A 57,671-nucleotide genomic window follows, 5' to 3' on the forward strand; every position below is an offset into this window, starting at 1 on the left:
TCTGTTTTTTTCAGGAGGCCTCCGAAGAGGCCTCGCAGGGTGATGTTTAGTTATCAGGCATGATTTTCTTCATCAACACTTACCGAATGCCATGTCGCCTCGCTAAGTGAAATCATTTCATCTACGCCGGAACTCTTGTTAACCGGGGTTTCCGTCGGCGATGTACCTGTAAATGTTCCACTGGCGGTATAGTCCGTATCGTTGACCGTGACCTTCACCTGAATATCCTGATGCGCCTCCACGACTCCCTTAAGGGTGACGGTGTTATCCAGACTGTTAACAGTCGATCCCAACGTTGGTTCGGCGGACGGTTGTGTATCAATAGTCAGCTTAATTGTTGCGTGAGCTTCTAAGCGACCCGATAAAGGTCGGTGTATTGATGTTAGTGATATTATCGCCTCCGGCGCCGATATCACTATTATCCTCCATGGAACGTACTGGCGGTGTAGAGTCTATCGTCAGCCAGCCGATAGACAGCGAAGAATTATCCATAGCGTTTGCGGAACGATCTCTGAAGATGATATCCAGAGTTGCCTTGCCTACCACTCTACCAACATTTTAGGAAAAATTACGTAATATCGACTGATATGTAAAACTCATTCAGCATCAAATGGATTAATTCAACATCAGTAGTAATATCCATTTTTTTATAGGCTGATCTCTTTTGTGTTGAAATCGTTTTTATATTTCGATCTAATAAATTTGAGCAACTTTTAACAGATAATCCTGCTGCCACGTAATAAATAACTTTTTTTCGCTCAATGTTAGGTCGAATTTTTTAGCGAGCAACAGAATCCCATCTCTTATATTAATATGTTTTGCTTTGTTCTTATACTGCATTGTCAGATATCTCAATTAACATATTGATGACGAGAGGAAGATAAAAACGCTAAAAATTCCGATGGTGTAGTTTTGAAATGTTTTTTAAAAACGCATGTAAAATAAGAAGCACTATCATAACCACACATATAAGCCACTCGAGTAATATTATATTCACTATTGCGTAGAAGTTTTGTCGCTTTATTCATTCGCGCATTAAGGTAAACTTCGCTGAATGAGGTGTGCTCTTGTTTCAATTTCCTTTTTAATGTGGAACAACTCATATAGAGTGAGTCAGAAATATCCTTGAGCGCCCATTTTCGACTTATGTCGCTTATAATAATATTATAGATGTTTTCGGCTAATGTATTTTGCGATAGTTCTCTGAAGAGAGCAAATGCTTCAGGTTCATAGATGAACTCTGAAAGTAGAAATCTTATTAAATATTCCTTTTTATCTTGGGATAATTTCTGGCTTTTATTTGAAGAGTGTAAAAGGTTGAATACTCTTGCTACGCCTGTTTCTATTGGCGCTAACAGATGTTTTGTCGTCGGTTTTGTTAATGGGGCCGAAAAGTCTGCATGTTCATACAGAAAAAAATTATAAGCATTTTTTATTGACGCTGAATCTAATTCAATTAAATTATAATTTAACTGTTCATGAGTCTCTTCCATAGTGATATGAATAGTTTGATCTTTAGCTAAAAATATTAACATTGGCCCTGATGCCGTAATATACTCCCCGGACGATGTCGTAATTGAAATTTTACCCGTGGTGAGCTTGATGAGTACGGACTGCAGTAAATTTAATCCCTGAAGTGATAAGGATTTCCTCTGCCAGTTTTGCGCTGATTGTAAACATTCAATGCTCCCCACCTGGACAGGTGAGGGATTAAATACTTTTAGCATGATAATTTCCTTTTATTAAATGTGCGTGTAAATCAAAAATTATTCTGAAAAATATTTCAAAAGAAAACTAATATATAGCTATATAATTATTTGCGAACTTAAGGTATCAGGTGGCGATCTTTTCATTTTCTATGGAAAATGCTATTTTATATTGCATTTCTACATATTATAGTATCGTTAAAAAACTATGTCGCGTATAAAAAAAAGATGGAAATTTACAAGAATTGGCTCATGTTATTATCAATTTATCTCTTTAAAATTTGAATTAAGTAATAATTACCCTTATTCTTTTAGAGAATAGCTCTTTAATTTCATGGAGGTAGTTAGCATGAGGTATAAGATCTGATGTTAATTTGTGATAAGGTTTATCCTGGAGGTAAATATTAACGCTCTCGGTCAGGAAAGGCATACAACGCGATAAATATATACTGCGGCGGGTAGACGGTGTAGCGATATCCGGAAGTTTGAGGGGGAGGGGAAGCATTCAATCGTATGGTTGGCTTTATGAAAAACGGTGTAACACGTTATTGAGGTTCTTTGATCTTACCCAGCAATAGTGGTCACGTGACTAAGTGAGTAAACTCTCAAGCAAGAGGTGACTCATATGAAAAAACCAGCATCAACCACCAAAAAGCCACGCAAGCAGCACACGCCTGAATTTCGCAGGAAGCCCTGAAACTGGCTGAACGCATTGGGGGGCCGCTGCCGCCCGCGAGCTTAACCTGTATGAATCACAGCTCTACAACTGGCGAAGCAAACAGCAAAATCAGCTCTCTTCTTCTGACCGCGAACAGGCGATGCCCGCAGAGATCGCCCATCTGAAGCGTCCGCTGGCAGAAGGGGATGAGGAACTGGCCATTCTCCAGAAGGCCGCGGCATACTTCGCGAAGCGCCTGAAATGAAGTATGTCTTCATCGAAAAACATCAGGCTGAATTCAGTACCAAAGCCATGTGCCGTGTACTTCAGGTTGCCCGTAGTGGCTGGTACGTCTGGCATCAGCGTCGTCATCAGATAAACCAGCGTCAGCAGTTCCGCCTTGTCTGTGATAACGTCGCCCGGGAGGCATTCAGTGACGCAAACAGCGCTATGGTGCGCCACGCCTGACGGATGTATAACATAAAAACCGTGGCGGCCAGCCTGCGATGCGTTACAGATGGTGCAATGGCGGCGTAAACGACTGGGAAAGTCAGCGTGCATACAGACAGAGGTGGTCAGTACTATTCAACGGATTAGCAGAGCTTACTGAAACGACATAATCTGCGGGGGAGTATGAGCACCAGAGGCTGTTGTTATGACAATGCCTGTGCAGAAAGCTTCTTTCACACGCTGAAGGTGGAATGTATCCACGGAGAGGGCTTTGCCAGCTGGGAAATAATGCAGACAGCAGTGTTTAATGATATCGAGTGTGATTACAATCAACGGCGTCGTCACAGTGCCTGTGGCAGTCTCAGTCCGGAACAATTTGAAAACCAGAACCTTGCTTAGGGTTGTGTCCATATTACGCGGGTAGGATCAGTCCATTTCTGTAGTCTGCCTGTTGTTCTTCATCGTCAGTTGAAGTAACAGCTTTACCTCCGGCTACAGTAAGGATGATTGAAAAAATCATTTTAATGGCTTCAGCCAGCCCATTAAAAAATTGCTTTCCAACTATCTGATTTATTAGAGGTATTGTCTTTCATTAAGATAGCGAGTCCTGGTGGTTTAAAAATAAAGACACAGTATTATAATGAAAATAACACATCATTAAATATTGAATTTGCTAACTCGTTGTGTGATGCTGAAATGATTTTATTGCATATTATTAATTTCTGGGATGAATGTTATGAATGGAAAATTTTTGTGTGGTTTATTGGTTTCGCTATTAATTAGCGGATGCGGTGACGATAACACCCCTACAGAGAAAGTCTTGAAAGAACAATTTAGTAATCAATTTCATGGGCGTCTTATCCTTGATTCAATTGATATCAAGGAAACATCGGTTGATGGAAATAAGAGAACATATGCTGCTGATGGCTTACTTTCTACTGGCTACGATCTGTATACACCAGTTGCCTCGTTAACTGATTATATTGTTGTTCAAAAATCGTGGGATAAAGGCAAAGATATTAAATTCTCAGCAACTTTGAACAGTCTTGGTAATAAATATACTGGATGGAAAACAATATTTTCTTCATTACAAATGTCAGAAACACCAAAAGGAAATCCAATTCCTAATGTTGAAACTGACGGTAAATATATCATCATGGATGGAGCAGGTTTTGATGATAAAATAAATGCAATTAAAGATGAATATGCCAGGAAGAAATCAAAACTAAACGAATTAAATAATGATATCGCAAAAGTTAAAACTAATATATTAGTTATTAATAAAGAAATCGATGAGTATTGGGGGAAAGGGGAAGATGGAAAAACACAAAGCCGTTATTTTGTTCAGCGTGATTTGAATAAAGAGCTGGAACTCTTTAATAAAGAAAATGCTCCTTATTATTTTGAGAAGAAGTACAATGCTGAAGTTTTCGACCCAGCAATGAAGGCTCGCCGGGAAAAATTAAAGAATTACAGGTTGAGTGATTTTGATGACATAAGGGCGGAGAAACGTGCTGTATTAGAAAAACATAAAGAAGAATACTCCGTAAAATATAATGAAATTAATGAGAAGATAAAAGCGAAAATGAAGGTGCTCGATGATGGTTTACAAGAGTTGATAGCAAAGAAACGTGGTCTCATACAGCAGCAATCAACCATCTCAGACGAGATTCGCAATCTTGATTATCAATATAAAAATTGGGTAAATTTTATGGAAGAGCTAAATAAAAGAAAATAACTGACTATTATTATGAGTGATAAAAAAGAGACTGAAATCTGATCTCTTTTTTTGAGCCTGTCAGTAATTCTATGTAACTGCTAATATATTAAAGGTGATTGCTCAGGCGGTCACCGAATTCGATAATAAAGCGGCCCATCGCCAGTCGCCAGTTCTGGATCGGCATACCCCATTTTTTTGATGCATCCTTGATTGCCAGATAAATAACTTTTCGTACCGAGTCATCCGTCGGGAACACTTTGCGTTTCTTAATCGCGGCACGGATCACGCTGTTCAGGGATTCGACTGCGTTTGTAGTGTAGATGGTAGATGGTCTTGCGGATATCCGGCGGATAACTGAAGAGCGTATTGAGGTTTTCCCAGTGCGCACGCCAGCTTTTGCTGATTTGCGGATATTTCGGGAAGACGCTGTTTATCGCATCCGGGAAGCCCTTCAGACCGTCCACACAGGCAATCAGGATGTCCTGAAGGCCCCGCTTTTTCAGCTCCGTCAGCACGCTTAGCCAGAACTTTGTGCCTTCATTTCCGGACAGCCACATGCCGGCAACGCTTTCTGACCTTCGGTATTGATCCCCAGCGCAGGGAAAACTGCTTTGTTTATCACACTGCCATTCTGATGAACTTTGACAACATACAGTCCATATAAACAAAGGGATACAGCGTATCCATTTGTCGGTTTTGCCACTCAGTGACCTGCTCTTTTACGGCGTCGGTGACTTTAGATATCAGCGTGGGCGACACATCGGAGTCGTACATTTCTTTGAAGGTGGCAACGATTTCGCGGGTAGTCATGCCTTTAGCGCAGAGGGATAAAATCTGGCTGTCCATCTGCGTAATGCACGTCTGGTGCTTCTTAATCAGCTGCGGTTCGAAGGTATTTTCACGGTCACGCGGCGTGTTCAGTTCGATCTCGCTATTATTGCATAACACCGTTTTTGACGAGTAGCCATTGCGGGGGGATGAGCCTGTTTTGGGCGCATTTTTCTCATACCCGGGGTGTTCAGGCAGCTCCGCATTGAGCGCTGTTTCGACGGTAAGCTTCGTCAACATGCGGGAAAAAGCATGGAGATCGGCTTCGGTTTTAAGGCCTTCAGCCACTTCAGCCGCAAGGGCTTTGAGTTTCTTTTCGTCCATAATTGCCTGTCTCTGTTACTGGAGTGAACATATCAAAAACAGGCACTTACACAATTTTAATTACAGTCTCACGCCCGGTCGCCCCTAAGCAGTTGCACTTCCTTTTATTTACTGTGGCCAGTTTGCGGGAAGACTTTCACCTTCAGTAATTAAGTTTGGGGTGATCTTCTTTACTCAATAAATTATTTTTGTCGTTCAGCTCCTCACGGACTTTTGCCAGTGACTTCTGAAACGCCGGGATTGTTTGCAGCCTTGCAAACTCTACTGCTCCCACATAACGGCCAGCATCAACATCACTTTGCCAGTGAGCACCACATATCACTCTGCTTTGCCCGAACTCCCATCCTCGTCTGGCGAGCTCCTGCGCGCGTTCCGGTCTGGCCTCGGATAATACTAATGCCAGAAGTGTACCATAAGCAGTATGCCCGGAAGGGTAAGAGCCATCTTTTCGCAAAGTATTCTCATCTTCAGGACGGCAGGTGGAATGATTAAATAAGACAAAGGGGCGAGTACGCATATAATATTTTTTTTGCCGAAGCAGTAGCGTAGTAGCCGCCCATTTTCAGAAGATTCTGTAACATATTCCAGGTTTCAGGCGTATCTTTGGGATTAATTTTAGCACCCACTACTGGCGAGAATATTCTGGCTATATTTTCCACGCTTACATCTGCATCCTCAGCAGCTTGTTTCCATCGTGGGGAACCCTTTATCGCATAGCCCTTGAAATAAGCCTCCTTATCATAGCGGAAAGCCGGATCATCATTACCTGGCGGTGGTGGTAAGTAGAACTGACTGTTCACTGATTCTTCAGGAGAATGAAAGGGTTGCACTGTTTCTGCTGATGTATATTTAGCTACGATCAGTGGTAGAAAAAATACTAAATAACGACTTTTCATAAAGACTCACTCCGGATCAGGCAATAATAAACAGATGTAATCCTATAATGATTTATTGCAATGGTTATTCAACATACAGGTAAAAAAGCAGGACGCTGTACTGGCATTATCGTCTGTCCATACCGGACTGACTGCAGCGGACAACAGAACAATACTGGTACTTCCTGCTAACAGCATTTTGTTTAACTTTTCTCCCCGGTTGTTTTTTATCTGCGTGCCTGACTGACACGCATTAGGTTAAAATGTTTACGTAATAACAAACTATGAATAAGTATTTTAAACTATGTGCCCTGTTACCCCGACAACTACCACCAGTCATGACGTGCTGAGTATTAATTTATGATTATGAACAAGAGTCGGAAACAGTATTTAAGAATAAAGAAACCGAAAAAGAAAAAATGCTAAAATTGGCGAAGGGATTATTGTTATCAGTGATGAAAAAGTTCATGGCGGAGATATTGGATTCACTTGTCGGGTTTAGCGAACCGTCAGATAGAGTGATGCGCGTTATTACTGATAATAATGCCCCTGTAGCTAAGTAAGCTTTTGACCCTGGCCCAAAGGTGAGCGGCTGATCGCCGAAGCGCTGGGCGTTGCGCCAGAGAAAATCTGGCCTTCTCGTTATAGCTAGTCAGGCCAGAGATGGGAGCTACGGATTTCCATTCCCAGAAAAGCAAAAACCCAGCCATAGGCTGGGTTTTCTGAATAAGTGGTGCCCGGACTCGGAATCGAACCAAGGACACGGGGATTTTCAATCCCCTGCTCTACCGACTGAGCTATCCGGGCAACGGGGCGCATTAAACCGTAAAGGGGCGCGGTCGTCAACGGCTTTACACGAAAAAAGTGATAAAAGCGCGCTGACTGCCTGCTTTTCAGGCAAAATGCATAAAATCAGTACCCGTCAGGTGAGCGCTCCACCCTGACGGCACTGTGCAAAACGCAGAATATCTTCCGCCAACCGCTGAGCGGTATCTACATCAGCCTGACTGCGGTTGACCAGCATTCGGCTGAGACAACCTTCCAGCACCAGCTCCATCTGCCTTGCAACCATCGCCGGATCGTCAATTTCCAGCGTGGTCAGTAGCTCATGGGTAAAATCATGTGCCGCGCGTTTTTGTTGATTGGCCAGTTGGTGAATAGGATGGGTTGGGTCGGGATAAAACGTACAGGCGGCAATGAACAAGCAACCAGGATAACGGTTATTACTGACACATTCCGAAAGCGCGCTGTAGCGTGCCAGTAGCTTTTGTTCAGCAGAAAGCGTCTCATCAAGAAGAAGCTGGCGTCGCCAGATATCTACCTGCTGACTCAGATAACGTAGCGCGTCATATAAAATGGCTTCTTTATCTGGCCAGAAACGCTGTAATGTGTCGAGTGGGCGATTTACGCGCTCCGCCACCATTTCCAGCGTAGTATCGGCTATCCCTTGCGTCTCCAGTAATTTCAGGGCTTCTCCCAGAATATCTTCACGTTGCACGGTATTCTCCTCCGTCTTTGCTTTTGCAAGTGTCGCTCACGGTTGGCGATCGTGCAAATGCGCGCTAAAGGTGGCGGCGTCCATAAAGCCGGTGACTCGCGCTTGCGGCTGTTCCTGGCCTTGGGCATCAAAGAACAGAATGGTGGGCAGCCCGAGAACTTGCAGATGCTTTAACAGCGCGACGTCCTGCGCATTGTTAGCGGTGACGTTAGCCTGTAAGAGCACCGTGTCGCCGAGCGCCTGCTGGACCCGCGGATCGCTGAAGGTATACTTTTCAAACTCTTTACAGGCCACGCACCAGTCGGCGTAGAAATCCAGCATAACGGGTTTGCCTTTGGCCTGCGCCAGCGCCTGATTGAGTTCGTCCACGGTAGAAATAGCCGTGAAATTGAGGTGCGCTGGAGCTTGCGCGGATGGCGATCCGAACGCCCAATCCTGTAGAGGCCGCACGCTAATGAGCGCTGCCGCCAGCAGGATAATCTGTACGATACGCATCCACGCTCGTCTGGCCTGAAGGCTGGTGATAAAGGCCCAACCAAAGAAAGCGACGCCCAGCAGCGACCACAGACGTAAACCCCAAGCCTCGCCAATAATCCGCTCCAGTAAAAAGACCGGTAACGCGAGGATCACGAAACCAAAAGCGGTTTTAACATGCGCCATCCACGGGCCGCTTTTCGGTAGCAGGCGGTTGCCAAACACGGTGACCAGCATTAGCGGCAGACCCATACCTAATGCATACAAATACAGCGTACCGCCGCCCAGCCACATGTTGCCGCTCTGAGCGATATAAAGCAGGATCGCGCTTAACGGCGCTGTGGTACAGGGCGAGCAAATTAATCCGGCAATCGCCCCCATAACAAAAACACCGCCGGGCGAGCCGCCTTGCTGACGATTACTCATTAATGTCAGCCGGGTTTGCAGTGAGGAGGGGAGCTGTAGTGTGAACAGGCCAAACATCGACAACGCAAGCAGGGTGAACACGATGGCAAGGCCGATTAACACATAAGGGTGCTGCAGCGCCGCCTGAAACTGTAATCCCGCCGCGGCGACGACCAGACCCAGTGCGGTATAGGTCAGCGCCATCCCTTGTACATAGATAAAGGCCAGCAGCAGTGCGCGCCCCGTCGACAAACGTTGCCTTCCCCCCAGGACAATACCGGAAATCAGCGGATACATGGGTAAAACGCAGGGCGTAAAGGCGATGCCTATGCCGATCAGCAGCGCCCAGAGCGCGGAAAAAGGTAGCTGGGCGGCGGGTTTTGACGTCTCACTCGTCTGGGTGACAGCAGGCGTCGGCGTGGCGTCTATTGCCGCGGCGACTTCACTTAGCGGCACCGTTTTCGTTTCCGGCGGATAACAGAATCCCGCATCGGCGCACCCCTGGTACGTTATCGTTAATGTCGCGCCAGCCGCCGCCTGGTTAACCGTTACCGGAACGTTTAGCCGCTTACGGTAGATTTCGCTTTTCCCGTAGAACTCATCTTCATGCCAGACGCCTGCCGGGAGTTGGACTGCGGCGATATCCGCTTTCGTCGGCGTGATACTGATTTGTTTACGGTAAAGGTAGTAACCCTCTTTTACCTGCCAGGAGAGGGTAAGATCGTGTTGATTTTGCTGAAAATCAAAAACAAACGCCCGGTCTGCCGGGACGAACTGCGAGCGACCCGGCGCGTCGAATAATCCGGCGAAGGCGGATGTGCTGCACAGCAGCAGGATCAGCGTAAAGATGCGTTGAGCCATGAGAGGTAATCAGTATCTCCGTGAGTAACAGGTAAAACCAGAAGTTCAGGCGTTTGATACGGGTGATGAGACTTCAGGCAGTCGATAAGCGCTTGCTGATGTGAAACGGTGGTTTTTAAGATCATTTGAACTTCATACTCCTGCTCCAGTTTACCTTCCCAGTAGTACAGCGATGTCGCGCCGGGGAGGAGGGTGGCGCAGGCGGCCAGTTTTTCCGCCAGCACTTTGGCGGCCAGATCCTGGGCGGTAGCTTCATCCGGGGCGGTACAAAGCACCACAACGGCCTCGGGGATGGAAATATCCTGACTCTTAACATCAAGCATAAACACCTCGAAAGAACAAAAAGACCCGCAAGTGAACGGTCACTATACAACGGACGAGGGCAGGATGTTAGTCAAAGGGCGGGAGAATGCGGGGCGTGATACGCCCCGCGGGTGAAACACTTACAGCATAAAGCTGCCCAGCAGGAAGCCGAAGCAGACAGCCAGAACGACGCCCAGGGTGCCTGGGATGAAGAACGGGTGGTTAAAGACGAATTTACCGATACGGGTTGTACCGGTGTCATCCATCTGTACCGCCGCAACCAAAGTCGGGTAGGTTGGCAAAATGAACAGGCCGGAAACGGCGGCGAAGGAAGCGACTGCCGTCAGCGGAGAGACGTTCAGCGCCAGCGCCATCGGCATCAGCGCTTTCGCCGTTGCCGCCTGAGAGTAGAGCAGCGCGGAAGCAAAGAAGAAGATGACGGCCAGCAGCCACGGATGACCCTGGATGACGCTACCCGCAGTGTCTTTGATCCAGTCGATGTTAGCGGATACGAAAGTATCGCCCAGCCACGCCACGCCCAGAATACAGATACAGGCGCTCATCCCTGCTTTAAAGGTACTGGAGTTGAGGATGGCGTCAGTTTCCACTTTACACAGGATGGTGGTCAGCGTTGCGACGCTCAACATGATGATCAAAATAGCGTTGGTGGTGTTCATCAGCGGTTTCTCAACCAGGCCGAGGCTCGGACTGTTAACAATCGCATAAACAACCACGCAGATAACGCCCAGCAGGAACAGCCAGACGGAATTTTTTGCCATCGGTTTGATTTCAATCTGCTTTTCACCACGCAGTTCAATCAGCCCTTCTTCCAGACGTTTGCGGTAAATTGGGTCGTCCGACAGTTTGGAGTTGAACAGCATCGTGGCCAGGAAGGACATCACCAGCACCGCCAGCAGCGTAGAGGGGATAACCACGGACAGCAGGTGAATGTAGCTAATGCCATGACCTTCCATAACAGAAGACATATACACCACGGCCGCAGAAATCGGCGAGGCGGTAATCGCAATCTGCGCGGATACCACGGCGGTCGAGAGCGGACGGCAAGGTTTGATTCCCTGCTCCTTCGCGACTTCAGCAATAACCGGCAGCGTTGCCAGGGAAATGTTCCCGGTACCAGCAAAAATAGTCAGGAAATAGGTCACAATCGGTGCGAGGATAGTGATGTATTTCGGGTTCTTACGCAGCAGTTTTTCCGTCTGGTTTACCAAATAATCCAGACCGCCCGCGACCTGCATAGCAGAGATCGCGGCGATAACCGCCATGATGATGGAAATGACATCGAATGGAATTGTCCCTGGCTTCACGCCGATGGCGGCAAGTACCAGAACACCCAGCCCACCTGCGAATCCAATACCGATGCCCCCAAGTCTGGCGCCCAAAAAGATTGCCAGCAAAACAATGATAAGTTCGACAACTATCATATTAGCCTTCCTTGTTGTTTAACAAGTTGATATTAAATTGTTGTTATTTGGTAACTTCTTGTAAGAAAAAAGGCACGTCATCGTGACGTGCCTCTTTGGTACTACCCTGTACGATTACTGTTCGCTTTCATCAGTATAACGTTTAGCTTTATAAGCCGGGTGCATCAAGTTCTGTACGGAGAAAATATCGTCCAGCTCGGCTTCCGTTAACAGGCCGCGCTCCAGCACAACTTCACGTACGCTCTTACCGGTTTCAGCACAGATTTTACCGACGATGTCGCCGTTGTGGTGGCCGATGAACGGGTTGAGGTAAGTGACGATACCGATGGAGTTATAAACGTACCCTTCGCACACTTCTTTATTCGCGGTAATGCCGTTAACGCATTTTTCCAGCAGGTTGTAGCACGCGTTGCTCAGAATGTGGATGGATTCGAACATCGCCTGGCCGATAACCGGTTCCATAACGTTCAACTGCAACTGACCGGCTTCCGCCGCCATCGTAACGGTGGTGTCGTTACCGATGACTTTAAAGCATACCTGGTTTACGACTTCCGGTACAACCGGGTTCACTTTGGCTGGCATGATGGAAGAGCCCGCCTGCAGTTCCGGCAGGTTGATCTCGTTCAGGCCGGCACGAGGACCAGAAGAGAGCAAGCGCAGGTCGTTACAGATTTTGGACATCTTCACTGCCAGACGTTTCAGCGCGCTGTGAACCATAACATACGCGCCACAGTCAGACGTCGCCTCAATCAGATCTTCAGCCGGAACACAGGCGAAACCAGTGACTTCAGCCAGTTTTTTCACCGCCAGCGGAGAGTATTCTTTCGGCGTGTTCAGACCAGTACCGATTGCCGTTGCGCCAAGGTTGACTTCCAGCAGCAGCTCAGCAGTACGCTCGATGCTTTTCACTTCTTCTTTCAGCAGGATGCTGAACGCACGGAATTCTTGACCAAGCGTCATCGGTACGGCGTCCTGCAACTGGGTACGACCCATTTTCAGGATGTCCTGGAATTCAACCGCTTTACGTTCGAAACCTTCACGCAACTGGTTGATGGCATCGATCAGTTTGACGATAGAGGCGTAAACCGCTACACGGAAGCCTGTCGGATAGGCATCGTTAGTGGATTGACATTTATTCACGTGGTCGTTCGGGTTCAGGTACTGATATTCACCTTTCTGATGACCCATCAGTTCCAGCCCGATGTTGGCCAGCACTTCGTTGGTATTCATGTTGACGGAAGTGCCCGCGCCGCCCTGATAGACATCTACCGGGAACTGGTCCATGCACTTACCGTTGTTAAGGACTTCATCACATGCGGCAATGATGGCGTTCGCCACACTCTTAGGAATGGTTTGCAGCTCTTTGTTGGCCAGCGCCGCCGCTTTTTTTACCATAACCATGCCACGCACAAATTCAGGGATGTCGCTGATTTTGTTATTGCTAATGTAGAAGTTTTCAATCGCTCTCAGAGTGTGAACACCATAGTAGGCTTCAGCTGGAACTTCCCTGGTACCCAACAGATCTTCTTCGATACGAATGTTGTTTGACATGTGAACCTTCTTTTTCAAGCTGCCAATGATTTTTACTTTAAAACACACAGGATATATGTGATTTCGAATGTTTTCTGACCGACGATTATCCCCTCCATCGGCCTGATAAACGAGATCATATGCTGGTTCAGAATTCCTACCGTAATCTGGATCACTTAAAGTGTGGGAATTTACCCCTTATTTATTATTTTGTGAAATAGGTCACCGCTTTAGTATTACTACCTAAAATAGGTGTACAAACCACTTGAAATTTTGCTACGCACCACCATATCGAATCGATGCGAATCGCAACCCCATTCAAATGGTCGTCGCAGACGGCCATGACTTACAGGAGAGTCCTTTGCGCTGGATACCCTTTTTAGCTGTCTTTCTCTATGTTTACATTGAGATTTCTATCTTTATCCAGGTCGCCCATGTGCTTGGCGTCCTGATGACGTTAATCCTGGTGATTTTTACGTCTGTTATCGGTATGTCGCTGGTACGTAACCAGGGTTTTAAAAACTTTTTGCTGATGCAACAAAAAATGGCGGCCGGTGAGAGCCCGGCGGCAGAAATGATTAAGAGTGTATCGCTGATCATCGCTGGCTTACTGCTCCTGTTGCCGGGATTTTTCACCGATTTTCTCGGCCTTCTCCTTTTGTTACCGCCAGTGCAAAAACATTTGACGCTGAAGTTGCTGCCGCATTTACGTTTTTCCCGGATGCCGGGCGGCGGGTTTAGCGCGGGTACTGGTGGTGGCGAAACATTTGACGGCGAGTATCAGCGTAAAGATGACGATCGCGATCGTATTGAACATAAAGACGAGCGTCGGGATTAAAGGTAGAGATGCTGGCCGGATAAGTCGCGTGAGGCGTTATCCGGCCAACAGATACGTCTTACGCCATGCGTTTTCGCTTCGGTAAAAACAGCCATAATGCTGCCAGCATGATAATGGCATATAAGCTTTTCCACCCCAGCATTACCAGCAATAACAGGCACAGTAGACAACCCGTCACCGCCAGTGCATAGCAGCGCCCTTTCAATAGTCGACAGCCCGCCAGCATACAAAGCAGATAGAGCATAATAAAAATACCGTTAGCATAGACGATCAGCGCATTGAGGTTAATCTTCAGGGCGTAGACGACCAGGGAACTCACGCAACAACAAACCAGAATAACGTTTAACGCGTGCAGGGGAAGGCGCCCGGGAGAGAGTTGAGCCAGATAGTGATCGGGCTGATATTGCATTTGCGTCCATATCAGACGCGCAAAACTCTGAGCATACACATTCAGGCTGGCAAAGCAGGTGAGATAACCAATAATGCAGGCTATCCACAACGCCTGGATACCGAAGAGATGAACAATAATAAGCGGTAGCGATGCTGTTGCCGCTATCTTGTCGCTATAGACGCCAAAATGCAGCACCACGGCGGTACAGGTCCAATAAATGGAGCCGGCCAGCATCAGGCCAATGATCAATGCGCGCGGAAAATCACGTTCAGGATTTTTAAATTCAGACGACAAATGCGTAAACGCCTCAATTCCCACAAATCCCCAGAACATGATCGCCAGGGCGGTACACAGCCGGGAAAAGGTGATTTCGTTTGCGGCTGGGAAGGTGATATCCGCAGGTTTAATCGCGCCTTTCCACAGAATGGCGGCAATAAGCGCGATAATTAATCCAGCGATAATGGCTTGCAGGTTGGCGCTGGAGCTGGCGCCGCGCGATCCCATAAACCATAGCAAACCTAGAGTACCCAGCTCCCCAAATAAGAGCTGTTCGCTTTGCCAGCCAAACAGTGCCTGGCCGAAACCCACCGCAATATGCAAGGCTGCGGGAAAACTAACAGGAATGACTGATAAAAACAGCCAACTGATCACCCGTTGCAGACGCGGGCCAAATGCCATCCCGACAAAATGCGCTACGCCGCCAGCGTGTGGAAAATGGCGCCCCAGCACAGCAAAGACAATCGCAATAGGGAAAATCAAAATAATGAGCAGCGGCCATGCCCAAAGGCTGATGTCGCCTGCCGCCAGCGCAGCCAGCTCCGGAAGCGCAAAAACGCCAGTCCCTAATAATGATGTGGTTAACAAGATAACGCCCTGAACCAACCCAAGCTCTTTTTTTAGTTCATTCATCAGCTCATTATCCGGCGGCATTGTAACGTCAGGTGACGACAGACATTTTTAAGCGTATCACACACGCCTTTTCTTATAGCAGGATGTTCTAAACCTTGGGTAAACGTGAGATAAGTAGCGTTTTTACCGATTTTTTCGCTCAGAAGAATTTTTTTTCATCTCCCCCCTTGAAGGGGCAAAACCCCATCCCCATCTCTCTGGTCACCAGCCGGGAAACCGTTTACGGGCCGGCGTCACCCATAACTGATAATGACTTTCTCAAAGGAGAGCTATCAATGAGTATTCGTCCGTTACATGATCGTGTGATCGTCAAACGTAAAGAAGTTGAGTCCAAATCTGCTGGCGGCATCGTACTGACCGGTTCCGCAGCGGGTAAATCAACTCGTGGCGAAATCATCGCTGTCGGTAAGGGTCGCATCCTGGACAACGGTACTGTACAGCCGCTGGACGTGAAAGTTGGCGACATCGTTATTTTTAACGATGGCTACGGTGTGAAATCTGAAAAGATCGACAATGAAGAAGTGTTGATCATGTCTGAAAGCGACATTCTGGCAATTGTTGAAGCGTAATCCGCGAACGACACTGAACATACGAATTTAAGGGAAAGAGAAAATGGCAGCTAAAGACGTAAAATTCGGTAACGACGCTCGTGTGAAAATGCTGCGCGGCGTAAACGTACTGGCAGATGCAGTGAAAGTAACCCTCGGTCCGAAAGGCCGTAACGTGGTTCTGGATAAATCTTTCGGTGCGCCGACTATCACTAAAGATGGTGTTTCCGTAGCGCGTGAAATCGAACTGGAAGACAAGTTTGAAAACATGGGCGCGCAGATGGTGAAAGAAGTTGCCTCTAAAGCGAACGATGCTGCAGGCGACGGCACCACCACCGCGACCGTACTGGCGCAGTCCATCATTACCGAAGGCCTGAAAGCCGTTGCTGCGGGCATGAACCCGATGGACCTGAAACGTGGTATCGACAAAGCGGTTGCTGCGGCGGTTGAAGAGCTGAAAGCCCTGTCCGTACCGTGCTCCGACTCTAAAGCGATTGCTCAGGTAGGTACTATCTCCGCTAACTCCGACGAAACCGTAGGTAAACTGATCGCGGAAGCGATGGATAAAGTCGGTAAAGAAGGCGTCATCACCGTTGAAGACGGTACCGGTCTGCAGGACGAACTGGACGTGGTTGAAGGTATGCAGTTTGACCGCGGCTACCTGTCTCCTTACTTCATCAACAAGCCGGAAACTGGCGCAGTAGAGCTGGAAAGCCCGTTCATCCTGCTGGCTGATAAGAAAATCTCCAACATCCGCGAAATGCTGCCGGTTCTGGAAGCCGTTGCAAAAGCAGGCAAACCGCTGCTGATCATCGCTGAAGATGTTGAAGGCGAAGCGCTGGCTACCCTGGTTGTTAACACCATGCGTGGCATCGTGAAAGTGGCTGCTGTTAAGGCACCTGGCTTCGGCGATCGTCGTAAGGCGATGCTGCAGGATATCGCTACTCTGACCGGCGGTACCGTAATCTCTGAAGAGATCGGTATGGAGCTGGAAAAAGCAACCCTGGAAGACCTGGGGCAGGCGAAACGCGTTGTGATCAACAAAGACACCACCACCATCATCGATGGCGTGGGTGAAGAAGCTGCCATCCAGGGCCGTGTTGCTCAGATCCGTCAGCAGATTGAAGAAGCGACCTCCGACTACGATCGTGAAAAACTGCAGGAGCGCGTAGCGAAACTGGCAGGCGGCGTTGCGGTAATCAAAGTTGGCGCTGCGACCGAAGTTGAAATGAAAGAGAAGAAAGCCCGCGTTGAAGATGCCCTGCACGCGACCCGTGCTGCGGTAGAAGAAGGCGTGGTTGCTGGTGGTGGCGTTGCGCTGATCCGCGTTGCTTCTAAAATTGCTGACCTGAAAGGCCAGAACGAAGACCAGAACGTGGGTATCAAAGTTGCGCTGCGCGCAATGGAAGCTCCGCTGCGTCAGATCGTGCTGAACTGCGGCGAAGAGCCGTCTGTTGTCGCTAACACCGTTAAAGGCGGCGACGGTAACTACGGGTACAACGCAGCAACTGAAGAATACGGCAACATGATCGATATGGGTATCCTGGACCCAACCAAAGTTACCCGTTCTGCGCTGCAGTACGCGGCTTCTGTGGCTGGTCTGATGATCACTACCGAGTGCATGGTGACCGACCTGCCGAAAAGCGATGCTCCTGATTTAGGCGCTGCTGGTGGCATGGGTGGTATGGGTGGTATGGGCGGCATGATGTAATTGCCCACACCCTGCATCCTTCAGGCTGCAGATGCGTTGGCTAACCCCAGTCACTTACTTGAGTAAGTGACTGGGGATTAACAAACTGGCCGCCTTCCTGCAACCAGAATGATTTGGATGTTTATCTCCCAGAATTGAGAAACCCCCGGGCAGAAATGACCGGGGGTTTTTCTTTTAGTCATCTTTTTAGTATAAGATTCAGATACGGACAAAACGTCCAGCTCATTGATTATGGGGAATAACATGCACGTGAAATATTTAGCAGGGATCGTTGGCGCCGCGCTGCTGATGGCGGGTTGTAGCTCCAGCAACGAACTCACCGCTGCCGGCCAAAATGTACGCTTTGTCGAAGATAAGCCAGGCGCGGAATGCCAGCTTATTGGTACGGCAACTGGTAAACAGAGTAACTGGTTTTCAGGCCAGCACGGCGAAGAGGGTGGCTCAATGCGTGGCGCAGCGAACGATCTGCGTAATCAGGCAGCCGCGATGGGTGGAAACGTGCTGTATGGCGTAAGTAGTCCGTCACAGGGCATGTTGTCCAGTTTTGTCCCGACGGCCAGCGAGATGAACGGCCAGGTTTATAAATGTCCGAATTGATATGTCTGAATCGTAACGCCCTCTGAAAGATTCAGAGGGCGATATGGTTAGCGTTTTTCCTGCGATGATGCCATGCGTAGATTATGCAACGCGCGCATGCATTGATCTTGCGTCAGACGCGCTGCTTTACCGGTTCCAAGCGTTCTGACAAAAACCTTACACGGTTTTCCTTCCAGCTTTTTAAGACGCGGGCTGAAATTCAGCAAGCGGCGTGATATTGCTTCAGCTTCTTTAGAGCCTGACTGATTACGGGTCTTAATGATGGTGCCGCAATCATGCGATTGTCCTGCCTCATCCGTATAACGATAAACGAGCGCTAAATAATGGTTATACAGATTATGTTTCCAGTCAGGCTGGTTATAGGTATCGAATTCGATATTACCGTTTTCCAGGCAGTCAGCATCGTATAATGGTAAAAAGTCCAGCATTGAAGAAATACGCAATGCGAGCTCACGCATTTCGGCATTATTAATGGCGTGAATAATAGCCATCACCAGAACTTCAACCTGCCACTCACCGACCTGTAAATCAAGATGGCTACCATTGTGCAGCTTTAACGTAAAGGTTAATACTTTTTCTGTATTATCGCTCAACGCTAAAGATTCAACACGCTGATTAACATCGGCGTTTTCCAGCTCTTCACGGAGTATTGCCGGAATATTCTCATGCATTTTAAGCACATGACTGCTTTTAGCTTTCTGGCGTTTTTCCTGCTCTTGTTCCGGAAGCGAGTGTTGTAGATAAAGCCGGTGTTCAAGGCCGATCAACAAGTCTCGCAGCGCGAGCACAGGAAAGAAAAGCAGTGTTTCTTTATTTCTCAGTGACTTCACCTTAAGCGCCAGCGCGATAAACTTATCATTGTGACGAATAACGCCGGTATTTAGTCCCTTAATCGTTAAGGCCATGTCAATTCTCCACAAATATAAAATAATTAAATGTTTTACTGCAATGTATTTGATATATAAATTGTTTATGCCGTCCTATAAAAAGGAGAACCAGTATAATTCGAAAATGCAGTACACGCTAAGCGAGTCCTAAAACGGACTTTATTGAAAAGAGAGGACCGGAAAGGTGTATTTAACGAAGGTGAGTTTATCCTCGCCAAAGGGTGAGGAGAATCGCGGGGGAGTCTCCTCGTAATATTGCGCGCTAATATTTTTCGTCGTCCCTGACGCGCCCGCGAGGATTAGCACTGCCGAAGCTGTAAATCCAGCGGTGTTTTGCTCGGTTCGCCGCCGATTTCACGCGCCAGTCTTGGCACCATATAGCCGGATACCAGCGTGAGCAGTTCGCGCATGATTTGCCGGGCTTCGTCATCGGTGACCATAAAATGCGCGGCGCCCTGCACTTTATCCAGCACATGCAGGTAATAGGGCATCACGCCGGCGTCAAATAGCGCGTTGCTCAGATTCGCCAGCGTTCGCGCGTTATCATTCACGCCACGCAGCAGGACGCTCTGGTTGAGAAGCGTGACGCCCACGTGGCGCAGTTTCTTCATCGCCAGGCAGAACGCCTCGTCCACTTCATTAGCGTGGTTGATATGGTTCACCAACAAAATTTGCAGACGTGACTGGTCAAAGCGGGCGACCAGTTCGGCAGTAATGCGTGCCGGGATGACGATAGGCAACCGACTGTGGATGCGTAGCCGCTTGACGTGCTTAATGGCTTCCAGTTGCGTGAGCAGCCAGTCCAGCTCATGATCTTTCGCCATCAGCGGATCGCCGCCGGAAAAGATGATCTCATCCAGTTCCGGGTGTGCGGCGATATACTCCAGCGCGACTGTCCAGTTGCGCTTATTGCCTTGATTCTCCGCATACGGGAAGTGACGACGGAAACAGTAGCGGCAATTTACCGCACATCCGCCTTTTACCAGCAATAGCGCCCGGTTTTGGTATTTATGCAATAATCCTGGTACCACGCTGTGTTGCTCTTCCAGCGGGTCGGTGGAGAAACCGGGGGCGACAATAAATTCATCCCGGGACGTCAGCACTTGACGTAAAAGAGGATCGTCAGGGTTGCCCTTCTCCATGCGCGCAATAAAAGCGCGCGGCACGCGGAGGGCAAACAAGCGCCTGGCGTCCTGTCCTGCCCGGAGGTTTTCATCAGCTTCAATCTGTAAAAGATGCAGCAGTTCGTCGGGATTGGTCACAACATCGGCAAGTTGCGCTAACCAATCTTCTCGCAATGGGGTATTTAGGGTTACAATATGCGCCATTTTGTGGCTTAGCTACCAGTTAACAATTTCAGAGGGCCTTATGGCGACTTACTATAGCAACGATTTTCGTTCCGGTCTTAAAATCATGTTGGATGGCGAACCTTATGCGGTTGAATCCAGTGAATTCGTGAAACCGGGTAAAGGCCAGGCGTTTGCCCGCGTTAAGCTGCGCCGTCTGCTGACCGGCACGCGCGTTGAGAAAACCTTCAAATCGACCGATTCCGCTGAAGGCGCGGATGTAGTCGATATGAACCTGACTTACCTGTACAACGACGGTGAGTTCTGGCATTTCATGAACAACGAAACCTTCGAGCAGCTGTCTGCAGATGCCAAGGCTATCGGCGACAACGCAAAATGGCTGTTGGATCAGGCGGAATGCATCGTAACCCTGTGGAACGGTCAGCCTATCTCTGTCACTCCGCCGAACTTTGTTGAACTGGAAATTGTTGATACCGACCCAGGTCTGAAGGGCGATACCGCAGGTACTGGCGGCAAACCAGCCACGCTGTCTACTGGCGCAGTGGTTAAAGTTCCGCTGTTCGTGCAGATTGGCGAAGTGATCAAAGTCGATACCCGTTCCGGCGAATACGTATCCCGCGTAAAATAATTTACGTTATCGGGAAAAATGGTGCAGCGTATGCTGCGCCATCCTTTTTTTCGCGCCTCAATGATGAAACGCTTTATCAGCCTTGTCGCGCTGGTTCTTCTTACCAGCACATTATTAACGGCATGTAATACCGCCCGCGGCTTCGGCGAAGATATTCAGCATCTTGGCCACGCCATCTCCCGCGCAGCCAGCTAATCGCTTCTCGTCTTCCTAAAATTAGTCGATCGCCCGTCATTTTCTGGGATGTTGTCTATTATTAAGTTGCTATACACAAACAACATTGGCTAGAAAAGGAAGACATTATGGTTAAAAAGACAATTGCAGCGATCTTTTCTGTTTTGGTACTTTCCACTGTATTAACTGCTTGTAATACCACGCGCGGCGTGGGCGAGGACATCTCGGACGGTGGTAGTGCGATCTCTGGCGCTGCAACCAGAGCTCAGCAGTAATCATCAACGGTACGGCATGGCGTCGTACCGTTAATCGATTTTCTCCGGAAGCATAAGAAAGGGAGAATACCGGTTATCCATATGAAGTTTCATACGGATATTACGCTTATAGGTGTAAACCGTTTTCCCGTGAATGCCAAGCGCATACGCAATCTCTTTATTGCTGGTGCCTTCCGTCCACATCGCGAGCACTTTTTCCTCCTGCGGAGAGAGCAATGGCGTGGCGCTTTCCGGCGCTTCCTGCAGTGGATGAGTATGTAGCGCTCCTTTAATTCGTTGTGCAAGCTCATGTAAAGGCGTGTGTTTAGATAACACCGCATGACTGGCATATTGCGGTCTGTACGGCATATTCCCTGACTGTAATAATACCAACGGCGTCATCCTGCAGGCGGCAAAAAATGCATTGATAGGCTGTTCGGGTAAGGCATCGTTGAGAAAACCATATAAATCAGCGATAACCAGGTGGGGCTTCCATTGCAGAATATGTTCTTTCGCCAGTATAAGGTTATTCATCCCGGATACCAGCAGTGAAGAACTGAGCACATCAGTGTGATTAAGCCAGGCCTCCATGCCCGTACGGGTAAAGTGGCATCGGTCTATCACTAAAATTTTCAACATAGTTTTTTGCACCCGGAAGTAGATAAAGCACTTTCTTTCCCAGAAGGCGTTCCATCATAGAGAACTCCTGTGGGCGCTAAATGCGAAAACTACGCGGCTTAAAAGGGCCAATTCCCGCCTTTAGACGGAAAAAAATAAAAAGGTTGAAATTCATTTTCTCTCAGGCAAGAATGGCTTTTCATCCGTATACGTTACAGGACGACCTGTAAACGCTATTCTCACCGGGGACGGCCCCATTAATTATCTGGAGCCTGCTATGTCCTGGATCATTCTATTAATCGCTGGTTTACTTGAAGTGGTATGGGCTGTCGGCCTGAAGTATACCCACGGTTTTTCTCGTCTGACCCCCAGTATCATCACCATTACGGCCATGGTTATCAGTATGGCGTTACTTTCCTGGGCAATGAAAACGCTGCCCGTTGGAACGGCGTATGCCATCTGGACCGGCATCGGCGCCGTCGGGGCGGCAATCACCGGTATCCTTCTGCTGGGCGAGTCTGCCTCACCGGCGCGTTTGCTCAGTCTTGGCTTGATCGTCGCGGGTATCATTGGGCTAAAACTCAGTGCGCATTAATTCGTCGCTGATATTGCTACGAACCTGATTGTTTTACCCAAATTAATTTATTGACGTCAAACCCCTCCCGGGTCGCGACGGCCAGCATTTGCTGTTTTATTTCCTCAGAAAGCGTTGGCGTGCGAGAGAGTATCCACAGATAGTCGCGATCCGGGCCGCACACCAGCGCATGACGGTATTCCCGGTCAAGCGCAATCACGTTATAGCCGCCGTAGAACGGGCCGAAAAAAGAGACCTTGAGCGCGGCGCGGTTTGGACTACCGGTAAAATACGCTTTGCCTTCTGTTTTTTGCCACATTTCCCGATCCGGGTTATAGCCTTTATTGATGACATTAATCCCGCCATCGTCACGCAGACTATAGGTGGCCGTGACTTGTTCCAGTCCACGTTCAAATCGATGATCGAGGCGTGCGATCTCATACCAGGTGCCGAGGTAACGTTTGGCATCAAAGTTATTTACCACGGTAACGCCTTTAGGCGGGGTAGGCGAACTACAGGCGACAACCAAAAATGCCGCAGTAACCGCAGCAACGACGGGCAGCAAGCGCATAGCGTTTTTCCTTCCAGTGTTTTTTCTAAGTGTAGAACCTGGCGGGAAAATGAGAGGCAGGAAAAGAAAAAATGCCCTCTTATCGGGTAGATAAGAGGGCGTCGTGGCAACTTAGAGAGTGATAACGCCAATCGCCGTCACAACGGTCAGGATTGCCGCCAGACCGTAGAAGACCCATTTGCCCGCAGGCACGTGGATTTTCAGGTCATGCATCGCGTGGTGCATACGGTGTAGGCCACACCATAGCGGCAGCACGATCATCAGGAACAGAAAAACGCGACCAATGAAGCTTTGGGCGAACGTCAGTACGCGCTCAAAACTCAGGGCATCGCCCGGAAATAGCCCCAGCGGCAGCATGATGCCAACCAGTAGCACGATCACCGGCGCGATGATCGCGCCCCACATACCGCCTGCGCCAAACAGTCCCCAGAATACGGGTTCATCAGAACGTTTTGGGTTTGGATTAATCATCCGGGACTCCTTACCAGAACAGGGCAACATACAGAATGACTACGGTGACTACCGCAGTGACCACCCAAAGCCCTTTGATGATTGGCTCTGGCCCCATTTTTTCGTCTTTTACAATGATATTGGCCGCCTTCGGCGCCAGTTCAAACCAGGTTTTGGTGTGCAGCAGCGCGGCCGCCAGGGTGATCAGGTTTAAGATCACCACCACCGGGTTTTGTAAAAAGCCGACGAATCCCATCCAGGATTCCGCGCCGTGTTTGAGCGCAAACAGACCGAAAATCAGTTCAATACTGAACCAGACTGCCGGCACCGCTGTGCCTTCGCGCAGCATATAAAAGCGATAAAACGGCAGTTTTTTCCACCAGGTGGACGTCATCGGCCGCACATAGGGTTTGCGTTTAGTCGTCATGTTGCACTCCTTAGCGTGGTTTCAGGGTGGCGATAAGAAAGTCTTTCGAGCTTTCCACTTTACCCTGCTGAATGGCCGCAGCCGGATCGACATGTTTTGGACAGACTTCGGAGCAGTAGCCCACGAAAGTACAGGTCCATACGCCGTTCGGACTGTTCAACTGCGCCATACGCTCCTTCTTACCGTGATCGCGGCTATCTTCGTTATAGCGATGCGCCAGCGTAATCGCAGCCGGTCCGATAAATTCAGGATTCAGACCGAACTGCGGGCACGCGGCGTAGCACAGACCACAGTTGATGCAACCGGAGAACTGGTGATACTTCGCCATTTGCGCCGGGGTCTGGACATTCGGCCCCTGATCTGGCGTGCGAGAGTTGCCAATAATGTACGGTTTGATCGCTTCCAGGCTTTCGATAAAGTGCGTCATATCGACAACCAGATCGCGCTCAATCGGGAAGTTCGCCAGCGCTTCCACCTTCATACCGTTGGTGTAATCGCGCAGGAAGGTTTTACACGCCAGTTTAGGGACGTTGTTGACCATCATGCCGCAAGAGCCGCAGATCGCCATACGGCAGGACCAGCGGTAGCTCAGGTCTGGCGACAGGTTATCTTTGATGTAGCCCAACGCGTCCAGTAGCGATGTTGTTTCATCATAAGGAACTTCATAGAAAGCACTGTGCGGCGCGGTATCGGTTTCCGGGTTATAGCGCACCACCTCAACTTTCAGGTTTTTCATCTCAGCCATTCGCCTTCTCCTTCTTATCGGCTGCTTCCGCTTCACCGCCGTAAACACGTTTGGCTGGCGGCAGGGTGGTGATTTTCACGTCGCTGTATTCCAGACGGGTCGTGCCATCAGCATCGCGGAAGGCGAGGGTGTGCTTGAGGAAGTTCACATCGTCGCGCTCGGTACAGCCTTCATCCAGACGCTGATGCGCGCCGCGGGACTCTTTACGCGCCAGCGCAGAGTGCGCCATACATTCCGCCACGTTCAGACCATGACCCAGTTCGATGGTATACAGCAGGTCAGTGTTGAACACGCTGGAGGTATCGGAGATACGTACGCGCTTGAAACGTTCCTGAAGCTCGGCCAGTTTATCAACGGTTTTCTGCATCAGTTCCGGGGTACGGTAAATACCGCAACCTTCTTCCATAGACAGACCCATCTCATCGCGGATCTTCGACCAGTTTTCGTTGCCTTCCTGGTTCACCAGATTTTTCAGACGTTGTTCAATATCGGCAACCTGGGCGTCGAGCGCGGCGCTATTTGCGGCGCCTGCCGTAGCAGCGCGTTCCATTGCTTGTTCGCCAGCCAGACGACCAAACACCACCAGTTCCGCCAGTGAGTTGGAACCGAGGCGGTTCGCGCCATGCAGGCCAACAGAGGAGCATTCGCCAACGGCAAACAGCCCTTTGACACGGCTTTCACAGTTCTGGTCGGTTTCAATGCCGCCCATGGTGTAGTGCGCGGTCGGACGTACTGGAATCGGTTCTTTAACCGGATCGACGCCGACATAGGCTTTCGCCAGTTCGCAAATGAACGGCAGACGTTCATGCAGTTTCTTCTCGCCGAGATGACGCAGGTCGAGGTGAACCACATCGCCGCGCGGCGTGGAGATGGTGTTGCCTTTACGCCATTCGTGCCAGAAAGCCTGGGATACTTTGTCGCGCGGCCCCAGTTCCATATATTTGTTTTTCGGCTCGCCCAGCGGCGTTTCGGGGCCCATGCCGTAGTCTTGCAGGTAACGGTAGCCATTTTTATTGACCAGAATACCGCCTTCTCCGCGGCAACCTTCAGTCATCAGGATACCGGAACCTGGCAGGCCGGTCGGGTGATACTGAACGAATTCCATATCACGCAGCGGAACGCCGTGGCTCAGCGCCATGCCCATCCCGTCGCCGGTGACGATGCCGCCGTTGGTGTTATAGCGGTATACGCGGCCTGCGCCGCCTGTCGCCATGACCACGGCGTTGGCGCGGATTTGCACCAGCGTGCCTTCCATCATGTTCATTGCCACCAGGCCGCGCGCATGGTTGTCATCAACCAGAATATCCAGCACAAAATGTTCGTCAAAGCGCTGGATTTGCGGGAACTGCAGGGAAGTCTGGAACAGGGTATGCAGCATATGGAAGCCGGTTTTATCCGCGGCGAACCAGGTACGCTCGATTTTCATACCACCGAAGCGACGCACGTTAACGCTACCGTCCGGACGGCGGCTCCACGGGCAGCCCCATTGCTCCAGCTGCGTCATCTCAGTGGGACAATGGTGGACAAAGTAATCCACGACATCCTGCTCACACAGCCAGTCTCCGCCTGCTACCGTATCGTGAAAATGGTAGTCAAAGCTGTCATGATCCTGGGCGACAGCGGCTGAACCCCCTTCGGCAGCGACGGTGTGGCTGCGCATCGGGTACACTTTTGAGATCAGTGCGATTTTAGCATTGGGATTCGCCTGTGCGGCAGCAATTGCAGCACGTAATCCCGCGCCACCGGCGCCTATAATGGCAAGATCGGCTTGAAAGGTTTGCACGACATTCCTCCAGATTATTGTAATTTCACCCTCGCGCAGCCAGATAAAGCCTCTGGGTTCTGCGAAGTATGAATGCGTTTCCACTGCTCCTTTATGGGTACAACAGTATAGTCTCAGGGATGTGAGGGAAATTTGACGTGTTCGATTTTTTTAGCGTATCAGAGGGATGAATTATCATTGATTTTGATTAATTTAATTACTAAACCATCTGAAATCACTTTTTTTACCCTCCAGAAGGCGCCCGATACGCCTGCGCAAAATTTGTTTCGCCCGCGCGTTGCGAGTAGACTTCGTGACCTTGTCTTAAACTGGAGAAAGAATCATGAGCGAAACGGCAACCTGGCAGCCGAGCGCGTCCATCCCCAATTTATTAAAACGTGCGGCGATTATGGCGGAAATCCGTCGTTTCTTTGCCGATCGTGGAGTGCTTGAGGTTGAGACGCCCTGCATGAGTCAGGCGACGGTCACAGACATTCATCTGTTCCCGTTCGAAACGCGTTTCGTCGGACCTGGCCATTCCCAGGGGATCAACCTCTATTTAATGACCAGTCCGGAATACCATATGAAACGCCTGCTGGCGGCAGGGTGCGGCCCGGTTTTCCAGCTATGCCGCAGTTTCCGTAATGAAGAGATGGGACGACATCATAATCCGGAATTCACTATGCTGGAGTGGTATCGTCCGCATTACGATATGTACCGCCTGATGAATGAAGTGGATGATTTGCTTCAGCAAGTGCTGGATTGTCAACCTGCGGAAAGTCTCTCCTATCAACAGGCGTTTCAGCGCCATCTGGAGATTGACCCGTTATCAGCAGATAAAACGCAACTGCGTGAGGCGGCGGCAAAGCTTGATTTAAGCAATATCGCCGATACGGAAGAAGACCGTGATACGTTGCTGCAACTGCTGTTCACGATGGGGGTTGAGCCGCATATAGGTAAAGAAAAGCCGACCTTTATTTATCACTTTCCGGCAAGTCAGGCATCACTGGCACAAATCAGTACCGAGGATCATCGCGTCGCCGAGCGCTTTGAGGTGTACTACAAAGGTATTGAGCTGGCGAATGGTTTCCACGAACTGACGGACGCACGTGAGCAACAACAGCGCTTTGAACAGGACAATCGTAAGCGCGCCGCTCGCGGTCTGCCGCAGCAGCCGATTGACCAAAATCTACTGGATGCGCTGGCCGCCGGTCTACCGGATTGTTCCGGCGTGGCGCTGGGTGTTGATCGTCTGGTGATGCTGGCGCTGGGAGCAGAAAGCCTGGCGGACGTGATTGCTTTTACGGTCGATCGGGCGTAAATCTGAAATTCACTCTTTCGCGAGATAAAATGGCGCAATAAGCGCCATTTTGTAGCATATTTTTTCAATTATCCTCTGTTTGCCACAACATAAGGCTGGAACTTTGATGCCATTTAGGTATCAATCCTGTGTTGATTTTTTTATCGCTGACCTTTGTAAAAAAGAAGGCGGCGTCAATCGGTGAGCGGCGTCTGGCAAACGCGCTCGAGCGTAAGGGATGGTTGAATGACCCACACGATAAAAAAGATGAGCCTTATTGGGCTTATCCTGATGATTTTTACTTCTGTTTTTGGTTTTGCGAATAGCCCGTCGGCGTTTTATTTAATGGGGTATAGCGCAATCCCGTGGTATATATTTTCTGCCTTGCTGTTTTTTATTCCATTCGCTTTAATGATGGCTGAAATGGGTTCCGCTTATCGCAAAGAAGAGGGCGGGATCTATTCGTGGATGAATAATAGCGTGGGGCCACGTTACGCGTTTATCGGCACGTTTATGTGGTTTTCATCGTATGTCATATGGATGGTAAGTACGGCGGCAAAAATTTGGGTACCGTTTTCTACTTTTGTTTTTGGCGCCGATATGACGCAGCACTGGCGTATTGCGGGGCTTGAGCCTACGCAGGTTGTCGGGCTGCTCGCCGTTGGCTGGATGATTCTGGTGACGTGTGTCGCCGCCAGAGGGATCAATAAAATTGCGCGAATTACGGCGGTCGGAGGTATTGCCGTAATGTGTCTTAATTTAGTTTTATTGTTAGTGAGTGTCGCTATTTTGTTATTAAATGGTGGGCATTTTGCACAAGAAATTAATTTTACCTCGTCACCGAATCCGGGTTATCACTCCGGCCTGGCAATGTTGTCATTTGTGGTATTTGCTATTTTTGCGTACGGCGGTATTGAGGCTGTCGGCGGACTGGTGGATAAAACCGAGAAACCGGAAAAGAATTTTGCGAAAGGTATTGTTTTCGCGGCTATTGTGATTTCAATTGGTTATTCTTTGGCGATCTTTTTATGGGGCGTCAGCACTAACTGGCAACAGATATTAAGTAATAGCGCCGTTAACTTAGGGAATATTACCTACATTTTGATGTCGAGTTTAGGCACGACATTAGGTAACGCGTTAAACCTTTCTCCGGAAGCTGCGATGACGGTGGGCGTCTGGTTTGCGCGTATCACCGGCCTTTCTATGTTTCTGGCTTATACCGGCGCGTTTTTTACGTTGAGCTATTCACCGCTGAAAGCCATTATTCAGGGGACGCCAAAAGCGTTGTGGCCCGCGCCGATGACAACACTGAACGCTAACGGTATGCCGGCGACCGCTATGTGGCTACAGTGCGTGCTGGTGAGTCTGTTTATTTTGCTGGTTTCTTTTGGCGGTGACACCGCATCGGCGTTTTATAACAAACTCACTCTGATGGCGAACGTCTCAATGACCTTGCCATACCTGTTCCTTGCGCTGGCATTTCCCTTCTTTAAAGCGCGTCAGGATCTGGAGCGGCCATTTGTTCTCTTTAAAACCAAAGCCTCTACCCTGGTCGCGACGGGTGTTGTGGTGCTGGTGGTGACGTTTGCCAACGTCTTTACCATCATCCAGCCAGTGATTGAAGCTGGGGACTGGGACAGCGCCTTGTGGATGATCGGCGGCCCGATCTTCTTCTCGCTGCTGGCGATGGCGATTTATCAGAATTACAGCAGCCGCATGAGCGCCGATCCGGAGTGGGCGGCGGAGTAAAGGCCGTATGCCGGATAAGACCCCACGGGTCGCATCCGGCGTTTATTGCCCGATGGAGAACGTGATGAATGATAGTTCGAGAGACCCGATTATCACGGAAGATGAGGTTAGGGCACTCAATTTTACTCCGGAAGATATCCTTGAAATAGAAAAGGTTATTCTTTCTTCCGTTCATGTTGCACGTCGAAAGGTTGCGATGGTAGTAGGAATGACTATTGGCACGTTAAGGGATCGCGATGAGGATAAGTGGAAACATGTGTCGGATATTTATTGCGCGTATGTTATAAGATGCCTCGTATTTCGCGGAGAACTGGTGGGTTACGGCGATTTATTCCGAATGCGCTATAGCGAAATTAACCTGCCTGTTGCCGATCTGGACGCATAATAAGTCCGAAAATATCTGTGAGCTGCGATGAAATGCCCGATGGCGCAAGCTTATCGGGCCTACAGGTTAATTGCCGGCCCGTAGGCCGGATAAGACCCGACGGGTCGCATCCGGCATTTCTTGCCTGGATCATGCGCTACAAACTCCCCGCCGGGCGGCTGGTTTTACCCGCTGACGTTAACGTTCTCCCCGTTTGTTTACCGCCGAGGCTCTCCAGACGCATCTGGAACGGCGGGAACGGCATATCAATACCGTGTTCGCGGAAGCCAGCCAGAATCAATTGGTGGATCTCATGGCGTAATGGCATACGGTGTCCCATTTCCGCGGCATAGATACGCAGTTCGAAAATCTGAATACCCTGCTGGAGATCCACCAGAAAGATTTCAGGCGGCGGGTTATCAAGCACCAAAGAACAGCGCTGCGCCGCCGTCAGCAGAATTTGCGTCACCTCTTCGCTATTGGCATCCGCTGGCGCCGGGATGGTTAACACCACGCGCGTAACGGAGTCAGACAGCGACCAGTTGATAAACTGTTCGGTGATAAAGGCTTTATTCGGCACGATAATCTCTTTACGATCCCAGTCACTGATAGTGGTGGCGCGGGTATTGATTTTGGTCACGCTGCCGGTGAGATCGCGAATGGTCACCGTATCGCCGATACGAATCGGCTTTTCAAACAAAATAATCAGGCCGGAGATAAAGTTAGCGAAAATTTCTTGCAGGCCAAAACCAAGCCCAACGCCGAGCGCGGCCACCAGCCATTGTAGCTTCGACCACTCAATGCCGATCATCGAGAAACCGACCAGCCCGCCAATCAGCATTAACAGATATTTGGTGATGGTCGTGATGGCGTAACCGGTACCAGGCGTTAAATCGAGATGCTGTAATAACGCCAGTTCCAGCAGCGCAGGCAGATTACGCACCAACTGCGTGGTGATGATAAAGACCAGAATCGCAATGAGCACCGCCCCCAGAGTAATTGGCTCCAGGCTTTCCACGCCTTGCACCGTAGAGGTGACATCCCACAGCGAAATATTCTCCAGGAAGCCGAATGCCGAGTGGATTTCCGACCACAGTACAATTACCGATAGCAGGGCGATAAGCATCAGAATTGAGCGGACCAGACGCAGCGACTGGGCGCTAATAGCGTCAAGATCGATTTCACTTTCATCGATGTCGACCGCGCCTTCCAGGCTGGAGGAGTGCGCCGGTTCTTCTTCGCCGCGCGCGCGCTGCGCCAGCATTTCCGCCCGACGATGTTTGGCGCGGTCAAAAGCCAGTCGGCGTCGTTGGATCAGCATCCAGCGGCGAATGACATGATAAATAACCAGCAACAGGAACCAGATGGCGACCGAGGTTTCCAGTCTCGCCAGTAGCGCCTGCGCTGTGGCCAGATAACCCACCGCCGCCGCCAGAATCGCGATAAGCGGCGCGCCCATCAACATATTCCACAGCAGGCTGTTGACCATGTTGTCGCCGTTGCCTTCTTTATCAAGATAGAGCGGAATGCCCGCTTTTTTCAGACTCAGCGTGACCAGCGCCAGCGCGCCGCATATCAGGATGAAGCAAAGGCGGCCCAACGAGCCGGAAAACTCCCGATCGTTAAGATTATCAAACATGATCACTGCCATAATGAGCAGCACGATCAGCCCAATGCTCATCAGGTAGTAGCGCATCGCTTTCGCTACCCGGTTTCGCAGCCAGCCGAAATGCGCCACAAACAGACCATTAGGGCGGGCAAAAGCGGCGCAAATCATGACTACCCACAACAGCGGTACTGTCGCCGTCACGCCATCGCCGATGGCGACGGCCAGCGGATACGGCCAGGCTTCCTGTAGACCATAGCCGAGCGTCGCCCACAAGACGGGCAGCGGCGAGGCGACCAGAATCGACCAGAACACCGTTCGCAGCGTCAGCGAGAAGTGATCCTGGGTGACTTTCCCGACGCGCGAGGCCGAGCGTTCAAGGAACCGGTTGAAGTGTTGACGTGAATAGAGGCTAAACCCGACCAGCGCCAGCGCGCCGAATAACGGCAGTAGCGTCTCTTTGCTGGTCAGCATCATGATGCTGGCTTTACCTAACTGATTAAACGTATCTAATGAGATAAGCCGACGTAAATCCTGAACCAAATCAACAGGCCAGGAGAGCGATAGCGGGCTAACGTCAGCGGTCCAGAACAGATAACGGTGGGTCGCTTCATTAACCTCTTTAAGCGCATCCTCCAGTTGGCTGTTGGAGACTTTCAGTTTGGTCAGCTCCAGGATCAGCGTATCGCCGCCCTGTAACAACGAGTTGAGCAGCTCGCGCTGAGTGCGAAGCTGGGCGTCAAGAATCTGGTTTTGCTCGGCGGTCAGCGGCTGTCCATTGGCCTGACGTATTTGCCGTAGCTGCGGTTGCTTATTGAGTAATTCTTCATAGCGCATACGGTGAACGCGTAGCTGCGCCATTTCCGTATCAAGCTGCTGCGGCTTAGGCATCTCTGGCAGACGGGCGACCTGCGCGCGCAGCGCTTCGCCAAGCATGTTGGACACGCCAAGCCATTGCGACTGCTTCCGCAGCGTATTGAGCGCCTGACGCACCTGTAACGTTTGGCTGGTGGCCTGTCGTTGCTGCGAGGCGACCAGATCCATCCGCTGCGCTTGTTGATTGAGCGCCTGTGACAGCTCGCGGTTGACTTTAAATTGTTCGACGATGCCTTCCGGCAAACCGGCGCTGTTTTCCGCCAGCAGCTCAGTGCTTTCCAGCGCGCGTTCCGCTTCACGTTGGCGCAGGCTGTTGAGCTGATTGCGCAGCGCCTGAAGATACGCATCCAATTGCTGACTCTGTTTTTCCGCCAGCTCGGAACGCAGACGAGCCAGTTCCTGACGGTTGTTGGCGGACAGTTGCGCCAACTCCAGTTCGTCGACTAACGCTTTTAGTTTGGCGGACTCCGCCTGCATATTGAGACTTTGCGCCTGGCTAAGCGCGGCACTTCCGCCTGCGGCGCCGAGCCGTCGCTCAATCTCATTAAGCTGGCGGCGGGCGTCGTTTTGCTGTTGGGGAAGCTGGCTGAGCGAGTCGGCGATCTCCCTGACGCGCTCCTGCTCCTGTTGCGCCTCGCGGGTTTTATCCAGTAGCTGGCTGCTAACCTGCAAGATCTCCTGATTTAACGCTTCGGTGGACATCTCTGGCGGTACGCTGCGAGGTTCATCGCGCAGATTATTCAACTGGGCGCGCAAGGTGGCGGATAGCTTAGGGAAATTATCAATAACGTGTTGATATTGTTTCGCGCGCTCAAGCGAGCCTTTTCGCTCTTCAAGCGCGTTTAACGCAGTCTGGAGCGCCTCAACGGCTTCCGGCTGAGCGGGCTTCGCCGCTTTTGCCTGCTCCAGTTCCTGCGTGATTTGTTTGGCGTCGGGGGACGTTGCGGCGAACGCCCCCGTGCTGAGGCACCAGGCCATCAGAAAAGCGATAATCAGGCGCACGTCAGCATTCTCTCTTGATTAGGTGTCGTCTTTTTTATTGTCAACCAGCGGGCTGGCGTCGTGTTCGGCTTTAATTTCTTCTGCCGGCAGCGGAGCAGGTTCTACCTCCGGCGCGACGAATGTTTCGGTCGACGTCGCCAGCGGTTGGCCAATTTTGGTAACGGACAGGCTTGCCAGCGACGCGATCAGATTCACTTTCCCCGGCGCAAATAAGTTGATGACCGTGGAACCCAGTTTAAAGCGTCCCATCTCCTGGCCTTTCAACAAGGCGACAGACCCTTCATGTTCGCCTTCTGGCCAGGTCCAGCGCTTGATGATGCCTTCGCGCGGCGGGGTAATGGTCCCCGCCCAGACGGTTTCGATACTGCCGACAATTGTTGCGCCGACCAGAATCTGCGCCATAGGACCGAACTCGGTATCAAACAGACAGATAACGCGCTCGTTGCGGGCAAACAGGTTGGGGACGTTTTGCGCGGTCAGATGGTTAACGGAGAACAGATCGCCCGGTACGTAGATCATTTCGCGCAGGATGCCGTTGCATGGCATGTGCACGCGATGGTAGTCGCGAGGGGAGAGGTAAGTGGTCACAAACGTGCCGTTGCGGAACTTATCCGCCATCAGGTAGTTACCCGCCAGCAACGCTTCAAGGCTGTAATTATGGCCTTTGGCCTGCAAAATTTTATCTTCTTCGATACGACCCAACTGGCTTATCACGCCGTCGGCAGGCATCACCAGGATGTTAGGATCGGTATTGAGCGGACGCACGTCATCACGCAGCGGACGAACAAAGAAATCATTGAACGTACGATAGCTGGCGGTATCCGGTTTTTGCGCCTCGGTCATATCGACTTTGTAATACTTTACGAAGAGATCGATAACCAGTTTTGTCAGCCATCCTGCTCGTTTGCTTGCGCCCCAGCCCGCCAGGCGAGTGAGCCATAGTTTCGGCAGAATGTATTGTAGCGAAAGTTTAAATGAGTTTAACAAGGTAGCCTCCAGGCCATTGTTGTTCCTGAACCGGCAGTTATACCGGTATCCTGAAAAAAGGGGACGATTCTAACGACGCCTAGCGTATCTGTCAGTCGTCCGTATCAGAAAAGTTTTTACGCGTTTTTACCTGCGCCATACTTTCAAGAATTCGGTGATAATTTTCGAAACGGGTTTCCGCAATAGCGCCGTTCTCTACCGCCTCGCGAATGGCGCAGCCTGGATCGGCGTCATGCTTGCAGTCCCGGTATTTGCAATGTCCCAAATAGTCATGAAATTCGACAAAGCCCTGGGTGATTTGTTCCGGCTCCAGATGCCATAAGCCGAACTCGCGCACGCCGGGGGAATCAATGACATCGCCGCCATGCGGGAAATGATACAGACGAGCAGCGGTAGTGGTATGTTGACCCAGACCGGAGACATTCGACACATCGTTCGTCAGAATCTCGTTCTGTAAGCCGAGCAGAGCGTTTAGCAGACTGGATTTTCCGACGCCGGACTGCCCGGCAAAAATACTGATGCGACCGGTTAACGCCTCTTCCAGCGGTTTCAGACCATCCTGCGTATGGCTGGAGACCATCAGCACGCGATAGCCGATATTGCGGTAGATATACATCTGCTCATTAACGAAGTCCATACCTTCGTCGTCCAGCAGATCAATTTTGTTGAGTACGATAAGCGGCTCAACTTGTAGGGTTTCACAGCCGACCAGATAGCGATCGATGATATTCAGCGACAGCTCCGGCAAAATCGCGGAGACAATAACGATTTGGTCAATGTTGGCGGCAATAGGCTTCACGCCGTCGTAGAAGTCCGGGCGCGTCAATACCGAGGTGCGCTCATGCACCGCTTCAACGATGCCTTTTACGTTGACGCCCTCTGCGGCGGCTTTGCCCGGACGCCAGACGACGCGATCGCCCGTCACCAGCGAACGGATAGTGCGGCGGAGATTGCAGCGGTGAACCTCGCCGTCAGCAGACTCCACATCGGCATGCATACCAAAACGGCTAATGACGATACCTTCTGCAGGCTCGCCAAACAGGTTGTCATCGTAGTCGGCTTTCTCCGCGGACGTTTTTAAACGACGCTGGTGATTGGCGTTCACACGGCGCTGCTGGCCTTTGGAGAGTTTATTTTTGCTCAATCGTACTGGCTCCTGGTCGCCCATAGTGGGCAAAACATCTATGATACACGCAATTGTAGATGAATATAGTCACAGTGAATGTGACCTCTGAAGGGTGGAAAATAGCATGAGTGCCGATGAAAACAACCTGATTTGGATCGATCTGGAGATGACAGGTCTGGACCCCGAGCGCGATCGCATTATTGAGATAGCCACGCTGGTGACGGATGCCAGCCTGAACATTCTGGCGGAAGGGCCGACGATTGCGGTACATCAATCCGATGCGCAACTGGCGTTAATGGATGACTGGAACGTGCGCACCCATACCGGCAGCGGCCTGGTAGATCGCGTTAAGGCAAGTACGATGGGCGAACGAGACGCTGAACTGGCGACGATTGAATTTCTGAAAACGTGGGTGCCTGCGGGTAAGTCGCCGATTTGCGGTAACAGCATCGGTCAGGATCGTCGTTTTCTGTTTAAATATATGCCGGAACTGGAGGCCTACTTCCACTATCGCTATCTGGATGTCAGTACGCTCAAGGAACTGGCGCGCCGCTGGAAGCCGGAGATTCTGGCCGGCTTTACCAAGCAGGGCACGCACCAGGCGATGGATGATATTCGCGAGTCGGTGGCGGAGCTGGCTTACTACCGCGAGCATTTCATTAAGCTGTGAGGCGTAACATGCCGGATGGCAACGCCAGAGCGTCTCATCCGGCAGCTCTCCCGCCACTGAATTACTGCGTAAACCATTTCTCTTGCATTTGCGCATATTCCGGCGACGCTTTCACCTTGTCGAGCGCGGCATTAATTTCTTGCAATAGCGCGTCGTTGCCTTTGCGTACCGCAATGCCTAACCCTTTTCCGTAGTAGTCAGGATCGCTGGCGCGTTCATCCATGATGGCGTAATCCGGATTGTTTTTTAGCCATTTACCAATCGCGGCGACATCGCCAAATACGCCCTCAAGACGGTTACTTTTCAGATCGGTAAAGGCGTTTAGATAGCTGTCATAGGCGACAGGCGTGATAGCTTGTTGTTTATCCTGCAAATAGCGCTGATGCGTTGTACCGTTTTCCAGACCGACTTTTTTGCCTTTCAGATCGGCAAAAGTGTGATAAGCCCCTTTACGCGTGACGACTACCGCCGATAGACCTTCGTAATAGGGTTGGCTAAAGGAGACCTGCTGCTCACGTTTGGGCGTCATATCCATACCGGCGATCACCGCATCAAACTTTTTGAAGCGTAGGCCGGGGATCAGACTATCAAAGCTCTGGTTAGTGAATGTGCACTCCGCTTGCATCTCTTTGCAGACCGCGTTGGCGACATCAATATCGAAACCAACAATTTTATTATCGGCATCGACAAACTCATAGGGCGCATAGGTGGCGGAGGTGCCAAAATGTAATGTTCTGGCGGAAACGGAAGCGGCGTGAACGGAGAGGCTGGCTAACAGCATGACAATAAGTTTTTTTTCATCTTGATCCCTGATATCAATTGGATGTTGTGGTCACCGTGCTATTCTTTTTTTGGCGCAGGGTGCTATTCTGATTCTGTGCCTTTAGGCGTGGCGTGAAAAGTTTTTTGTTGCATAGCGCACGCTTTGCTCGTTTTTTGTCTTGTTTGGTGATTTAATCAGCATTCAAACAAAAATCGCGAAAAAATGCGTTCAGGGGCTTGCAGCTAAATGGATTTCTCGTATAATGCGCCTCCCGTAACGACGCAGAAATGCGAATTACGACAGCAACAAATTTGCGGGAATAGCTCAGTTGGTAGAGCACGACCTTGCCAAGGTCGGGGTCGCGAGTTCGAGTCTCGTTTCCCGCTCCAAAATTTGAAAGTACTTGTTAAGTACAGACCACCAATCGCAGGATTTCGAATTGCGACAAGGCGGCAACTGAATGAGTCCTCAGGAGCTTACTGAAGTAAGTGATTGAGGCGAGTGAAGGCAGCCAACGCAGTAGCGGTTCGAAAGACGAAGATTATGCGGGAATAGCTCAGTTGGTAGAGCACGACCTTGCCAAGGTCGGGGTCGCGAGTTCGAGTCTCGTTTCCCGCTCCAAAATTTGAAAGTGCTTGTTAAGCACAGACCACCAATCGCAGGATTTCGAATTGCGACAAGGCGGCAACTGAATGAGTTCTCAGGAGCTTACTGAAGTAAGTGACTCAGGCGAGTGAAGGCAGCCAACGCAGTAGCGGTTCGAAAGACGAAGATTATGCGGGAATAGCTCAGTTGGTAGAGCACGACCTTGCCAAGGTCGGGGTCGCGAGTTCGAGTCTCGTTTCCCGCTCCAATTCTTATCTACAGTAAAATTATCCACAACGAATATCGCGTTGGGGCACGTTTTGTTCCGCTTTCGTCAGATCCTTGTAAACAGACTTATCCACAGGGCGGCCCATTACTCCTGGAATGCAAAAAATTATACCTGACGCGTAGAATTTCTATAATTTACTGAAAAATATAGAAAAAATAAGATTTCAAAACGTTAGCTTTATTGACTATTCCTTTTTTCCCTCTTGAATCGCAATGTGTTTTTATTTTTATACACAGCCTGTGAATAATTCAGGCATCGCGCACCAGCCCTTTTTCAATCACCCTGACCAGACGCTGTTTTTTCGGTAGCTGCACTTCAATGATGCAGGCGTTGCGCTTTTCAATTTGTTGCGCAATCGCCCATTCGATATGCTCATCGAGAAGTGGATGCTCACCCTTGCGGCTTTCCAGCGCCGTAATGACGGCATTACTCCACGGCGCATTCCCCAGCGCGACGGCAACATTGCGCAGCCAGCGTAAATGACCAATGCGCCGAATCGCAGAACCTTCAGTGACTTTCAGAAACTGCGCTTCGCTCCAGCTAAACAACTCAACCAAATCTGGGTTATGCAGCGCCTTGCGTGGGCTAAAATCTGCTTCGTCGGTCAACTGAGAGTAACGATTCCACGGACAGATAAGCTGGCAGTCATCGCAGCCGTAAATACGGTTGCCTATCAGTGGGCGAAATGCTTCCGGAATAGCGCCTTCCAGCTCAATGGTGAGATAAGAAATACAGCGCCGCGCGTCCACCGTATACGGTTCGACAATCGCCCCGGTCGGGCAAATGGTCATACAGGCGACGCATTTGCCGCAACCTTCCTCGACCGGCTGGTCGACCGGCAGCGGTAAATCAATCAGCAGTTCCCCCAGGAAAAAGAATGAGCCTGCCTCCCGATTAAGGATAAGTGAGTGCTTACCCGTCCAGCCAAGTCCGGCTTTTTCCGCTAATGGGCGTTCAAGAATAGGCGCAGAGTCGACAAACGGTCTAAAATTCAGCGAACCGCAGTACTGCTGGATCTGCTCGCCCAGTTTTTTAAGACGGCTGCGTAATAGCTTGTGATAATCACGCCCCAGCGCATATCGGCTAACGTAGCCCAGCGTGGGATCCTTCAACGTACTGGCAAACGCGGCGTTGGCGGGCAGATAGTTCATGCGCACGCTGATGACACGTAGCGTACCGGGTAAGAGTTCATGAGGCCGGGCGCGCATCATACCGTGGCGCGCCATCCATGCCATCTCGCCGTGGTATTGTTTGTCCAGCCACGCCTGCAGCGCAGGTTCGGATGCGCGCAGATCGGTATCAGTAATACCGACCTGCTGAAAGCCCAGCTCCAGCCCCCACTGCTTAATATTTTGCGCTAACTGATTGAGATCGAGGGGCTTTGACATGATGGACCATAACATGAAGAAAAACCCTGTAAGTATACCACACTCCATTTGGCCCGCCGATGACATCAAACGGCTGGAACGCGATGCGGCGGATGCCTTCGGACTCACACTCTATGAATTGATGCTGCGCGCTGGCGACGCGGCATTTCGGGTAGCCCGTGACAGTTATCCTGACACCCGACACTGGCTGGTGTTGTGTGGTCATGGCAACAACGGCGGCGATGGTTACGTCGTGGCGCGACTAGCGCAAGCGGCGGGCATTAGCGTAACGTTGCTGGCGCAGGAGAGCGACAAACCGTTACCTGAAGAAGCGGCGCAGGCGCGCGATGCCTGGCTGAATGCCGGCGGCATTATCCATGCTGCCGATATTATCTGGCCGGAAGCGACGGATCTAATTATCGACGCGCTGCTTGGCACCGGTATAGCCCAGGCGCCGCGCGACCCGGTAGCCGGTCTGATTGAACAGGCGAACGCCCATCCTGCGCCGGTTGTCGCCGTCGATATCCCGTCAGGCCTGCTGGCGCAAACGGGCGCCACGCCTGGCGCGGTGATAAGCGCCGCGCATACGGTCACGTTTATCGCCCTGAAACCAGGCCTGCTGACCGGCAAAGCGCGTGACGTTACCGGCATACTGAATTATGACGCGTTGGGACTGGAAGGCTGGCTGGCAAGCCAGACGCCGCCGCTCCGGCGTTTTGACGCGACGCAGTTGGGGCAATGGTTAACGCCGCGTCGACCGACCTCGCATAAGGGCGATCATGGTCGTCTGGCGATCATCGGCGGCGACCAGGGAACAGCGGGCGCAATTCGGATGGCTGGCGAGGCGGCGCTGCGTACGGGGGCTGGGTTGGTCAGAGTACTGACCCGCGGTGAAAACATTGCGCCGTTGCTGACGGCCCGCCCGGAACTGATGGTACATGAACTCACGCCTCAGTCGCTGGAAGAGAGCCTGACCTGGGCTGACGTTGTGGTGATCGGCCCGGGGCTTGGGCAGCAGGAATGGGGCAAAAAAGCCTTACAGAAAGTAGAAAACGTCCGTAAACCTATGCTGTGGGATGCGGATGCGTTGAACCTACTGGCAATCAATCCTGATAAACGTCACAATCGCGTGATTACGCCGCATCCGGGAGAAGCTGCCCGCCTGTTAGGATGTTCTGTGGCAGAAATTGAAAGTGATCGCTTACTTTCAGCACAGCGTCTGGTAAAACGGTACGGAGGCGTGGTCGTGTTAAAAGGCGCAGGAACGATTATCGCCGCTGAACACCACCCTCTGGCTATCATTGACGCTGGTAATGCGGGGATGGCGAGCGGCGGGATGGGCGATGTCCTGTCCGGCATCATCGGCGCATTGCTCGGACAGAAGTTTACCCCGTATGATGCGGCATGTGTGGGATGTGTGGCTCACGGCGCGGCGGCGGACTTACTGGCAGCGCGTTATGGCGCTCGCGGCATGTTGGCGACCGATCTTTTTACTACGCTGCGGCGTATTGTTAACCCTGATGTGATTGACGTAAACCATGATGAATCGAGTAATTCCGCTACCTGACGAACAGGCGACGCTAGACCTGGGGCAACGGGTAGCCAACGCCTGTGATGGCGCGACCGTTATTTATCTGTATGGCGATTTAGGTGCCGGTAAAACGACGTTTAGCCGGGGATTTTTACAGGCGTTAGGCCATAACGGTAATGTAAAAAGCCCCACCTATACGCTGGTAGAGCCTTATGCGCTTGATAACATGATGGTATATCACTTCGACTTATACCGTCTTGCGGACCCGGAGGAGCTGGAGTTTATGGGCATTCGCGATTATTTCGCCAACGACGCCATTTGTCTGGTGGAGTGGCCGCAACAAGGTAAAGGCGTTCTCCCCGACCCGGACGTCGAAATCCATATTGATTACCAGGCGCAGGGGCGTGAGGCTCGCGTAAGCGCGGTATCCTCATCGGGTCATTCGTTACTGGCGCGTTTAGCCGATTAGCTATAAAGGTGGCGGGATGATTTATCGCATCAAAAATGCCGTAATAGCAGCCTTAATCCTGCTGTGCGCGCACGCGGGCGCCGCCAGTCTCTCTGATATTCAGGTGTCCAACGGCGAGCAGCAGGCGCGCATTACGCTGAGTTTTATCGGCGAGCCGGAATATGCTTACTCACAGGACGGTAAACGTACCGTGGCGCTGGATATCAGGCAGACCGGCGTGATTCAGGGGCTGCCGCTTCAGTTTAGCGGTAACAATCTGGTGAAAACGATCCGTGCCGGAACGCCGAAAGATGCGCAATCTTTACGGTTGCTTGTCGATCTGACGGAAAATGGTAAAACCGAGGCGGTGAAGCGGCAAAACGGCGGCAACTATACGGTCATTTTCACCATTAATGCCGATGTTCCGCCGCCGCCACCGCCTGTCGTCGCGAAACGGGTTGAAAGCGCGCCCCGCCCGACGGAGCCTGCCCGTAATCCGTTTAAATCTTCTGATGATCGCCTGACCGGCGTAGCCAGCAGCAATACCGTTACGCGGCCTGCGGCGCGCGCGTCGACAGGCGCTGGCGATAAAGTGGTGATTGCTATTGATGCCGGACATGGAGGCCAGGATCCCGGCGCGATAGGCCCGGGCGGTACGCGCGAGAAAAATGTCACCATCGCCATCGCGCGTAAGTTACGCACATTGCTGAATAACGATCCGATGTTTAAAGGCGTGCTGACGCGTGACGGCGACTATTTTATTTCGGTGATGGGGCGGTCTGACGTGGCGCGTAAGCAAAACGCTAACTTCCTTGTCTCTATTCATGCGGATGCCGCGCCAAATCGCGATGCCACCGGCGCCTCCGTCTGGGTATTGTCCAATCGTCGCGCGAACAGCGAAATGGCAAACTGGCTTGAGCAGCATGAGAAGCAATCCGAACTGTTAGGCGGCGCTGGCGATGTGCTGGCGAACAGTCAGTCAGACCCTTATCTGAGCCAGGCGGTACTGGATTTGCAATTCGGTCATTCGCAGCGGGTAGGGTATGATGTGGCGACGAACGTGCTAAGCCAACTCGACGGCGTGGGGTCGCTGCATAAACGTCGCCCGGAACACGCGAGCCTGGGCGTGCTGCGTTCGCCGGATATCCCGTCCATTTTGGTGGAGACGGGTTTTATCAGTAATCACGGCGAAGAGCGATTGCTGGCGAGCGAACGCTATCAGCAGCAGATTGCTGACGCTATATACCGGGGGTTGCGTAAGTACTTTGCAGCGCATCCGATCCAGTCTGCGCCGCAGGGCAGCCCAGGCCAGACGGCCAGTACCAACCAGCCTGGCGCCATAACCGCCGCGAATTAAGGAGATTTCATGCCGATTCAGGTTCTGCCGCCGCAGCTTGCGAACCAAATCGCCGCTGGCGAAGTGGTGGAACGCCCTGCGTCGGTTGTTAAAGAGCTGGTAGAGAATAGTCTGGATGCAGGCGCTACCCGCGTTGATATCGACATCGAGCGTGGCGGCGCGAAGCTTATTCGTATTCGCGACAATGGCTGCGGCATTAAAAAAGAGGAGCTGGCGCTGGCGCTGGCCCGTCATGCCACCAGTAAAATCGCCTCGCTTGACGATCTGGAAGCGATTATCAGTCTGGGATTTCGCGGCGAAGCGCTGGCCAGTATCAGTTCGGTCTCGCGTTTGACGCTAACGTCGCGCACGGCGGAGCAGGCGGAAGCCTGGCAGGCGTATGCGGAAGGGCGCGACATGGACGTGACGGTAAAACCCGCCGCGCACCCGGTCGGCACCACCCTGGAAGTTCTGGATCTCTTTTACAATACGCCCGCCCGGCGCAAATTCATGCGTACCGAAAAAACGGAATTTAATCATATCGATGAGATCATCCGTCGTATTGCATTGGCCCGTTTTGACGTCACGCTTAACCTGTCGCACAACGGCAAATTGGTACGGCAGTATCGCGCTGTCGCAAAGGACGGGCAAAAAGAGCGCCGGTTAGGCGCCATCTGCGGCACGCCGTTTCTCGAACATGCACTGGCGATCGAGTGGCAGCATGGCGATCTGACCCTGCGCGGCTGGGTCGCCGATCCGAATCACACCACCACGGCGTTAACGGAGATCCAGTACTGTTATGTGAATGGCCGCATGATGCGCGACCGCTTGATCAACCATGCCATTCGCCAGGCCTGTGAAGATAAACTGGGCGCGGACCAACAGCCTGCGTTTGTGTTGTATCTGGAGATTGACCCGCATCAGGTGGATGTCAATGTTCATCCCGCCAAGCACGAAGTGCGTTTTCATCAATCCCGGCTGGTGCACGACTTCATCTATCAAGGGGTGCTGAGCGTTCTACAACAGCAGACGGAAACGACGCTGCCGCTGGAGGAGATTGCGCCAGCGCCGCGGCATGTCCCGGAAAACCGTATCGCCGCCGGGCGCAACCATTTTGCTGTACCCGCCGAGCCAACTGCGGCGCGCGAGCCCGCGACACAGCGTTATTCCGGCGGCGCATCGGGCGGCAACGGCGGGCGTCAGTCCGCAGGTGGTTGGCCGCACGCGCAGCCAGGTTATCAGAAGCAGCAGGGCGAGGTTTATCGCGCGCTTTTACAGACGCCGGCGACGAGCCCCGCGCCGGAGCCGGTTGCGCCTGCGCTTGACGGACATAGCCAGAGTTTTGGTCGCGTACTGACGATAGTCGGCGGTGACTGCGCGTTGCTGGAACACGCGGGGACTATCCAGCTCTTGTCGCTGCCGGTTGCGGAGCGTTGGCTGCGTCAGGCGCAGCTTACACCGGGTCAAAGTCCGGTTTGCGCGCAGCCGTTGCTGATTCCGCTGCGTTTAAAAGTGAGCGCCGATGAAAAAGCCGCACTGCAACAAGCCCAATCTTTGTTGGGAGAATTGGGTATTGAATTTCAGTCAGATGCGCAGCATGTGACCATTCGGGCGGTGCCTTTACCCTTACGACAACAAAATTTACAAATCTTGATTCCTGAACTGATAGGCTACCTGGCGCAACAGACCACATTTGCAACGGTCAATATTGCACAATGGATAGCGCGTAATGTGCAGAGCGAACATCCGCAGTGGTCGATGGCGCAGGCCATATCGCTGCTGGCGGATGTTGAGCGGCTATGTCCGCAGCTGGTAAAAGCGCCGCCGGGTGGCCTGTTACAACCTGTTGATTTACATTCGGCGATGAACGCTCTGAAGCATGAATGATGTAAGCAAGGCGAGCCTGCCTAAGGCGATATTTTTGATGGGGCCGACGGCCTCCGGCAAAACGGCGCTGGCGATAGAACTGCGTAAAGTTTTGCCAGTAGAGTTGATAAGCGTTGATTCCGCCCTCATTTATCGGGGAATGGATATTGGCACGGCTAAGCCGAATGCCGATGAGTTGAAAGCGGCGCCGCATCGACTGCTGGATATACGCGACCCGTCGCAGGCGTATTCGGCGGCGGATTTTCGCCGCGACGCGTTAGCGCAAATGGCGGAGATCACCTCTGCGGGGCGTATCCCGCTGTTAGTGGGCGGTACCATGCTGTATTTTAAGGCATTGCTGGAAGGGTTATCGCCGCTGCCTTCAGCAGATCCGGAAGTGAGATCCCGGATAGAGCAGCAAGCAGCGGAGCTTGGATGGGAGGCGTTGCATCAGCAACTTCAGGAGATAGATCCGGTTGCCGCCGCGCGAATTCATCCAAATGATCCGCAAAGACTTTCCCGGGCACTGGAAGTTTTTTTCATTTCGGGTAAAACTTTAACGGAGCTAACGCAAACGTCAGGAGACGCGCTACCGTACCAGGTGCATCAGTTCGCTATCGCCCCGGCGAGCCGTGAACTGCTCCATCAGCGCATTGAACTGCGTTTTCATCAGATGTTGGCTTCAGGTTTTGAAGCAGAAGTCCGGGCGCTTTTTGCCCGAGGAGATTTGCATACGGACTTGCCTTCCATCCGTTGTGTGGGATACCGCCAGATGTGGTCATACATTGAGGGCGAAATCTCATATGATGAAATGGTTTATAGAGGTGTTTGCGCCACGAGACAGTTGGCGAAGCGCCAGATGACCTGGTTGCGCGGTTGGGAAGGGGTGCGCTGGCTTGACAGTGAGAATCCCGATCGGGCGCGAAAAGAAGTATTACAGGTTGTTGGTGCTATCGCAGACTGAATGTGTACAATTGAGACGTATCGTGCGCAATTTTTCAGAATCGAAAGGTTCAAAGTACAAATAAGCATATAAGGAAAAGAGAATGGCTAAGGGGCAATCTTTACAAGATCCGTTCCTGAACGCATTGCGTCGGGAACGTGTTCCAGTTTCTATTTATTTGGTGAATGGTATTAAGCTGCAAGGTCAAATCGAGTCCTTTGATCAGTTCGTGATCCTGTTGAAAAACACGGTCAGCCAGATGGTTTATAAGCACGCGATTTCTACTGTTGTCCCGTCTCGCCCGGTTTCCCATCACAGCAACAATGCCGGTGGCGGCGCCAGCAATAACTACCATCACGGTAGCAACGCGCAGGGTTCTACTGCGCAACAGGACAGCGAAGAGACTGAATAAGTTCACGCGCTGTTTATCCATGTCGGGGGCGTCGGATAATCGCCCCCGCTGGTTATTAAGAGGGTTTACGCTTGTTTGACCGTTATGATGCCGGTGAGCAGGCGGTACTGGTACACATCTATTTTTCGCAAGACAAAGATATGGAAGACCTCCAGGAGTTTGAATCTCTGGTCTCTTCCGCCGGTGTCGAAGCAATGCAGGTGATTACCGGTAGCCGTAAAGCACCGCACCCGAAGTACTTTGTAGGTGAAGGTAAGGCAGTTGAAATTGCGGAAGCCGTGAAAGCGACTGGCGCAGCGGTCGTATTGTTTGATCATGCATTGAGTCCAGCCCAGGAGCGAAACCTGGAGCGTTTGTGCGAGTGCCGGGTTATCGATCGCACCGGTCTTATCTTAGATATTTTTGCCCAACGTGCGCGTACCCATGAAGGTAAGTTGCAGGTTGAGCTGGCACAGCTACGCCATCTGGCTACGCGTCTGGTGCGTGGCTGGACCCACCTTGAACGTCAGAAAGGCGGGATTGGTTTGCGCGGTCCGGGTGAAACCCAGCTCGAAACCGACCGTCGTTTACTGCGTAATCGCATTGTGCAGATTCAGTCGCGCCTAGAGAAAGTTGAGAGGCAACGTGAGCAGGGGCGGCAGTCGCGCATCAAGGCCGACGTTCCGACGGTATCGCTGGTGGGCTATACCAACGCCGGAAAATCCACCCTTTTTAATCAGATCACTGAAGCGCGGGTCTATGCGGCAGATCAGCTATTTGCGACGCTGGACCCCACGTTACGTCGTATTGATGTAGCGGATGTCGGTGAAACCGTTCTGGCGGATACGGTAGGCTTTATCCGCCATTTACCGCACGATCTGGTGGCTGCCTTTAAAGCTACCCTGCAGGAGACGCGTCAGGCGACGCTGCTGCTGCATGTGGTCGATGCGGCGGATGTTCGTGTGCAGGAAAACATCGAGGCGGTAAACACCGTTCTCGAAGAGATTGACGCTCACGAAATCCCCACCTTAATGGTGATGAACAAAATCGATATGCTGGACGACTTTGAACCGCGTATCGACAGAGATGAAGAGAATAAACCCATCCACGTTTGGCTTTCAGCGCAAAGCGGCGTGGGAATACCACAGCTTTTTCAGGCTTTGACGGAGCGTCTTTCCGGCGAGGTGGCGCAGCATACGCTGCGTTTGCCGCCGCAGGAAGGGCGTCTGAGAAGCCGGTTTTATCAGCTTCAGGCAATAGAAAAAGAGTGGATGGAGGAAGACGGTAGCGTCAGTCTGCAGGTACGAATGCCGATTGTCGACTGGCGTCGCCTCTGTAAACAAGAACCGGCGTTGATCGAATACGTGATCTAGACGCGAAGTCATTCAGGTCGTATTGAAGCGGTAGCTGAGAGAATTTCAGGAGCTCACAACGAAGTGACCTGGGGTAAAAAAGCCGCCACTCAGGACGTAGCCTGAAAGATGATGTCTGTAACGGCGGTTCGTCTGAAGCATGGAGTAATTTCGCCTTATCCTCTGAGGTCGAAAGACAACGGGGATCACCGCATAACAAATATGGAGCACAAACATGGCGTGGAATCAGCCCGGTAATAACGGACAGGACCGCGACCCGTGGGGAAGCAGCAAACCTGGCAGCAACTCTGGGGGAAATGGAAACAAAGGTGGCCGCGATCAGGGACCTCCCGATCTGGATGATATCTTCCGTAAGCTGAGTAAAAAACTCGGTGGTTTTGGGGGCGGTAAAGGCACCGGTTCCGGCGGCGGTAGCTCATCGCAAGGCCCGCGTCCGCAACTGGGAGGCCGTATTGTCGCCATCGCCGCGGCGGCAGTAGTCATTATCTGGGCGGCCAGTGGTTTTTATACCATTAAAGAAGCCGAGCGCGGCGTTGTAACGCGTTTTGGTAAATTCAGCCATCTGGTAGAGCCAGGTCTGAACTGGAAGCCGACATTTATTGACGACGTTACGCCGGTGAACGTCGAAGCGGTGCGCGAACTGGCGGCGTCAGGCGTGATGCTGACGTCTGATGAAAACGTCGTGCGCGTTGAAATGAACGTGCAATACCGCGTCACCGATCCGCAGAAATATCTGTTTAGCGTGACCAGCCCGGACGATAGCCTGCGTCAGGCCACCGACAGCGCGCTGCGTGGCGTCATTGGCAAATACACGATGGATCGCATCCTGACCGAAGGCCGTACCGTTATTCGTAGCGATACCCAACGCGAGCTGGAAGAGACTATCAAACCGTACAACATGGGGATTACCCTGCTGGATGTGAACTTCCAGGCTGCGCGTCCGCCGGAAGAGGTGAAAGCCGCCTTTGACGACGCGATTGCCGCACGTGAAAACGAGCAGCAGTACATTCGTGAAGCGGAAGCGTATACCAACGAAGTTCAGCCGCGCGCCAACGGTCAGGCGCAGCGTATTCTGGAAGAGGCACGCGCCTATAAAACCCAGACTATCCTGGAAGCGCAGGGTGAAGTCGCCCGGTTTGCGAAGATTTTGCCGGAATATAAAGCCGCGCCGCAGATTACACGCGAGCGTCTGTATATTGAAACGATGGAAAAAGTGCTGAGCCATACCCGTAAAGTACTGGTTAACGACAAGAGCGGTAATTTAATGGTGCTGCCGTTAGATCAGATGCTGAAAGGCGGGAATGCGCCGGCGGCAAAGAGCAACAATAGTGCCAGCAACCTGCTGCGCCTGCCGCCGTCCACAAAGTCTAACGCCAGCGGAGCAAGCAACACGTCGTCCTCAAATCAGGGCGATATTATGGACCAACGCCGCGCGAATGCGCAGCGTAACGACTACCAGCGTCAGGGGGAATAACGATGCGTAAGTCAGTTATTGCGATTATCATCATCGTGCTGGTAGTGCTCTACATGTCCGTCTTTGTGGTCAAAGAGGGCGAGCGCGGCATTACGCTGCGTTTTGGTAAAGTTCTGCGTGACGATGAGAACAAACCGCTGGTTTACGCGCCGGGTCTGCACTTTAAGATCCCGTTTATTGAATCAGTGAAAATGCTTGATGCGCGTATCCAGACGATGGATAACCAGGCCGATCGCTTTGTGACTAAAGAGAAGAAAGACCTGATTGTCGACTCCTACATCAAATGGCGTATCAGCGACTTTAGCCGTTACTATCTGGCGACCGGCGGCGGCGATATTTCGCAAGCCGAAGTGCTGTTAAAACGTAAGTTCTCGGACCGTTTGCGTTCTGAGATTGGTCGCCTGGACGTAAAAGACATCGTGACCGATTCTCGTGGTCGTCTGACTCTGGAAGTGCGCGACGCGCTGAACTCCGGTTCAGCCGGTACCGATGATGAAGTAGCGACCCCGGCGGCGGATGACGCGATTGCCGAAGCGGCGGAACGCGTCACGGCGGAAACCAAAGGTAAAGTACCGGTCATCAACCCGAACAGTATGGCGGCGTTGGGTATCGAAGTGGTCGATGTGCGTATTAAGCAGATCAACCTGCCGACCGAGGTTTCTGAGGCGATTTACAACCGTATGCGCGCCGAGCGTGAAGCGGTCGCGCGTCGTCATCGCTCACAAGGTCAGGAAGAAGCGGAAAAACTGCGTGCGGCTGCTGACTATGAGGTGACGAAAACTCTGGCGGAAGCCGAGCGTCAGGGGCGTATCATGCGTGGTGAAGGTGATGCTGAAGCCGCGAAGCTGTTTGCCGACGCGTTCAGTCAGGACCCTGATTTCTACGCGTTCATTCGTAGTCTGCGCGCTTACGAGAAGAGCTTCGAAGGTAATCAGGACGTGATGGTACTGAGCCCGGACAGCGATTTCTTCCGCTACATGAAGACACCGAGTTCGACGACACGCTAAAATAGCGTCAGCGGTTTTAGACCAGCAAAACCACCGCATCCAAAGGATGCCGGTGGTTTTCTTTTATAAGGGCGATAAATGAATTCAACAATCTGGTTGGCGCTTGCTCTGGTATTAGTCCTCGAAGGGCTGGGACCGATGCTGTATCCCGGCGCATGGAAAAAAATGGTTTCGGCACTGGCGCAACTGCCGGAAAATGTTTTACGTCGTTTTGGCGGCAGACTTGTGGTCGCGGGAGTTGTGGTCTACTACATGTTGAGGAAAACGATTGGCTGAACAAAAAGTGGTCGGATTTGCCGCAGATTGAGTGCAAAAAGTGCTGTATATCTGAAAAAGCGATGGTAGAATCCATTTTTAAGCAAACGGTGATTTTGAAAAATGGGTAACAACGTCGTCGTACTGGGCACCCAATGGGGTGACGAAGGTAAAGGAAAGATCGTCGATCTTCTGACTGAACGGGCTAAATATGTTGTACGCTACCAGGGCGGTCACAACGCAGGCCATACTCTCGTAATCAACGGTGAAAAAACCGTTCTCCATCTTATTCCATCAGGTATTCTTCGCGAGAATGTAACCAGCATCATCGGTAACGGTGTTGTGCTGTCTCCGAGCGCGCTGATGAAAGAGATGAAAGAACTGGAAGACCGTGGCATCCCCGTTCGTGAGTGTCTGCTGCTGTCTGAAGCCTGTCCGCTGATCCTTGATTATCACGTTGCGCTGGATAACGCGCGTGAGAAAGCGCGTGGCGCGAAAGCGATCGGCACCACCGGTCGTGGAATCGGGCCTGCTTATGAAGATAAAGTGGCACGTCGCGGTCTGCGTGTTGGTGACCTTTTCGACAAAGAAACCTTCGCTGAAAAACTGAAAGAAGTGATGGAATATCACAACTTCCAGTTGGTTAACTACTACAAAGCTGAAGCGGTTGATTACCAGAAAGTTCTGGATGATACGATGGCTGTTGCCGACATCCTGACTTCTATGGTTGTTGACGTTTCGGACCTGCTCGACCAGGCGCGTCAGCGTGGCGATTTCGTCATGTTTGAAGGTGCGCAGGGCACCCTGCTGGATATCGACCACGGTACTTATCCGTACGTAACTTCTTCTAACACCACTGCAGGTGGCGTGGCGACCGGTTCCGGCCTGGGCCCGCGTTATGTTGATTACGTTCTGGGTATCCTCAAAGCTTACTCCACTCGCGTAGGTGCGGGTCCGTTCCCGACCGAACTGTTTGATGAAACCGGCGAGTTCCTCTGCAAGCAGGGTAACGAATATGGCGCTACTACCGGCCGTCGTCGTCGTACCGGCTGGCTGGACACCGTTGCCGTTCGTCGTGCGGTACAGCTGAACTCCCTGTCTGGCTTCTGCCTGACCAAACTGGACGTGCTGGATGGCCTGAAAGAGGTGAAACTCTGCGTGGCTTACCGTATGCCGGATGGTCGCGAAGTGACTACCACTCCGCTGGCAGCTGACGACTGGAAAGGTGTAGAGCCGATTTACGAAACCATGCCGGGCTGGTCTGAATCCACCTTCGGCGTGAAAGATCGTAGCGGCCTGCCGCAGGCGGCGCTGAACTACATCAAGCGTATTGAAGAACTGACCGGCGTGCCGATTGATATTATTTCTACCGGCCCCGATCGTACTGAGACGATGATTCTGCGCGACCCGTTCGACGCGTAAATCTGGTACGCCTGGCAGATATTTTGCTTGCCGGGCTAACAGTGTGATACATTGCTGTGTCGGGTAAGCCATTACGCTATCCGACACAGTGCTAAATCCTCGCTTTTTTCCTTCCCCGAACTGAAATAAATTAGCGACACAGCTTGTGGCTGGTTTATCATCAATACAGATAAGTTATATCCCGTTTTCCCTTTTCCTGAGGTTGATGTGCAGTTAACGAGTTTCACCGATTACGGCTTACGTGCGCTAATCTATATGGCGTCGTTACCAGATGGACGAATGACCAGCATTTCTGAGGTGACAGAAGTCTACGGCGTGTCCCGTAATCATATGGTCAAAATTATCAATCAGCTTAGCCGGGCGGGCTTTGTCACCGCCGTTCGGGGAAAAAATGGCGGTATCCGCCTGGGTAAACCGGCTAATACTATTTGTATTGGCGATGTGGTGCGTGAGCTGGAACCCTTATCACTGGTCAACTGTAGCAGCGAATTTTGCCACATCACCCCTGCCTGTCGTCTGAAACAGGCGCTTTCTAAGGCCGTGCAGAGTTTTCTCAAGGAGCTGGATAACTACACGCTTGCCGATTTGGTTGAAGAGAATCAACCGCTTTATAAATTATTACTGGTGGAGTGAAGTAAACTTCATTAGAGATGACAATGGAGGAACCTCAATGTCACAAGATCCTTTCCAGGAACGCGAAGCAGAAAAATACGCGAATCCTATCCCGAGCCGGGAATTTATCCTCGAACATTTAACGAAACGTGAAAAACCGGCCAGTCGCGAAGAACTGGCCGTAGAACTGAATATTGAAGGCGAAGAGCAGCTTGAAGCCTTGCGTCGCCGCCTGCGCGCGATGGAGCGCGATGGACAACTGGTCTTTACTCGCCGCCAGTGCTATGCGCTGCCGGAACGCCTCGACCTGCTGAAAGGCACCGTGATCGGTCATCGTGATGGTTACGGTTTCTTACGTGTCGAAGGCCGCAAAGACGATCTGTATCTTTCCAGCGAGCAGATGAAAACCTGTATTCATGGCGATCAGGTGCTGGCGCAGCCGCTGGGCGCCGATCGTAAAGGTCGCCGCGAAGCGCGTATCGTCCGTGTACTGGTACCGAAAACCAGTCAGATAGTCGGGCGTTATTTCACCGATGCGGGCGTCGGCTTTGTGGTGCCGGACGACAGCCGTCTCAGCTTCGACATTCTTATCCCGCCAGAAGACGTCATGGGCGCGCGGATGGGGTTCGTGGTCGTGGTTGAACTGACCCAACGTCCAACTCGCCGTACTAAAGCGGTAGGGAAAATCGTCGAAGTGCTGGGCGACAATATGGGCACCGGTATGGCGGTTGATATGGCGCTGCGTACCCATGAAATACCCTACATCTGGCCGCAGGCGGTAGAGCAGAAGGTCACCGGGCTGAAAGAAGAGGTGCCGGAAGAGGCGAAAGTCGGTCGTGTCGATCTGCGCGATTTGCCGCTGGTCACTATTGATGGCGAAGATGCCCGTGACTTTGACGACGCGGTTTACTGTGAGAAAAAACGCGGCGGCGGCTGGCGTTTGTGGGTCGCTATTGCTGACGTGAGCTATTATGTACGGCCGCCAACGCCGTTGGATCGCGAGGCGCGCAATCGCGGCACGTCGGTTTACTTCCCGTCACAGGTTGTCCCAATGTTGCCGGAGGTGCTCTCCAACGGTCTGTGTTCGCTAAACCCGCAGGTTGACAGGCTGTGTATGGTCTGTGAAATGACCATCTCGGCGAAAGGTCGGCTGACCGGCTACAAATTCTATGAAGCGGTGATGAGCTCCCATGCGCGTCTGACCTATACCAAAGTCTGGCATATGCTGCAGGGCGATCAGGATCTGCGTGAACAATATGCGCCGCTGGTGAAGCATATTGAAGAGCTGCACAACCTCTACAAAGTGCTGGATAAAGCGCGTGAAGAGCGCGGGGGGATCTCGTTTGAGAGCGAAGAGGCGAAGTTTATCTTTAACGCCGATCGTCGCATTGAGCGTATCGAACAGACCCAGCGTAATGACGCGCATAAGCTTATCGAAGAGTGCATGATCATGGCGAATATCTCGGCGGCGCGCTTTGTCGAAAAAGCTAAAGAGCCGGCGTTATTCCGTATTCATGATAAGCCCACCACCGAAGCGATCACCTCATTCCGCTCCGTACTGGCGGAGCTGGGGTTGGAGCTGCCGGGCGGAAACAAACCGGAACCGCGCGATTATGCCGAACTGCTTGAATCGATTGCCGACCGGCCGGACGCCGAAATGCTGCAAACTATGCTGCTGCGTTCAATGAAGCAGGCGATTTACGATCCGGAAAACCGCGGGCACTTTGGCCTGGCGTTGCAGTCTTATGCACACTTTACCTCGCCGATTCGCCGCTATCCGGATCTTTCTTTGCACCGTGCCATTAAGTACCTGCTGGCTAAAGAGCAAGGGAACAAGGGCAACACCACAGAAACGGGCGGTTATCACTACTCGATGGAAGAGATGTTGCAGCTCGGTCAGCACTGTTCGATGGCGGAACGCCGCGCTGATGAAGCGACGCGTGATGTCTCCGACTGGCTGAAATGTGACTTTATGCTGGATCAGGTAGGCAACGTCTTTAAGGGCGTGATTGCCAGCGTCACCGGTTTCGGCTTCTTTGTCCGTCTTGATGAACTGTTTATCGATGGGCTGGTACACGTTTCCTCACTGGATAATGATTACTATCGCTTCGATCAGGTAGGGCAACGTCTGATTGGCGAATCCGGCGGACAGACATATCGCCTGGGCGACCGGGTCGAGGTACGCGTCGAAGCGGTGAATATGGACGAACGGAAAATTGACTTTAGCCTGATCTCCAGCGAGCGCGCACCGCGTAACGTCGGCAAAACGGCGCGTGAAAAAGCGAAAAAAGGTGAAAGTAAAAACGCCGGTAAACGTCGTCAGGTAGGTAAAAAAGTTAACTTCGAGCCTGATAGCGCCTTCCGCGGCGAGAAAAAAGCGAAGCCGAAAGCAGCGAAAAAAGACGCGAGAAAAGCAAAAAAGCCATCGGCTAAAACGCAGAAAATAGCCGCAGCGACCAAAGCGAAGCGTGCGGCGAAGAAAAAAGCGGCAGAGTGAGCAATACCCTCTTCAAACAGAAGAGGGTGAATTATCTGTAGGCCGGGCAAGCGTAGCGCCCCCGGCAAAACGTAAACAATGAGTACATTAATGAGCGAAATGATTTACGGCATCCACGCAGTGCAGGCCCTGCTGGAGCGCGCCCCTGAACGTTTTCAGGAAGTCTTTATTTTAAAAGGCCGTGAAGATAAACGTCTGTTGCCGCTGATTCACGCCCTTGAGTCCCAGGGCGTGGTTATCCAGCTGGCAAACCGCCAATATCTCGACGAGAAAAGCGACGGTGCCGTGCATCAGGGCATTATCGCTCGTGTGAAACCAGGCCGGCAGTATCAGGAAAACGATCTGCCGGATCTGATCGCATTACACGATCGCCCTTTTTTGTTGATCCTCGATGGCGTCACCGATCCGCATAATCTTGGCGCCTGTCTGCGCAGCGCCGATGCCGCTGGCGTACATGCGGTAATCGTGCCGAAAGACCGCTCCGCGCAACTTAACGCGACGGCGAAGAAAGTCGCCTGCGGCGCAGCGGAAAGCGTGCCGTTGATCCGCGTCACCAACCTGGCGCGCACGATGCGCATGTTGCAGGAAGAGAATATCTGGATTGTCGGAACGGCGGGCGAGGCTGACCATACGCTGTATCAGAGCAAAATGCCTGGCCGCATGGCGCTGGTCATGGGCGCAGAAGGTGAAGGTATGCGTCGTCTGACCCGTGAGCACTGCGATGAGCTGATCAGCATTCCTATGGCTGGTAGCGTGTCGTCGCTGAATGTCTCTGTGGCGACCGGGATTTGTCTGTTTGAAGCCGTTCGCCAGCGAACCTGACGCTAATAGTATTTTTTAAGAAAATAACCATCCATAATCGGATGGTTTTTTTTATCTTTGGCTGGTAATATAAAAAGCAAAACCTACCCTGTAACTCCCTTTATTTATAAAAAAGAGATAGAGATAATAATATGGCATGGACTCCACGGACGCTGGCGGATGCGTTAAACAACATCGCCGAATTAGATATTGATATAGAAAATAATGAGTCTTCATTAATAATAAAAATGAATGATTATGGCGATTTACCACTGGCGGTTTTATTTACCTCGCAACAAATAGTTATCGAGACTTATATCTGTCCGGTAAATACGATTAGAGATACCGCGGAATTTAATCTTTTCTTATTGAGAAATCAGAAGGTTTTACCGCTGTCTTCGGTCGGTATTACTCAGGTAAAACAGGAGGAATATTATGTTGCTTTTGGCGCGCTGTCGTTAAATTCGTCGCTTGCCGACGTGACGCTGGAAATCACCACGCTTGTAGAAAATGCGTTGGATATCGCTGAAATAACACAAGTCTATTCACAGGAATAATACAGGCGGCTTACATGGGAATTTTAAAAAGTTTGTTCACGTTAGGTAAATCATTCGTTGCTCAGGCAGAAGACGCCATTGATGAAGCGCAGGGTGTACGTATGCTGGAGCAGCATATTCGCGACGCAAAAGCCGAGCTGGATAAAGCGGGTAAATCCAGAGTGGATTTATTGGCGCGGGTGAAGTTAAGCCATGACAAGCTGAATGATTTACGTGAGCGTAAAGCCAGCCTTGAAACACGGGCGTTGGCGGCAATGAGTAAGAATGTCGACGCCGCTTTACTCAACGAAGTGGCGGAAGAAATAGCCCGTCTGGAAAATGCCATTCTTGCCGAAGAACAGGTGCTGACTAATCTGGAAGCCTCTCGCGATGCGGTGGAGAAGGCCGTAACGGCGACAGGCCAGCGGATTGCGCAGTTTGAGCAGCAACTTGAAGTGGTTAAGGCGACAGAAGCCATGCAGCGCGCGCAGCAGGCGGTGACGACCTCGACCGTCGGAGCCGCGTCGAATGTGTCTACGGCGGCGGAGTCGCTTAAACGTTTACAAACGCGTCAGGCTGAACGCCAGGCCCGGCTGGATGCCGCCGCGCAGCTGGAAAAAGTCGCCGATGGACGCGACCTGGATGAAAAACTGGCGCAGGCGGGTATTGGCGCAACCAATAAAAGCAATGCTCAGGATGTGTTGGCGCGTTTACAGCGTCAACAAGGCGAATAATGCTCTTTACGTGGATTGTCAAAACCTGCCAGCGTCATTTGTCCAGACTGACCTGGCCCGCTTTGCTGGGCCTGTTTATCGGGCAGTATCTGCTTTGTTATCTGGTGCTGCGCCTGTTGCGCGAAAGCGCGTTGGTGAGCCAGTTAAGCGATTTTATCTATTACTGCTCGGTGGTGGGTTCCACATTAGGTTTTGGCGATCTTAGCCCGCAGACGGCGCCAGGACGTCTGTTCACCGCGCTGTGGCAAATTCCGGTTAGCGTCGGGTTGTTCGGCGCGTTAATGGGAAAAGTGATTGCGCAGGTACAGGGAATGTTAGCGAAAGGAATAACGGGCATGGGCGATTATCGCCATTTACACCATCATATGCTGGTGATTGGCTGGCGGGGTCATCAAACCGAAAAGATGATCTCATTGCTGCTATATGACAAGCGGCGTGCCTTTGAACGGGTTCTGCTGTGCGAACTGGAAGATATTCAGCATCCGCTGCCGGGTAATAACTGGGTGGATTTTATCCGCATCAGCAACTTTAACGATCCGCAGGAACACCAGCGCATGGGGCTGGAGCAGTGCCAGAGCGTGATTATTTTCGCTCGTACCGATGAGCAGACCTTCACGGCGGCGCTCTCGCTGGCAGACTATGTACCCGCGCAGTGCCATATTGTGGTTTATCTGGAAGACGAGCGTTATGCCGGATTACTGGAAACCCACTGCCCGCGCATGGAGATAGTCCGTAACCTTTCCGCTGAACAACTTTCCCGTTCCATTCAGGACCCAGGATCATCGCAATCTGTCGCTTCCATTATGAATCCGATGCTGGGCGATACCGGATTCGCGCTGTCTGTCCCGGCTTCTGTCGCGCCTATGCGATACGGCGCGCTAATGCGTTATATGAAGCTTCATCATGACGCGACGGTGCTGGGGATCAGTCACTGCAAGAATGGTCGTGGTATGGAATTGAATCCGGTGATTTCAACTGAAGTCAGAGGCGGTATGTGGCTACATCTGGTCGGTAATAATCGCATTCTGGCTGAAGAGGTCGCATGGCAAGAGATAGAGGTTCCCCTATGATGCAATTTTTTCAGCGTTTGCTCGGTAAAACAAGCGCGCCAGCGCCGATTCGCGGACCATTAGGATTACATCTTAACGCCGGTTTCACGCTGGATACGCTGGCATTTCGGCTACTGGAGTCGTCGTTGCTGGTGGCGCTACCGGGTGAAAAATACACTGTCGCGGCAGCGAGTCGCATAGATTTAGGCGGCGGCAGTCAGATTTTTCGCTACTACACCTCTGGCGA

General features: G+C 51.5%; 52 protein-coding genes, 4 tRNA genes and 7 pseudogenes (1 of these 63 cut by a window edge). 36 read left to right on the forward strand and 27 right to left on the reverse strand.

The annotated features are described in order from the left end of the window. Positions 1–53: 53 nt before the first annotated feature. The 5 genes and pseudogenes from ACFK9X_RS02905 to ACFK9X_RS02925 form a co-directional block, all read right to left on the reverse strand. Positions 54–323 (reverse strand): hypothetical protein, encoded by a 270-nt coding sequence (locus ACFK9X_RS02905; protein WP_077906657.1) that lies wholly within the window; start codon positions 321–323, stop codon positions 54–56. Between the two features lie 7 nt (positions 324–330). Next, on the reverse strand, positions 331–546 hold the full coding sequence (locus ACFK9X_RS02910) for a hypothetical protein (RefSeq protein ID WP_001595136.1): 216 nt from the start codon (positions 544–546) through the stop codon (positions 331–333). Positions 547–568: 22 nt separating this feature from the next. Beyond that, a pseudogene (gene rtsB / locus ACFK9X_RS02915) lies at positions 569–855 on the reverse strand (transcriptional regulator RtsB). Further along, a complete protein-coding gene (locus tag ACFK9X_RS02920) occupies positions 852–1,727 on the reverse strand; it encodes an AraC family transcriptional regulator (protein WP_000921674.1) in 876 nt (291 codons plus the stop codon). Before ACFK9X_RS02920 ends, rtsB begins: the two are co-directional and overlap by 4 nt. Before the next feature lie 265 nt (positions 1,728–1,992). Then, a pseudogene (locus tag ACFK9X_RS02925) lies at positions 1,993–2,215 on the reverse strand (hypothetical protein). A gap of 116 nt (positions 2,216–2,331) precedes the next feature. Here ACFK9X_RS02925 and ACFK9X_RS02930 point away from each other — a divergent pair. Continuing rightward, a pseudogene (locus ACFK9X_RS02930) lies at positions 2,332–3,213 on the forward strand (IS3 family transposase). A 337-nt stretch (positions 3,214–3,550) separates the two neighbouring features. After that, a complete protein-coding gene (locus tag ACFK9X_RS02935) occupies positions 3,551–4,552 on the forward strand; it encodes a DUF1202 family protein (RefSeq protein ID WP_151115477.1) in 1,002 nt (333 codons plus the stop codon). Positions 4,553–4,640: 88 nt separating this feature from the next. Here ACFK9X_RS02935 and ACFK9X_RS02940 read toward each other — a convergent pair. Beyond that, positions 4,641–5,686: pseudogene (locus ACFK9X_RS02940) on the reverse strand (IS256 family transposase). A gap of 142 nt (positions 5,687–5,828) precedes the next feature. Beyond that, a pseudogene (locus tag ACFK9X_RS02945) lies at positions 5,829–6,582 on the reverse strand (non-specific acid phosphatase). Between the two features lie 553 nt (positions 6,583–7,135). On the opposite strand from ACFK9X_RS02945, the pseudogene ACFK9X_RS02950 reads away from it, so the two are divergent. Further along, positions 7,136–7,213, forward strand: a pseudogene (locus ACFK9X_RS02950) (helix-turn-helix domain-containing protein); the annotation flags it as partial. Between the two features lie 79 nt (positions 7,214–7,292). Here ACFK9X_RS02950 and ACFK9X_RS02955 read toward each other — a convergent pair. The 6 genes from ACFK9X_RS02955 to aspA all read right to left on the reverse strand — a co-directional run bounded on the left by ACFK9X_RS02955 (position 7,293) and on the right by aspA (position 13,095). Beyond that, positions 7,293–7,368, reverse strand: a tRNA-Phe gene (locus ACFK9X_RS02955). A 115-nt stretch (positions 7,369–7,483) separates the two neighbouring features. Next, positions 7,484–8,059, reverse strand: coding sequence for a transcriptional regulator (locus tag ACFK9X_RS02960; RefSeq protein ID WP_001188509.1), 576 nt, complete (start codon positions 8,057–8,059; stop codon positions 7,484–7,486). A 36-nt stretch (positions 8,060–8,095) separates the two neighbouring features. Next, positions 8,096–9,799 (reverse strand): protein-disulfide reductase DsbD, encoded by a 1,704-nt coding sequence (locus ACFK9X_RS02965; RefSeq protein WP_000068883.1) that lies wholly within the window; start codon positions 9,797–9,799, stop codon positions 8,096–8,098. After that, the gene (gene cutA, locus ACFK9X_RS02970) at positions 9,775–10,122 is read right to left on the reverse strand and encodes a divalent cation tolerance protein CutA (RefSeq protein WP_000887832.1); all 348 of its coding nucleotides are present in this window, start codon (positions 10,120–10,122) and stop codon (positions 9,775–9,777) included. Before cutA ends, ACFK9X_RS02965 begins: the two co-directional genes overlap by 25 nt. Before the next feature lie 120 nt (positions 10,123–10,242). After that, positions 10,243–11,544: an anaerobic C4-dicarboxylate transporter DcuA gene (gene dcuA / locus ACFK9X_RS02975; RefSeq protein ID WP_099825942.1), complete on the reverse strand. Its 1,302-nt coding sequence runs from the start codon at positions 11,542–11,544 to the stop codon at positions 10,243–10,245. Between the two features lie 114 nt (positions 11,545–11,658). After that, a complete protein-coding gene (gene aspA, locus ACFK9X_RS02980) occupies positions 11,659–13,095 on the reverse strand; it encodes an aspartate ammonia-lyase (RefSeq protein WP_000069440.1) in 1,437 nt (478 codons plus the stop codon). A 340-nt stretch (positions 13,096–13,435) separates the two neighbouring features. On the opposite strand from aspA, the gene ACFK9X_RS02985 reads away from it, so the two are divergent. Beyond that, complete coding sequence (locus ACFK9X_RS02985) at positions 13,436–13,912, forward strand: FxsA family protein (RefSeq protein ID WP_161126849.1); 477 nt, start codon at positions 13,436–13,438, stop codon at positions 13,910–13,912. Positions 13,913–13,970: 58 nt separating this feature from the next. Here ACFK9X_RS02985 and yjeH read toward each other — a convergent pair whose 3' ends face one another. After that, positions 13,971–15,212 (reverse strand): L-methionine/branched-chain amino acid transporter, encoded by a 1,242-nt coding sequence (yjeH, locus tag ACFK9X_RS02990; protein WP_031617238.1) that lies wholly within the window; start codon positions 15,210–15,212, stop codon positions 13,971–13,973. 275 nt (positions 15,213–15,487) lie between these two features. Between yjeH and ACFK9X_RS02995 the strand changes: the two genes are divergently transcribed. From ACFK9X_RS02995 to ACFK9X_RS03005, 3 genes are all read left to right on the forward strand, one after another. Continuing rightward, positions 15,488–15,781 (forward strand): co-chaperone GroES, encoded by a 294-nt coding sequence (locus ACFK9X_RS02995; RefSeq protein ID WP_000027827.1) that lies wholly within the window; start codon positions 15,488–15,490, stop codon positions 15,779–15,781. Positions 15,782–15,824: 43 nt separating this feature from the next. Continuing rightward, positions 15,825–17,471, forward strand: coding sequence for a chaperonin GroEL (groL, locus tag ACFK9X_RS03000; protein WP_000729126.1), 1,647 nt, complete (start codon positions 15,825–15,827; stop codon positions 17,469–17,471). 243 nt (positions 17,472–17,714) lie between these two features. After that, positions 17,715–18,068, forward strand: a complete 354-nt coding sequence (locus tag ACFK9X_RS03005) for a DUF4156 domain-containing protein (RefSeq protein ID WP_000558210.1) — start codon at positions 17,715–17,717, stop codon at positions 18,066–18,068. 47 nt (positions 18,069–18,115) lie between these two features. Here ACFK9X_RS03005 and ACFK9X_RS03010 read toward each other — a convergent pair whose 3' ends face one another. Together ACFK9X_RS03010 and epmB are read right to left on the reverse strand one after the other, a co-directional pair. Further along, complete coding sequence (locus ACFK9X_RS03010) at positions 18,116–18,973, reverse strand: YjeJ family protein (protein ID WP_001229225.1); 858 nt, start codon at positions 18,971–18,973, stop codon at positions 18,116–18,118. 281 nt (positions 18,974–19,254) lie between these two features. Next, a complete protein-coding gene (gene epmB / locus ACFK9X_RS03015) occupies positions 19,255–20,283 on the reverse strand; it encodes an EF-P beta-lysylation protein EpmB (RefSeq protein WP_151115480.1) in 1,029 nt (342 codons plus the stop codon). A 40-nt stretch (positions 20,284–20,323) separates the two neighbouring features. On the opposite strand from epmB, the gene efp reads away from it, so the two are divergent. The 3 genes from efp (at position 20,324) to ecnB (ending at position 21,339) form a co-directional block, all read left to right on the forward strand. Continuing rightward, the gene (efp, locus tag ACFK9X_RS03020) at positions 20,324–20,890 is read left to right on the forward strand and encodes an elongation factor P (protein WP_000257282.1); all 567 of its coding nucleotides are present in this window, start codon (positions 20,324–20,326) and stop codon (positions 20,888–20,890) included. Positions 20,891–20,950: 60 nt separating this feature from the next. Beyond that, on the forward strand, positions 20,951–21,085 hold the full coding sequence (locus ACFK9X_RS03025; RefSeq protein WP_001595192.1) for an entericidin A/B family lipoprotein: 135 nt from the start codon (positions 20,951–20,953) through the stop codon (positions 21,083–21,085). A 107-nt stretch (positions 21,086–21,192) separates the two neighbouring features. Further along, positions 21,193–21,339 (forward strand): lipoprotein toxin entericidin B, encoded by a 147-nt coding sequence (gene ecnB / locus ACFK9X_RS03030; RefSeq protein ID WP_000239598.1) that lies wholly within the window; start codon positions 21,193–21,195, stop codon positions 21,337–21,339. A gap of 30 nt (positions 21,340–21,369) precedes the next feature. Here ecnB and ACFK9X_RS03035 read toward each other — a convergent pair whose 3' ends face one another. Continuing rightward, on the reverse strand, positions 21,370–21,957 hold the full coding sequence (locus ACFK9X_RS03035; RefSeq protein WP_000912957.1) for a LuxR C-terminal-related transcriptional regulator: 588 nt from the start codon (positions 21,955–21,957) through the stop codon (positions 21,370–21,372). 256 nt (positions 21,958–22,213) lie between these two features. Here ACFK9X_RS03035 and sugE point away from each other — a divergent pair, with 256 nt between their 5' ends. Beyond that, positions 22,214–22,531 carry a quaternary ammonium compound efflux SMR transporter SugE gene (gene sugE / locus ACFK9X_RS03040; RefSeq protein ID WP_000118469.1) on the forward strand — a complete coding sequence of 106 codons (318 nt, stop codon included), beginning with the start codon at positions 22,214–22,216 and terminating at the stop codon, positions 22,529–22,531. A gap of 16 nt (positions 22,532–22,547) precedes the next feature. Here sugE and ACFK9X_RS03045 read toward each other — a convergent pair whose 3' ends face one another. The 5 genes from ACFK9X_RS03045 to frdA form a co-directional block, all read right to left on the reverse strand. Next, entirely contained in the window at positions 22,548–23,081 is a 534-nt protein-coding gene (locus ACFK9X_RS03045) for a lipocalin family protein (protein WP_001238396.1), read from the reverse strand. A gap of 111 nt (positions 23,082–23,192) precedes the next feature. Then, a complete protein-coding gene (frdD, locus tag ACFK9X_RS03050) occupies positions 23,193–23,552 on the reverse strand; it encodes a fumarate reductase subunit FrdD (RefSeq protein ID WP_000609650.1) in 360 nt (119 codons plus the stop codon). A 10-nt stretch (positions 23,553–23,562) separates the two neighbouring features. Further along, entirely contained in the window at positions 23,563–23,958 is a 396-nt protein-coding gene (gene frdC / locus ACFK9X_RS03055) for a fumarate reductase subunit FrdC (protein ID WP_000208749.1), read from the reverse strand. 10 nt (positions 23,959–23,968) lie between these two features. Continuing rightward, complete coding sequence (gene frdB / locus ACFK9X_RS03060; protein WP_000829509.1) at positions 23,969–24,703, reverse strand: fumarate reductase iron-sulfur protein; 735 nt, start codon at positions 24,701–24,703, stop codon at positions 23,969–23,971. After that, positions 24,696–26,486, reverse strand: a complete 1,791-nt coding sequence (frdA, locus tag ACFK9X_RS03065) for a fumarate reductase (quinol) flavoprotein subunit (RefSeq protein ID WP_001192954.1) — start codon at positions 26,484–26,486, stop codon at positions 24,696–24,698. The genes frdB and frdA overlap by 8 nt, the downstream gene beginning before the upstream one ends. 322 nt (positions 26,487–26,808) lie before the next feature. Here frdA and epmA point away from each other — a divergent pair, with 322 nt between their 5' ends. The 3 genes from epmA (at position 26,809) to ACFK9X_RS03080 (ending at position 29,899) form a co-directional block, all read left to right on the forward strand. Further along, positions 26,809–27,786 carry an elongation factor P--(R)-beta-lysine ligase gene (gene epmA, locus ACFK9X_RS03070; RefSeq protein ID WP_000004794.1) on the forward strand — a complete coding sequence of 326 codons (978 nt, stop codon included), beginning with the start codon at positions 26,809–26,811 and terminating at the stop codon, positions 27,784–27,786. Between the two features lie 225 nt (positions 27,787–28,011). Then, on the forward strand, positions 28,012–29,514 hold the full coding sequence (gene yjeM / locus ACFK9X_RS03075; RefSeq protein ID WP_000149876.1) for a glutamate/gamma-aminobutyrate family transporter YjeM: 1,503 nt from the start codon (positions 28,012–28,014) through the stop codon (positions 29,512–29,514). Positions 29,515–29,578: 64 nt separating this feature from the next. Further along, the gene (locus ACFK9X_RS03080) at positions 29,579–29,899 is read left to right on the forward strand and encodes a hypothetical protein (protein WP_001736544.1); all 321 of its coding nucleotides are present in this window, start codon (positions 29,579–29,581) and stop codon (positions 29,897–29,899) included. Between the two features lie 136 nt (positions 29,900–30,035). On the opposite strand, the gene mscM is transcribed toward ACFK9X_RS03080, so the two are convergent. The 3 genes from mscM to rsgA all read right to left on the reverse strand — a co-directional run bounded on the left by mscM (position 30,036) and on the right by rsgA (position 35,493). Further along, positions 30,036–33,362, reverse strand: coding sequence for a miniconductance mechanosensitive channel MscM (gene mscM / locus ACFK9X_RS03085; protein WP_151115482.1), 3,327 nt, complete (start codon positions 33,360–33,362; stop codon positions 30,036–30,038). A gap of 18 nt (positions 33,363–33,380) precedes the next feature. After that, positions 33,381–34,349: an archaetidylserine decarboxylase gene (gene asd, locus ACFK9X_RS03090; RefSeq protein WP_000934949.1), complete on the reverse strand. Its 969-nt coding sequence runs from the start codon at positions 34,347–34,349 to the stop codon at positions 33,381–33,383. Between the two features lie 91 nt (positions 34,350–34,440). Continuing rightward, a complete protein-coding gene (gene rsgA, locus ACFK9X_RS03095) occupies positions 34,441–35,493 on the reverse strand; it encodes a small ribosomal subunit biogenesis GTPase RsgA (protein WP_191964514.1) in 1,053 nt (350 codons plus the stop codon). Positions 35,494–35,599: 106 nt separating this feature from the next. On the opposite strand from rsgA, the gene orn reads away from it, so the two are divergent. Beyond that, positions 35,600–36,145, forward strand: coding sequence for an oligoribonuclease (orn, locus tag ACFK9X_RS03100; RefSeq protein ID WP_001271546.1), 546 nt, complete (start codon positions 35,600–35,602; stop codon positions 36,143–36,145). A gap of 61 nt (positions 36,146–36,206) precedes the next feature. On the opposite strand, the gene ACFK9X_RS03105 is transcribed toward orn, so the two are convergent. Continuing rightward, the gene (locus ACFK9X_RS03105; RefSeq protein WP_151115487.1) at positions 36,207–36,926 is read right to left on the reverse strand and encodes an arginine ABC transporter substrate-binding protein; all 720 of its coding nucleotides are present in this window, start codon (positions 36,924–36,926) and stop codon (positions 36,207–36,209) included. A 295-nt stretch (positions 36,927–37,221) separates the two neighbouring features. Between ACFK9X_RS03105 and ACFK9X_RS03110 the strand changes: the two genes are divergently transcribed. The 3 genes from ACFK9X_RS03110 (at position 37,222) to ACFK9X_RS03120 (ending at position 37,761) form a co-directional block, all read left to right on the forward strand. Further along, positions 37,222–37,297, forward strand: a tRNA-Gly gene (locus ACFK9X_RS03110). A gap of 156 nt (positions 37,298–37,453) precedes the next feature. Beyond that, a tRNA-Gly gene (locus ACFK9X_RS03115) sits at positions 37,454–37,529 on the forward strand. Between the two features lie 156 nt (positions 37,530–37,685). Then, a tRNA-Gly gene (locus ACFK9X_RS03120) sits at positions 37,686–37,761 on the forward strand. A gap of 269 nt (positions 37,762–38,030) precedes the next feature. On the opposite strand, the gene queG is transcribed toward ACFK9X_RS03120, so the two are convergent. Then, positions 38,031–39,170 (reverse strand): tRNA epoxyqueuosine(34) reductase QueG, encoded by a 1,140-nt coding sequence (queG, locus tag ACFK9X_RS03125; protein WP_001615111.1) that lies wholly within the window; start codon positions 39,168–39,170, stop codon positions 38,031–38,033. On the opposite strand from queG, the gene nnr reads away from it, so the two are divergent. From nnr to ACFK9X_RS03215, 18 genes and pseudogenes are all read left to right on the forward strand, one after another. Then, positions 39,169–40,716 carry a bifunctional ADP-dependent NAD(P)H-hydrate dehydratase/NAD(P)H-hydrate epimerase gene (gene nnr / locus ACFK9X_RS03130; protein ID WP_151115489.1) on the forward strand — a complete coding sequence of 516 codons (1,548 nt, stop codon included), beginning with the start codon at positions 39,169–39,171 and terminating at the stop codon, positions 40,714–40,716. The genes queG and nnr overlap by 2 nt on opposite strands. Next, on the forward strand, positions 40,688–41,149 hold the full coding sequence (tsaE, locus tag ACFK9X_RS03135; protein WP_000981984.1) for a tRNA (adenosine(37)-N6)-threonylcarbamoyltransferase complex ATPase subunit type 1 TsaE: 462 nt from the start codon (positions 40,688–40,690) through the stop codon (positions 41,147–41,149). The genes nnr and tsaE overlap by 29 nt, the downstream gene beginning before the upstream one ends. 16 nt (positions 41,150–41,165) lie before the next feature. Further along, a complete protein-coding gene (amiB, locus tag ACFK9X_RS03140; RefSeq protein ID WP_151115491.1) occupies positions 41,166–42,485 on the forward strand; it encodes an N-acetylmuramoyl-L-alanine amidase AmiB in 1,320 nt (439 codons plus the stop codon). 9 nt (positions 42,486–42,494) lie between these two features. Further along, positions 42,495–44,351: a DNA mismatch repair endonuclease MutL gene (gene mutL, locus ACFK9X_RS03145; protein WP_151115493.1), complete on the forward strand. Its 1,857-nt coding sequence runs from the start codon at positions 42,495–42,497 to the stop codon at positions 44,349–44,351. After that, entirely contained in the window at positions 44,344–45,294 is a 951-nt protein-coding gene (gene miaA, locus ACFK9X_RS03150; RefSeq protein ID WP_001000736.1) for a tRNA (adenosine(37)-N6)-dimethylallyltransferase MiaA, read from the forward strand. The genes mutL and miaA overlap by 8 nt, the downstream gene beginning before the upstream one ends. 82 nt (positions 45,295–45,376) lie before the next feature. Continuing rightward, positions 45,377–45,685, forward strand: a complete 309-nt coding sequence (gene hfq / locus ACFK9X_RS03155) for an RNA chaperone Hfq (protein ID WP_001051875.1) — start codon at positions 45,377–45,379, stop codon at positions 45,683–45,685. A 71-nt stretch (positions 45,686–45,756) separates the two neighbouring features. Further along, positions 45,757–47,037 (forward strand): ribosome rescue GTPase HflX, encoded by a 1,281-nt coding sequence (gene hflX, locus ACFK9X_RS03160; protein WP_151115495.1) that lies wholly within the window; start codon positions 45,757–45,759, stop codon positions 47,035–47,037. Between the two features lie 214 nt (positions 47,038–47,251). Beyond that, entirely contained in the window at positions 47,252–48,511 is a 1,260-nt protein-coding gene (gene hflK, locus ACFK9X_RS03165; RefSeq protein WP_151115497.1) for an FtsH protease activity modulator HflK, read from the forward strand. 2 nt (positions 48,512–48,513) lie between these two features. Further along, entirely contained in the window at positions 48,514–49,518 is a 1,005-nt protein-coding gene (gene hflC, locus ACFK9X_RS03170; protein WP_001232417.1) for a protease modulator HflC, read from the forward strand. A gap of 78 nt (positions 49,519–49,596) precedes the next feature. Next, on the forward strand, positions 49,597–49,794 hold the full coding sequence (locus ACFK9X_RS03175) for a DUF2065 domain-containing protein (RefSeq protein WP_151115499.1): 198 nt from the start codon (positions 49,597–49,599) through the stop codon (positions 49,792–49,794). 102 nt (positions 49,795–49,896) lie between these two features. Next, positions 49,897–51,195: an adenylosuccinate synthase gene (gene purA / locus ACFK9X_RS03180; protein WP_151115501.1), complete on the forward strand. Its 1,299-nt coding sequence runs from the start codon at positions 49,897–49,899 to the stop codon at positions 51,193–51,195. Between the two features lie 207 nt (positions 51,196–51,402). Then, the gene (gene nsrR / locus ACFK9X_RS03185; protein WP_001177632.1) at positions 51,403–51,828 is read left to right on the forward strand and encodes a nitric oxide-sensing transcriptional repressor NsrR; all 426 of its coding nucleotides are present in this window, start codon (positions 51,403–51,405) and stop codon (positions 51,826–51,828) included. A 37-nt stretch (positions 51,829–51,865) separates the two neighbouring features. Next, positions 51,866–54,304, forward strand: coding sequence for a ribonuclease R (gene rnr, locus ACFK9X_RS03190; protein WP_151115503.1), 2,439 nt, complete (start codon positions 51,866–51,868; stop codon positions 54,302–54,304). 90 nt (positions 54,305–54,394) lie between these two features. Continuing rightward, positions 54,395–55,126 (forward strand): 23S rRNA (guanosine(2251)-2'-O)-methyltransferase RlmB, encoded by a 732-nt coding sequence (gene rlmB / locus ACFK9X_RS03195; RefSeq protein WP_001293274.1) that lies wholly within the window; start codon positions 54,395–54,397, stop codon positions 55,124–55,126. A 131-nt stretch (positions 55,127–55,257) separates the two neighbouring features. Beyond that, positions 55,258–55,662, forward strand: a complete 405-nt coding sequence (locus tag ACFK9X_RS03200; RefSeq protein WP_000312605.1) for a YjfI family protein — start codon at positions 55,258–55,260, stop codon at positions 55,660–55,662. Between the two features lie 14 nt (positions 55,663–55,676). Continuing rightward, entirely contained in the window at positions 55,677–56,375 is a 699-nt protein-coding gene (locus tag ACFK9X_RS03205; protein WP_000511974.1) for a PspA/IM30 family protein, read from the forward strand. After that, complete coding sequence (locus ACFK9X_RS03210) at positions 56,375–57,445, forward strand: potassium channel family protein (protein WP_000899676.1); 1,071 nt, start codon at positions 56,375–56,377, stop codon at positions 57,443–57,445. The genes ACFK9X_RS03205 and ACFK9X_RS03210 overlap by 1 nt, the downstream gene beginning before the upstream one ends. Next, a pseudogene (locus ACFK9X_RS03215) lies at positions 57,418–57,671 on the forward strand (YjfK family protein) (it continues 429 nt past the right edge of the window). The gene ACFK9X_RS03210 and the pseudogene ACFK9X_RS03215 overlap by 28 nt, the downstream one beginning before the upstream one ends.

The sequence above is a fragment of the Salmonella sp. WC3 genome, assembly GCF_042932255.1.
Lineage (GTDB): Bacteria > Pseudomonadota > Gammaproteobacteria > Enterobacterales > Enterobacteriaceae > Salmonella > Salmonella enterica.

Coding starts and splice junctions, on each gene's coding strand:
- hflK (WP_151115497.1), top strand. CDS start 47,252: ATGGCGTGGAATCAGCCCGGTAATAACGGACAGGACCGCGACCCGTGG.
- ACFK9X_RS03175 (WP_151115499.1), top strand. CDS start 49,597: ATGAATTCAACAATCTGGTTGGCGCTTGCTCTGGTATTAGTCCTCGAA.
- ACFK9X_RS03035 (WP_000912957.1), bottom strand. CDS start 21,957: ATGTTGAAAATTTTAGTGATAGACCGATGCCACTTTACCCGTACGGGC.
- rnr (WP_151115503.1), top strand. CDS start 51,866: ATGTCACAAGATCCTTTCCAGGAACGCGAAGCAGAAAAATACGCGAAT.
- hflC (WP_001232417.1), top strand. CDS start 48,514: ATGCGTAAGTCAGTTATTGCGATTATCATCATCGTGCTGGTAGTGCTC.
- ecnB (WP_000239598.1), top strand. CDS start 21,193: ATGGTTAAAAAGACAATTGCAGCGATCTTTTCTGTTTTGGTACTTTCC.
- amiB (WP_151115491.1), top strand. CDS start 41,166: ATGATTTATCGCATCAAAAATGCCGTAATAGCAGCCTTAATCCTGCTG.
- cutA (WP_000887832.1), bottom strand. CDS start 10,122: ATGCTTGATGTTAAGAGTCAGGATATTTCCATCCCCGAGGCCGTTGTG.
- epmB (WP_151115480.1), bottom strand. CDS start 20,283: ATGGCGCATATTGTAACCCTAAATACCCCATTGCGAGAAGATTGGTTA.
- ACFK9X_RS03210 (WP_000899676.1), top strand. CDS start 56,375: ATGCTCTTTACGTGGATTGTCAAAACCTGCCAGCGTCATTTGTCCAGA.
- mutL (WP_151115493.1), top strand. CDS start 42,495: ATGCCGATTCAGGTTCTGCCGCCGCAGCTTGCGAACCAAATCGCCGCT.
- efp (WP_000257282.1), top strand. CDS start 20,324: ATGGCGACTTACTATAGCAACGATTTTCGTTCCGGTCTTAAAATCATG.
- dcuA (WP_099825942.1), bottom strand. CDS start 11,544: ATGATAGTTGTCGAACTTATCATTGTTTTGCTGGCAATCTTTTTGGGC.
- ACFK9X_RS02920 (WP_000921674.1), bottom strand. CDS start 1,727: ATGCTAAAAGTATTTAATCCCTCACCTGTCCAGGTGGGGAGCATTGAA.
- ACFK9X_RS03025 (WP_001595192.1), top strand. CDS start 20,951: ATGATGAAACGCTTTATCAGCCTTGTCGCGCTGGTTCTTCTTACCAGC.
- aspA (WP_000069440.1), bottom strand. CDS start 13,095: ATGTCAAACAACATTCGTATCGAAGAAGATCTGTTGGGTACCAGGGAA.
- ACFK9X_RS03205 (WP_000511974.1), top strand. CDS start 55,677: ATGGGAATTTTAAAAAGTTTGTTCACGTTAGGTAAATCATTCGTTGCT.
- ACFK9X_RS03200 (WP_000312605.1), top strand. CDS start 55,258: ATGGCATGGACTCCACGGACGCTGGCGGATGCGTTAAACAACATCGCC.
- epmA (WP_000004794.1), top strand. CDS start 26,809: ATGAGCGAAACGGCAACCTGGCAGCCGAGCGCGTCCATCCCCAATTTA.
- hfq (WP_001051875.1), top strand. CDS start 45,377: ATGGCTAAGGGGCAATCTTTACAAGATCCGTTCCTGAACGCATTGCGT.
- ACFK9X_RS03010 (WP_001229225.1), bottom strand. CDS start 18,973: ATGGCCTTAACGATTAAGGGACTAAATACCGGCGTTATTCGTCACAAT.
- orn (WP_001271546.1), top strand. CDS start 35,600: ATGAGTGCCGATGAAAACAACCTGATTTGGATCGATCTGGAGATGACA.
- sugE (WP_000118469.1), top strand. CDS start 22,214: ATGTCCTGGATCATTCTATTAATCGCTGGTTTACTTGAAGTGGTATGG.
- nnr (WP_151115489.1), top strand. CDS start 39,169: ATGATGGACCATAACATGAAGAAAAACCCTGTAAGTATACCACACTCC.
- rlmB (WP_001293274.1), top strand. CDS start 54,395: ATGAGCGAAATGATTTACGGCATCCACGCAGTGCAGGCCCTGCTGGAG.
- groL (WP_000729126.1), top strand. CDS start 15,825: ATGGCAGCTAAAGACGTAAAATTCGGTAACGACGCTCGTGTGAAAATG.
- miaA (WP_001000736.1), top strand. CDS start 44,344: ATGAATGATGTAAGCAAGGCGAGCCTGCCTAAGGCGATATTTTTGATG.
- frdB (WP_000829509.1), bottom strand. CDS start 24,703: ATGGCTGAGATGAAAAACCTGAAAGTTGAGGTGGTGCGCTATAACCCG.
- tsaE (WP_000981984.1), top strand. CDS start 40,688: ATGATGAATCGAGTAATTCCGCTACCTGACGAACAGGCGACGCTAGAC.
- yjeH (WP_031617238.1), bottom strand. CDS start 15,212: ATGAATGAACTAAAAAAAGAGCTTGGGTTGGTTCAGGGCGTTATCTTG.
- ACFK9X_RS03045 (WP_001238396.1), bottom strand. CDS start 23,081: ATGCGCTTGCTGCCCGTCGTTGCTGCGGTTACTGCGGCATTTTTGGTT.
- ACFK9X_RS02935 (WP_151115477.1), top strand. CDS start 3,551: ATGAATGGAAAATTTTTGTGTGGTTTATTGGTTTCGCTATTAATTAGC.
- ACFK9X_RS02965 (WP_000068883.1), bottom strand. CDS start 9,799: ATGGCTCAACGCATCTTTACGCTGATCCTGCTGCTGTGCAGCACATCC.
- yjeM (WP_000149876.1), top strand. CDS start 28,012: ATGACCCACACGATAAAAAAGATGAGCCTTATTGGGCTTATCCTGATG.
- ACFK9X_RS02995 (WP_000027827.1), top strand. CDS start 15,488: ATGAGTATTCGTCCGTTACATGATCGTGTGATCGTCAAACGTAAAGAA.
- frdC (WP_000208749.1), bottom strand. CDS start 23,958: ATGACGACTAAACGCAAACCCTATGTGCGGCCGATGACGTCCACCTGG.
- queG (WP_001615111.1), bottom strand. CDS start 39,170: ATGTCAAAGCCCCTCGATCTCAATCAGTTAGCGCAAAATATTAAGCAG.
- ACFK9X_RS03105 (WP_151115487.1), bottom strand. CDS start 36,926: ATGCTGTTAGCCAGCCTCTCCGTTCACGCCGCTTCCGTTTCCGCCAGA.
- ACFK9X_RS03080 (WP_001736544.1), top strand. CDS start 29,579: ATGAATGATAGTTCGAGAGACCCGATTATCACGGAAGATGAGGTTAGG.
- purA (WP_151115501.1), top strand. CDS start 49,897: ATGGGTAACAACGTCGTCGTACTGGGCACCCAATGGGGTGACGAAGGT.
- frdD (WP_000609650.1), bottom strand. CDS start 23,552: ATGATTAATCCAAACCCAAAACGTTCTGATGAACCCGTATTCTGGGGA.
- ACFK9X_RS03005 (WP_000558210.1), top strand. CDS start 17,715: ATGCACGTGAAATATTTAGCAGGGATCGTTGGCGCCGCGCTGCTGATG.